Consider the following 56,341-nt stretch of genomic DNA (forward strand, 5'->3'; position numbering starts at 1 on the left):
CCGGAATCGTCGTAGCCATCGAGGAAGGCGCCTTGCTCCGTCATGACGAGGTGCGTGCCGCCGGAGCCGTCCTTGGGCTCACGCAACTCCAGCGTGGCCAGCGAGGCGGAAATCTTGCGATCGTCCAGGTGCATCACATACGAATAGACGACGCGTTCGTTCGGGATGACGTCGTGATACAGCGCCTCGAAGCTGGAGACGACGCCGCTGTCCCACCGGCCCTTCACGACTTCGCGGCCGCCGGGCGTGGCATCCATTTCACGCACGAGCAGCGTGTAGCCGTTGCCGCCGGCAAACCACTTGGCCTTGGCGGCCGGGTCGGTCAGCGCCTTGAACACGCGCGAGCGCGGTGCGTCGTACGTGCGCTCCACCGTAAAGGTGGCATGCACGACCGAGCGCTGGATGCCATCGGCCACCGGCACGCTTGCGGCTTCGCGCTCCAGCTTGTCGAGCGTCTGCTTCCAGCCTTCGGACGCGCCCTTGATCATCATCTCGGCAATTGGCGCCAGCGGCGTGTGGGTCTGCGTGACTTCCATGCGCGTGCCGCCGCATTCTTCGGCAAACGTGACGACGGTGTGGGCGTTCATCAGCGGGCGGTTGTCGCCATCCACCACGTTCATGTCGATGACGAGGCGCGCGTTGGGCACGATCTCCAGAAAGTGGCCGCGCGACCAGTGGTCCTGCCCCTCGGGCGAGCGCATGCACACATCGAACTTGCCCCCTACGCGAAACTCCACTGTTGCGTCCGGCACCGTGAAGTGCGTCGGGCAGAACCAGCGCTTGATGTGGTCGGCGGTGCTCCAGGCCTTGAAGACCCAGTCGCGTGAAACGGGGAAGGTGCGTGAGATCACGAGGGGGCGCAGGGTTGTGCCGGCGGGGCTTTCAATGGTCGTCGTCATGCAAGTCTCCTTGGGTTTTGAGCGTTTCCAGATAGGCGCCCAGGCGGTCGAAGTGCTGTTCCCACTCCAGGCGTCGTTGGTTGATCCACTGCTCGGCGAGGCTCAGCGCCTCGGGTTCGATACGGCAGGTCCGCACGCGGCCCACCTTTTCCGATCGCACGAGACCGGAGTTCTCCAGCACCGACAGGTGCTGCATCACCGCGGGCAGCGAGATATCGAGGGGTTGGGCAAGTTCGCTCACCGAGGCCGGCCCGCGCACGAGCTGCACCAGCATCGCGCGCCGGTTGCCGTCGGCCAGGGCCTGGAAGGCGAGATCGAGGGAAGTGTCATGGTTAAGCATGTGGTTAACTATAGCGACTCTGAATAGTTAAGCAAGTACTTTATCTTTCTGTCGTTGACACACCAATTTACTTCGCATACAAAGTAAAACACCTCGCATGCGAACTAAATCGATGTCATGGACAGCACCCCGCATACCATTCCCGCCACGGACGGCTACCCGCTCGGGGCCATGCTCTGGACGGCCGCCGGCGCGCCGCAGGGCGTGGTCGTCATGCACCCGGCCACCGGCGTGCCGCAGCGCATCTACCAAGCCTTTGCCAAATTCCTGGCCAAGCGCGGCTTCCACACGATCACGTATGACTACCGCGGCATCGGCGCATCGCGGCCCAAGAGCCTGCGGCGTTTTGCGGCCCGCATGCGCGACTGGGCGCTGCTCGACGCCGAAGGCGTGATGCGATGGGCACGGGCGCGCTACCCAATCTGCCGCAACTGGCGGTCGGACACTCGGTGGGCGGCCACGCCATCGGCCTGTGCTGCGCCGACTGGGATGTCGCGGGCGTGGTGCAAGTGGCCTGCCACACAGGCAATTCGCGGTTCATCCGCCAACGCGGCGAACGCTGGCGCGTGGAGCTGATCCTGCGCGGCATTGGCCCGTTGATGGCGCGGCTGATCGGCTACGTGCCCGGCAAGCGCATGGGCCTGGGCGAAGACCTGCCGGGCGGCGTCGCCATCGAATGGGGCGCCTGGGCCGGCATGCAGCGCTACTTTTTCGATGACCCCACGCTCGGCGCCATCGAGCGCTTCAACCGCGTGACGCATCCCGTGCTGGTCTACGGCTTTGACGACGACCCGTGGGCCACGCCCGCCGCCATCAACGCGTTGACCATGCACTTCACGAACACGTGGGTCGAGCGCCGGCAGATCGCGCCTGCGCAGGCCGGCGGCGCGGTGGGGCACATGGGCTTCTTCCGTTCGCAGTTTGCCGCCACGCTGTGGCCAGGTCTGGTGGATTGGCTGCGCGAGCGTGCCGCCGCCACACGCAACGAACCGGAGGCCGCATGACAGCACCCGACCGCCGCCTCGTCTATCTGATCAGCGTTGGGCAACGCCGCTTGCAGCGCTGGATTCAATCGCGCACGGGAGAGGGTGTGACCGCCGCGCAATCCGGCCTGCTGTTCTTCCTGGAAAAGAACGACGGCGCGTTGATGCGCGAAGCCGGCGCCGCGTTGGACCTCGGCCCCTCCGCCATGAGCGGCCTGGTGGATCGCTCAGTCGACGCGGGCCTCATCGAGCGCCGCGCCGATGCCAAGGATGGCCGCGCCTGGCAGCTCTGGATCACGCCCGCCGGCCGGGACGCCTTGGACGAAACACGCACCGGCCTGGCCGAACTGAACGCGCGGCTGACCGAAGGTTTTACAGACGCCGAGATCGACGTTGTCGCACGCTGGCTGGCCAGTCTGCAAACCAAGTTCCCCACCGGAGACGAGCAATGAGTGAACACATCCAGAGCCACAAAGCCGACGGCGTTTTGACGCTCACCCTGGCACGCGCCGACAAGAAGAACGCCATCACCGATGCGATGTACGGCGCGCTGGCCGACGCGCTGAGCGCCGCCGAGCGCGACAACACCGTGCGCGTGGTGCTGCTGCGTGCGGAAGGCGACATGTTCTCCGCCGGCAACGACATCGGCGAGTTCGCATCGATCGCCATGGCCGGCGGCAAAGGCGGTGGTGAACGCAACGTCATCCGCTTCCTGCATGCACTGGCGCGGGCCACGCGTCCGCTGGTGGCTGCGGTGCAAGGTCGCGCGGTCGGCATCGGCACGACCATGCTGCTGCATTGCGACTTCGTGCTGTTGGCGGACAACGCGCAGCTTTCCACGCCGTTCGTCAATCTGGCGCTGGTGCCCGAAGCGGCATCGAGCCTGCTGATGCCCGCCCGACTGGGCCACGTACGCGCGTTCGAGATGTTCGCGCTGGGCGATGCGGTGAGCGCGGAATCGGCGCTCGCGTGGGGTTTGGCGAATCGGGTGGTGCCGCTGTACCAGCTTGGCACCGAGGCGCAGGCCATTGCGGCGCGATTGGCGCGCCAGCCGCTGGGCGCCCTGACCGAAACCAAGCGCCTGATGCGCGATGCTGAACTGCTCAAGCAGCAGATGGATGCGGAGAGCGCCTGCTTTGCGCAGCGGCTGCAGTCTCCGGAGGCGCATGAAGCCTTCCGGGCGTTTGTCGATCGACGGCCGCCCAATTTCAACGCCGTGGCGCACTGAGCGCGGCGGTGTCTCCTTCGGCGGCCCCGGTCTGGCCGCCTTTTTTATGGGTCGCGATGCCATTCAACAGCATCCCGTCATCGCATCTGAAACGGAGGAAGCGGATTCCCACTTATATGCGAGGGAGGCCGGCCGACCCCCGGGGTTACGCGCTCTGACGATCGATGATGGTGAAGCCGGTGTCGATGCGCAGCAGCGTGTCGTTCGTCACCGTCTCGAAGCGTTCGAGCAACGCTTCGGCCGTCCGTTTGCCGATATTGGCGCCATCGACCCTGACCGTCGACAGTGCGGGATGCAATTGCGCGGCCATGCTCAGGTCTCCAAAGCCCATCACCGCAAGGTCGCGGGGCACGTGCATGCCACGGCTGGCGGCTTCCATCAGCACACCTTCTGCCAGGGTGTCAGAGCTGCAGACAATGATGTCCGGCTTGCTGCGCTCGAGCATCTGCGCCAGCCCGTGCCGTCCCCCTTCGAGCGTTGCCGGCGCTGTCAACACTTCAAATGGACATTCGGCAATGCCTTGTCTGGCGAGTTCAGCCTTCAAGCTCCCGCATCGCCGCAGACCACGCGGGTCGTTAACCGACACGATGCCGAAGCGGCGATAGCCCTTATCCAGCAGATGGCGTGCAACATCCCGACCTACTTGTTCATGTGAAAAACCGATGACCATGTCGATTGGTTTATCGGTGAGATCCCAGATTTCGACGACCGGAACTCTGGCTTTGATCAAGCGCTCGATGGTCGCGGCGGTGTGGTCGGTTCCGGCCAGCACGATCGCGTCGGGACGTCGCCCCAGCAATGCTTCGACCAGCGCTTCCTCGCGGACGGCCGAGTATCCGGTCAGGCCGATGAGGGTTTGGTAGTTGGCAAAGGACAACCCATCCATGAGCGCCTGGATCGTCTCTGCAAAGATCGAGCTGGCAATGGTTGGCAGCAATACCGCAACCAATCGGCTTTTGCTGCTGGCGAGGCCGCCGGCCAGCATGTTGGGCACGTAGCCAGTTGCCCGCACGGCTGCCAGCACCTTTTTCTGAGTGGCCTCGCGCACCAGATCAGGGCGATTGAGCGCCCGCGAGACCGTCATGGGGGCGACCCCGGCCACGCGCGCTACGTCGACGAGGGTCACGGTGGCTGTCTCGCTCCCGCGCGCGTCTGGTCCTGGGTTTTTGCGTTTGCGTACCATGCATGCCCTTCGAATTGTCCATGTAACGCGAGTGGCGGGCGCTCGTAGCACCCGCGTCATTACAAGGGTAAACGAGAGTGATTGCGCAATCAATTGTACTTGAATGATTGCGCAATCATCTAATAATGGACCCTACACCAGAGCCTCGCCATTCATACGCGCGGGCCCCAGCGCAATCCCTAGGAGACCCCATGACCCCATCACCCGTCCCGGCCAAGCGAACGCAAGTGCGTTGGTTCATCTTGGCGATGATTTTTATCGTGACGGTATTCAACTACGTCGACCGTGCCACGCTTTCGATTGCTGCGCCCAGAATGCGCCATGACCTCGGTTTCGACGCGTTGACCATGGGTATCGCGTTCTCGGCCTTCGGGTGGGCCTACACCGCCATGCAGATTCCGGGTGGACTGATCCTGGACCGGCTCGGTGCGCGTGTGGTGCTTGGTACCAGCCTCATAGCCTGGTCGGTGTTGACCTTCCTGCAGGGCTATGTGCATCTGTTTGCGGCGTCGGCCTTCATCGTGCTGTTTGCGTTGCGCTTTCTGATGGGCGTGGCGGAGTCGCCGGCCTTCCCATGCAACAGCCGGCTGACGGTGATGTGGTTTCCCAGTCAGGAGCGGGGGCTGGCGACATCGGTGTTCCAGTCTGCACAGTACTTCGCACTCGCCGTGTTCACGCCGGTTATGACCTTCACCGTCAGCCAGTGGGGGTGGCATTACGTGTTCTTCACCACGGGTGCGGTTGGGGTGCTGATTGGTGTTGCATGGTTGCGCGTGGTGCGTGAGCCTTCCCGGCATGACCGCGTGAATGCGGCGGAGCTAGAGTACATCTCCGCCGGCGGTGGGCTGCCCACCATGGCCGATGGCCCGGCCCCGTTCAGTTGGCGCCAGGTCAAAGCCATCTCGGCAAACCGCATGATGATCGGCATCTACATCGGTCAGTTCTGCCTGACCTCCATCACGTGGTTCTTCCTGACGTGGTTTCCGACCTATCTGATCGAGGCCAAGGGCATGTCGATTCTGAAGGTGGGCCTGGTGGCGGCGATTCCGGCAGTCGCGGGCTGCCTCGGCGGCCTCATTGGCGGCCTGTGGTCCGACTGGATGCTCAAGCGCGGCTTCAGCCTGACTGCCGCTCGCAAAGTGCCGATCATTGCCGGCCTCGCGCTCTCCAGCAGCATCGTCGTCGCCAACTACGTGCAATCGACGGCCATCGTGGTGCTCGTGATGTCGATCGCATTTTTCGCCAAGGGCATCGGCAATCTTGGCTGGTGCATCGTGGGTGATGTCTCGCCCAGGAAGGCCATGGGCATCAGCGGCGGCATTTTCAACCTCTGCGGCAATCTCGCCAGCATCGTCACGCCGCTGGCCATCGGCTGGATGATCAAGCAGACCGGCTCGTTCGAGGCGGCGCTCACGTACGTTGCCGGTGTTGCCCTGCTGGGTGCGTTCTCTTACCTGCTGATCGTTGGCAAGCTTGAGCGGCTTCCCTCGGAGCCTGCATCGGGTGCAGCCTCGCGACCCTCACAGGATTCCGCGGCATCGCTGCCTTGACGACCTTGATGTTCTTCGCTTTAGCGCACATCCATCCGCTGCATTTCGTTCCATTAAGCATTCCAATCAGCCACTCCAACATGAACAGTCCCGACACTCTTCTCTCCAATTCGCTCGTCCGTGATCGCATCGAACACATCCGCATCCTCTCCGTGGTCCTGCCGTTGGCCAACCCCATCAGCGATGCAAAGGTACTGACCGGGCGCCAAAAACCGATGACCGAAATCGCCATCCTGTTCGTCGAGATTTGTACGGCGGACGGCCATCGCGGCCTGGGGTTCAGCTATTCCAAACGTGCGGGCGGCCCGGGGCAGTTTGCGCATGCCAGAGAGATAGCCCCCGTGCTTATCGGCGAGGATGCCAACGACATTGGACGCCTGTGGGACAAGCTTGCTTGGGCAGGTGCGTCCGTCGGCCGCAGCGGTCTGGCGGTGCAAGCCATCGGTGCATTCGACGTGGCGTTGTGGGATATGAAAGCCAAGCGCGCCAACCTGTCGCTCGCCAAGCTGCTCGGTGCTCAGCGTGATTCCGTGCGTTGCTACAACACGTCGGGAGGTTTCCTGCATACGCCGCTGGAGCAGTTGCTGGTCAACACCGACATCTCTCGCGCGAAAGGCATCGGCGGTATCAAACTCAAGGTCGGGCAACCTGATCGGGCGCTTGATGTACAGCGCGTGGCGAAGGTGCGCGAGCATCTCGGCGAAGACTTTCCGCTCATGGTCGACGCCAACCAACAGTGGGACCGGCCGACAGCACAGCGCATGTGCCGCACCTTTGAAGCGTTCAATCTTGTGTGGATCGAAGAGCCGCTCGATTGCTACGACGCTGAAGGCCATGCCGCGCTGGCTGCGCAGTTCGACACTCCCATTGCCACCGGCGAAATGCTGACCAGCGTGTCAGAGCATTGGGAGTTTATCCGGCAGCGCGGCGCGGATTACCTCATGCCAGACGGCCCCCGCGTCGGTGGCATTACGCCCTTCCTCAAGATTGCTGCGCTGGCGGATCATGCAGGCTTGATGCTCGCGCCGCACTTTGCGATGGAGCTGCACGTGCATCTCGCCGCCGCGTATTCGCGTGAACCGTGGGTCGAGCACTTTGAGTGGCTGGAACCGCTATTCAATGAAAAGCTGGAAACACGCGATGGCCGCATGATCGTGCCGACGCGCCCGGGCCTGGGTCTCTCGTTGAGCGAGCGCGTTGCCGGATGGACGGCGCAGGAGGTGGAGATCAAGAACCGGATGTAAATCTGAGGCAGAAGGGGGGGCGGCCATGGATCGGCAACAGACGGGTCAGTGGTTCCGTGCTGTTACTACACGGCCAATCGCCCCTGCGTGGCCGCCACGGAAATCGTCGCTTCCATGCCGGCGGTAAAACGCAGGTAATCGGCCTCCATGCCATCGGAAAAGATCACGCCGTTCTCCGGCATGCGCGAGCGCAGCTTGAGCGGTTGATCCGCATCCACATGCCCGAACACGAGCGTGGCCTGCGATGCGCGGCTCGGAAACGGCTCGCGCACGGCGAATGTCAGTTGCGGGGTGTCCCACGGTTCAGGTTCGTAGCGGAAGCCATCTCCGCCGGCATGCATGGCGCGTGCGACGCCTATCGAGCCGGTCACGATGCTCTTCAGCCACGCCGTCGAGCCCAGTCCTGTGGCGACGATGATGCCCGACGACGATTGCGCTTCACGCTGCTCACCCAGTTCGATTTCATACAGCGCAGACGCATGCGTGCGCGGCCCGATAAAGAGGTCGTTGACGGCGCGCAGCACCTGCCCGTCGGACAGGCGCGCTTCGGCCATCGTCACGGCTTTGGTGGGGCGCTTGTCGCGCGCCACGTCGGCCAGCACGGTGCCGAGATCTTTCGGCTCGAAGGGCAACAGCACGCCGTCCCAGCGGCCGGGCTCGGGGTTCAGGCCGATCAGCGGCTGGCCGTCGAGATACTTCATCGAGTTGGCGACCAGCCCGTCTTGCCCGAGCGCTACGACGATATCGTCCGGCGCAAAGATGAAGTTGGGCAGGTAGCCGCGATCCACCACCTGATAGCGGCCCCAGGCTTCCAGCGCGCGCACGGTGATTTCGAGGCTGCGCGCGTAGGCGGCGTTCTCAGCCAGGTAGTCGGAAAAATCGGCGCCCAGGTGTTCCAGATAGAACTTCGCCTGCGCCAGCGTGTGGTGGCGCGCCACCAGCTCTTCAAGCCGGGTGCGGCGCGTCACCAGCACAACCTTGCGGCCTTCGTTGCTCATGATGCGGCCCGTGCGGTGGCGTTGGGGGAGGAGGCGTTCATCAGCCCTTGCAGCAGGTCCGGCGACACGTTCAATTGGCCGATGCGTTCCGCACGTTCGGCAATGCCGCCAAAGGCCTGGGCGATGAGCTGGCCGGGTTGCATGCCGGCCGCAGCCAGCGCGTTGACGATGCGCGGGTCGGCCTTTTCCAGCGCCTGCATGACGGCGGCCACGCGGTAGGCCTCGGCTTCGGCCAGCGTGCGGCTGTTCTCGGCCTGGCCGGCCACGAAGGCCTTGCGCTGGCCTTCGAGTTCCACATCGGCGGCCATCTGTTCGTTGCGCAGGGCGTTCTCCTTGCGCATCAGCGTGGCCTTGGCTTCCATCTGCGTCTCGCGGATCTGGCGCTTCTTCTGCTCAACCGCAATGTCAGTGTCCAGCTCGTTCTGGCGGATGGCGCGTTCGTTTTCCACGGCCGACATGCGGCGCAAATAGACAGCGTCATCCGCGGCCTTGAGGTTGGATTCGCGCGCTTCGGCTTCCAGTGCGCGGGCGATGTCAGGCGTCGGCTTGACCGCCATGACGGACACGCCCAGGATCTCCAGCCCCAATGCGGCAATTTCAGGCTGCGCAGCCAACTCGGCTTGCGCGGTGCGTGCGATGGCCGCCGATGCGCGCAGCGCGGCCTTCAGCTCCATGGCCTGCACGGCCTGCTGCACGATCACTTCCACCTGCTGCGCTACACGGTCACCCAAGCGGGTCGGGTCTTCAGACACGTAGCTCTGGCCATTCTTGGCGAGCGAGAAATCCATCATCGCGGCGGTGCGGCGCGGGTCGCTGATGCGGTACGTCACCTGGCCCTGCACGGTCACGCTCTGGAAGTCGGCCGTCACCAGCTCTAGGATGAACGGGCGATCCTGGCTGGCTACCGGCACCGCCACCAGCGTGGTCGTCGGGCCGTAGTAGAAGAACGACAGGCCCGAGCCTTCGCGCACGACCTTGCCGGCGCGGAACTGCATCAGGTGAACGGTGGGCTGTGACTTGATGAAGCGGATGCCGAACATGATGACCTCCTCGTTGTTTTGAGTTGTACAGTACAACTTGTATGGGTTGGACAATACAACTTACTATTGGGGCCGTCAAGACATTTGTGATCTGCCATGGCCACCCGAACTTCCGCGAAGTCCTTCCCGTTGCCATTCACCACCGTGGATGTCGTCATCTTTACGGTGCTGGACGACGTGTTGCGCGTGCTGCTCGTGCAGCGTCCCAATGCGGAAGGGGAGCCCTATCCCGGCGCGTGGGCGTTGCCGGGCGGATTTGTCGATACGGCCGTCGATGCCACGCTGGAAGATTGCGCGCGCCGCAAGCTGCTGGAGAAGACCGGCGTGGGCAGCCCGTATCTGGAGCAGTTGGGCAGCTGGGGCAGCGGCACGCGTGACCCGCGCGGCTGGTCTGCCACCCATGTCTACTTTGCGTTGATACCGGCGCAGGGTGTGGCGCTTGCCAAGGGCGCCAATGCGGGTGATGTGGCGTGGTTTGCGGTGGACGATGTACTGCGCGCGCCAGAACTGGCCTTCGACCATGCAGAGATTTTGCGCACCGCCGTAGAGCGTTTGCGCAGCAAGGTCGAATACACATCGTTGCCGGCGTTTCTGCTGGCCGAGCCGTTCTCGCTGCCGCAGTTGCAGCGCATGTACGAGATCGTGCTCGGCCGTCCGGTCGACAAAAGCGGCTTCCGCACCCGCATGCTGGCTGCCAACTTTTTGGAAGAAGCGGGCGTGGCAGAAGGCGATTCGTATCGCCCTGCCAAGGGCTACCGCCTGATTGACCGAAGCACGCCGGTCGTTTTTCCGCGCACCTTCAGCCCACGCGGAGCGGATTCAAACGCCTGAGCGCAGGCTTGAGCACGAACTCGCAGGCAAGGTCTGAGGCAGGGCGTCAGCACGGCACGTTAAGGCTGCTCGTCGTCTTCCAGCGAAAACCGCTGCGCCGCGCGCGTGCCGTTGCGGGCCGTTTCATCGACCACGCCGCGCATGACCACGTGCTGGCCGGGCTCCGTCGCAATGGTCGGACGTCCCTGGTTAGGCCGGCTGTCGATCCCTGCGATGGGCGCTGCCGGGTCGGGCTCGGGGCGGCTGTTCTCCAGCGACGCGTTTGAGTAGATGACGTTGTCTTGCCATTGTGATGGGCTCTTCGCCGCCTCCAGGCCCTTGCCGTCTGTGTCGATGGTGTTGTCAGATGCTTCGGCGCCTGCGGCGTCGACGGAGCGGATGCGACGGGAGGCGCGCGCAAGCGGGTCGTTGCGCGGCGAGTCGGGTGGTGGCTCCGTCAGCTTGGCGCCCTCCGGTCGGTGAGTCACCGGCTCTTCGGGTTGGGGTTGCGCTTGGTCGTGCTCGGCGTTGTGCATGATCGGGCTCCTGCGCCGCTGCATGCGGCATGAACCTCGACAGCGCCGCAACGCGCGTGCCCGGCCCCGACGCTTCAGGCCCGCTTGCGCGAAGGCCGGCGCCCTGCCTCCTGCAGGAACGCCACCGCACGCGGCTCCGTTGCGTACGCGCTATTGATGCGCACCCATGGCGATACTTCCAGGTTCGGGCGAAAGTAGTGCCCTGGCGCCAGCGTCACACCGTGCTTTTCGGCAGTAGCCGCCAGATCGCGCGAGTCCTCCACATGCGGCACCCGCGCCCACAGGAAGTTGCCGCCCGACGGATGGTGAAACACCTCCCAGCCCGCATCCGCCAACACATCGAGCGACGCGATGACGGAGTCACCCGCGCGCTGGCGAAGCCGCTCCACATATTTGCGATAGGCGCCGCGCTCCAGCAGCGTGCTCACCACGGCCTCGGCAAAGCGCGAGCCGCCCACGCTGGTGAGCATCTTCACGTTGGTCAGGTCATGCACCAGTTCACGCTTGGCAATCAGGTAACCCACCGGCAGCGACGCCGACACCGTCTTGGAAAACCCGCCCACGTAGATCACATGATCGAGCTGGTCCAGCGTCGCCAGCCGCGCGGTCGGATCGGCCTGCAGGTCGGCAAAGATGTCGTCTTCCAGAAAGGTGAAGCCGTGGCGCCGCGCCAGTTCCAGCAGCCGAAACGCAACCGGCGGCGACACGACCGAGCCGGTGGGATTCTGCAGCACGCTGTTGATGAAGAACAGCTTGGGCCGGTGCTCGCGCAGCATCGCTTCGGTGACTTCCACGTCGGGCCCGTCGCTGCGGCGCGGAATGCCGACCAGCTTCACCCCGTGCAACCGCAGCAGGCCGAACACGGTGTAGTAGCCCGGGTCTTCCACAAACACCGTGTCGCCGGGCTTGAGCAGGTGGCGCATCACCAAGTCGATCGCCTGGCTCGTGCCGGCGGTGATCAGCACATTGGGCTGGTCGGCCTGGATGCCGAGCTGCCGCGCACGCATCATGACCTGATGGCGCAGCGCGGTGTTGCCAAGCGGTGACGAGTAGTCGATGACGGCGTGCGTGTCGGTGCGGGAGACCTGGCGGATGGCCTGCGTCAGGCCTTCCACATCGCGCCAGTCGGCCGGCACGAACCCGCCGCCGAGCTTGAGCATGCCGTCGGGGTAACTGAACTGCTCGAAGATGTGCTTGGACTCGGCCTCCGCCCGGCGCGGGTCCGACCAGCCGCGCCCGTCGCGCCCGGTCAGGTTGCTCTCCGCCACGTAGAAACCGGAGCCGTGGCGCGAGTCCAGCAGCCCCAGCGAGACCAGCCGGTCATACGCCTCGATCACGGGGAATCGGCTGATGCCGTAGTCCGCCGCCAGTTGCCGGATCGACGGCAGCTTGGCGCCGGGGCGCACGTCATTGCCGCCGATCCATGCCTGCACGCCGGCCACGATCTGGTCGGAGATGGGGACGCGGGTGGCGGGGTCGATCTGGAGTTTCATGGCGCGAACGGCAGTAGAGCGTGAAAGCTACGAGACAGTTGGCAAAGACTGTTCACAACTGTTCAGCGCATTGTAATCCTGGGAAACCCAGCCCCCGGGCAAGTGGCGAATGCACCGAGTTGCAGTGATACTTGCGTTCCTGGTTCAACAACTGCGCATACCGAAAGAGAGGGGAGACGAATGAAGGCTTCGTTCAAGCGACGTCATGGGATGGCAGGCCGCGTTGTCGGCCGCTTGTTGTTGGCGGTTGCCGTCGTCCTGCTGGCACTGGCGGCAGCCGTCGCCGTCAACACGTGGCGGCACAGCTCGCGCCAACTTGATGTGCCCGCCGTTACGCCGGTTGCGGTGGATGGCCCGGCGGCCGCCGCGCACCTGGCCGAAGCCGTACGCGCACGCACCGTATCGAGCGCCACCGACGCGCAGCTGAACGCCGACCAGTTCCGCCAGTTGCACGCCATGCTCGAGGCGCGTTATCCAAAGGCGCACGCCGTTCTGCAGCGTGAGCAGGTGGGCGACTTTGCGTTGCTCTACACCTGGAAGGGCTCCGACCCATCGCTCAAGCCCATCATGCTGATGGCGCACCAGGACGTCGTGCCCATCGCTCCCGGTACGGAAGGCGACTGGGCCCAGCCACCTTTTGACGGCGTGGTGAAGGACGGCATGGTCTGGGGCCGCGGCGCGTGGGACGACAAGGGCAACCTGATCTCGCAGATGGAAGCCATCGAGCTGCTGGCGGCTAGCGGCTTCAAACCGCGCCGCACCATCCACCTGGCCTTTGGCGCCGACGAGGAAGTGGGCGGCGAGCGTGGTGCCAAGCAGATCGCCGCGCTGCTCAAATCGCGCGGCGAGCGTCTCGACTTCGTGATCGACGAAGGGCTGCTGATTACCGAGGGCGTGCTGCCGGGGCTCACCAAACCGGCTGCGCTGATCGGCGTGGCAGAGAAGGGTTTTCTCTCCGTGCAACTCAAGGTCGGGGCCACGCCGGGGCATTCGTCGATGCCGCCGCCGCACGGGCAGAGCGCCATCGCCATGATGAGCGCCACGCTCAAGCGGCTGGATGACGATCAATTGCCCGCCGGCATTCGCGGCGTTGCGCAGGAGATGTTTGCAACGCTGGCACCCGAGATGCAGGGTTTCAGCCGCGTGGCGCTGTCCAACCTGTGGCTGTTCGGGCCGCTGGTGCAGAAGCAACTGGAAGCATCGGGCAGCTCCAACGCCATGCTGCGTACCACCACCGCGCTGACCATCGTGCAGGCCGGCAACAAAGACAACGTGCTGCCCGGCCGCGCCGAGGCCACGGTCAACTTCCGCCTGCTGCCCGGCGACACCATCGCCTCCGTCACCGCGCACGTGGAAGACGCCGCCAAGGCGGCCGCGCCCAAAGGCAAGTTCGAGCTGACCCGGCTGCCGGGTTCCAGCGAAGCGTCGCCGGTGTCGCCCACGCAATCAGCGTCGTATCAGTTGATCAACAAGACGGTGCGCGAGCTGTTCCCGGGCACGGTCGTGGCGCCCGGGCTGATGATTGGGGCGACGGATTCGCGCCACATGATCGAAATTGCCGACCATGTGTATCGGTTCTCGCCGGTGCGCGCCAAGCCCGAAGACCTGCCGCGCTTTCACGGCACCAACGAGCGGATCACCGAGGCCAACCTGGTGGAGCTGATCCGGTTCTACCACCGGTTGGTGCAGCAGGCGGCCGGGGCTTGATGTCAGTGGGTCAGTGGGCGTTGGCCAGCAGCGCTTCGATGTGCGCGTCGTTGGTGGCTTCGGGGCGGCGCAGTTGCGTGCTGCGGCTGCCGTCCACTGAGATGGCCGTGTCGCCATGCACGGTCACGCGGCGTACCAGGCGCGGCTGGTTGCCGTAATCGTTGATGGCGTAGTGCTGCGTGGCGCGGTTGTCCCAGATGGCGACGTCATGCTGGCGCCATTGCCAACGCACGGTGTTGTCGAGCCGCGTCACGCGGTTCTGCAGCAACTCAAACAGCCGCGTCGACTCGCTGCCCGACAGCCCGGTGAAGCGTTTGACGAAGTGCCCGAGCAGCAGGGCGCGTTCGCTGGTCTCCGGGTGCACGTGCACGACAGGATGCGAGGCTTCATACACCGAGGCGGTAAACACATCGCGATGATGCCGCAGGCGTGGGCTATCGATTTGAGTGCGCTCGGCACCGTAGTCGTAATCGTTGGTGTGTACGGCCCAGAGCTGCTCGGCAAGCTGCTTGAGCGGGTCGGGCAACTGTTCATAGGCGCGGGCGGTGTTGGCCCAGACCGTGTCGCCGCCGACAGCGGGAATCGTCACCGCGCGCAGGATCGACACCTTCGGAAACGCATCGAGAAACGTCACGTCGGTGTGCCACGAGTCGGCACGGCCGCCACCCTTTGACGCGTCCAGTTCAAACAGTTGCGTGCCGGTAGGCGCCGGCACGGTCGGGTGGGCGACGATGCGGCCAAAGCGCTTGCCGAAGGCCTGGTGCCGGTCATCGTCCAGATGCTGCTGGTCGCGAAAGAACAACACCTTGTACTTGAGCAGCGCCGCATACAGGCTCGCGAACGTGTCTTCTGCCAACTCCGCGCCGAGCTTGAGGTCGAGCACCTCCCCGCCGATATGTCCGGCCACCCGGCGTACGCGCAGGGTGCCGAACGTGGTGTCGATGGCGGCGTTGTGATCGTCTGGCATGACGGCTCCGGCAAAAGATGGCGATGGACCATGCTAATGAGCCCGCGCCCCGCCGAGAACGAACGGTTTGACATATCCAAATGCAGTTCTGTCGGTCATGCCGATGAACTGTTCGCGAAAGATGCTGAACAGTTCAGCCAAACTGTTCGCAACTGTTCATGTCATCGGTTTGATCTGCCGCGCAAGATGGAACCGTGCCGATCCGCAGTCCCCATAAAAATCCACCACGAACCCCGGCACAGGAGTCTCAACCATGCGCGAAATCAGAATCTTCGAACTGGACCGGCCGGGCGTGCCGGTGAGCTGGCGGTCGGCACGGGCCCAAACCATCGCCGCACAAGCCGGGCTGTTGTGGGTCACGCAAGAGCATCAGCGCCAGGACATCTGGCTCAAGCCCGGCCAGTCGATCGACGTGCCGGCGGGCGTGCGCTTCTGGCTCTCCGGTGAGCCGGTCGACGGTACGCCGGCGCGCTTTGCCGTGACCGAAGATATCAACGCCCCGCGCCGCCTGCTGCGTTTTATCGGCTTGCTGGTGGTGGCTGCGTATCGGCAGATTCTGCGTGACGACGGGCAGGATGCCGCGCGTACGCCGTCGGCACAGCGGATCGGCACCTAAGCCTCGCGTCAAGCCGGAAACACGAGCCGGAATTCGGTCCGCCCACCCGGCGGGCTGCTGGCCTGCACGCTACCGCCGTGCAGGTCCATGATGGTCTTGACGATGGCCAGTCCCAACCCGGTCGACTGGCTTGATTGCGCCCCAGACTGCGCCCGCGAGGGGTCGCCCCGGTAGAACCGCTCGAATAGCAGCGGCAGGGCCGCAGCCGGAATGCCCGTTCCAGGGTTGCGCACGGCAATTGCGATCCCCTGCGGCGCTGCCGCGATCGTCACGTCGATGCGCTCGCCGGTAGGGGTGTGACGCAGCGCGTTGTCGAGCAGGTTGTTGATCGCCCGGCGCAGCAACGTGGCGTCCGCGTGCAGTTGCGCATCACCGTGCACATCGATGGCGATATCACGATCGGCGGCCACCGCCTCGAAGTAGTCGACCAGCACCTGCACCTCGTGCCGCGCATCCAGGGGCGCGATGGACAGCGCCACGCGTGCATGGTCGGCGCGCGCCAGGAACAGCATGTCTTCGATCATGTGCGACAGGCGCGCGTATTCCTCCAGGTTGGATTCGAGCACGCTGCGGTATTCCTCGACCGTGCGCGGGTGTGCGAGTGTGACTTCGGTCTGGCCCACCAGATTGGCCAGCGGCGTGCGGAAGTCATGCGCCAGGTCGGCAGAGAACTGCGACAGCCGAGCAAAGCCATCCTGCAGGCGCGTGAGCATGGCGTTGAGCGATGCCAGCAGGTCCGCCAATTCGCGCGGCGCGCCCTGCAGCGTGAGACGCGTGTCGAGCTGGCTCGGCACCACGGCCGCGGCCTGATTGCCGATGCGTGCCAACCCGCGCAGCGTGCCCCGCACGAGCAGCAGGCTCAGCAATGCCACCGCGGCCACGCCGCCAAGCACGGCAAACACGATGTGGCGCTGATACTGGGTCAGCAACGCTGCACGGCTGTCGCCATCCTGCGCCACCAGCACGACGACTTTTGCGGTGTTCTGCCCCAGCCATGCCTCCGCGGCCACGGCGCGTGATGCCATGCCAGTCATCGATGTCCAAGTCTGTACGGAAGACTCCGACGGCGGCACCGCAGCCGCAACCACGTGCGGCATCTTCACCTGTTCCCCCTCGGGGTTCACCTCCACCAGGGTGCGGCCTTCGGGCGTGGCAATGCGCAGGATCAGCCCATCGTGGCCCGACACCACATCGGTATAGCGGTGCGCGGTGCGCGCCAGATCGTCGGCGTTGAGCGCCTCACTGGCCAGGTGGCGCAGTTGCGTGATCTTGCCGAGCAGCATTGCATCGTCAGCCACGCGCAGTTGCGCGTTGAGTGCGAAGTACAGATACGTGCCGGCTGCCGTGAGCGTGATCGACGCCACCACCACAAACGCCAGCACGAGCCGGCCGGCAAGGGATGCAGGCCAGCGCATCAACGGCCCACCGCGTCCAGCACGTAGCCCATGCCGCGCAAGGTGTGGATCAGTTTGTGCTCGAACGGATCATCCACCTTGGCGCGCAGCCGCCGGATCGACACATCCACCACGTTGGTGTTGCTGTCGAAGTTCACGTCCCACACCTGCGAGGCGATCAGCGAGCGCGAGAGGACCTCGCCCGCGCGGCGCGCCAGCAGATGCAGCAGCGCGTATTCCTTGGCGGTCAGGTCGATGCGCTGGCCTGCGCGTGTCACGCGGCGCTTGATCGTGTCGATCGTCAGGTCGGCAATTTCGAGGATCTCGCTTTCACGCAGCGGGCCGCGCCGCAGGATGGTGCGCACGCGCGCCACCAGCTCGGCAAAGGCGAAGGGTTTGACGAGGTAGTCGTCCGCGCCCAGCTCCAGGCCCTTCAGGCGGTCGGCCAGTTCATCGCGCGCGGTCAGGCACAGCACCGGCGTGCTCTTGCGGCGGCGCAGTTCCTGCAGCACCTGCCAGCCGTCCATGCCGGGCAGCATGACGTCGAGCACGATCAGGTCGTAGTCATGCTCCATGGCCTGGAACAGGCCATCGGGGCCTGTGCGGGCGAGGTCGGCCACAAAGCCGGATTCCGTCAGGCCCTTGAGCAGGTAATCGCCCGCTTTGGGCTCGTCTTCAACAATGAGCAGTCGCATGATGAAAAATGGCGCGCGCTTGATGCATCCGCCAGTGCCGCCACGATATGCCAAAACCCCCGACGGGGGCACAAAGATGACAAGTTTGTCATCTTCGAGTCATGCCCGCGTGGTGCACCGCTCCCTAGACTGGCCCCACTGACATCGCCCCCCTTCCTGTTTGCTGATGTCAGGCCTTTTGAAGGAGATTCTCATGGCGATTCGATTCCAACGTGTGCTGTCCCTGGCTGCTCTGGCCGCAATGCTGGCAACCGGCACCGCCGTTGCCGCGCAAGACAACCAGTCTGCCTGCTGCGCTCCGCAGATCAAGTCGATGGCCGCGCCGCTGGCCAAGGCCAGCGCGCGTGACCCGTACACCGATGGCGCCAAGTCCGGTACCCGCGACCCCTACACCGACGGCGGCAAAACCGGCGCCCGCGATCCGTACACGGACGGTGCAGCACAAACGGTGCTCGAGGCCCGCGTTGGCGCCCGCGATCCTTACACCGATGGCGGCTTGAGCAGCCCGCGCAGCCCGGATCCGTACACCGACGGCGCGATTGCGTAATGCGTTGTTTCCAGACCGCCGGGGCGGCTCTCATCTGCCTTTTGGCTGCCCCGTTGGCCACCGCAGCGGTGCCTGACCCCGTCGCTCCGGTGGCCCTTTCTATGCCAGGCGGGCCTGCGGCTGCGTCATCCGAACGCGTGACGCTGCAGCAAGCCGTTGAACGCGCGGTGCAGTCGCATCCGGCGCTGGCCGCTGCCGGGTATGAGGTGGCCGCCAGCGAGGGCGCACTCGACCAGGCCCGCCGGCTGCGCAATCCCGAAGCCGCCTTCACGACAGAAGACGTCCGGCGCGACCGCGCCACGATGACGGCGCAACTGAATATCCCGTTGGAACTGGGCGGCAAGCGCGGTGCCCGCACGCGCGCCGCACAAATCACCCGGGACGCCACGGCGCAAGATGCCGCCGTGCTGCAGGCCGAGTTGCGTGCGGATGTTACGCGGGCCTTCTTCGACCTGGTGATCGCGCAGGAGCGCCTGGCGCTCGCGCAGGCGTCGGATGGGTTGGCCGCTCAGGCGGAATCCGCGGCCGCGCGGCGCGTGCAAGCGGGGAAAGTCTCGCCGGTGGAGCAGACCAAGGCTGGCGTGGCCCGCGCCAGTGCCGCCATCGAACTGCGTGACGCGAATGCCGAACTGCTGGTCGCTCAACGTGCATTGGCGGCCTTCTGGGGCACGCCTTCTGCCGCGCCTGAAGCCGACGGAAGCGCGGAGACGCTCCCCGTCGTGCCGCCCGAAGGGCGCCAAGCCACCGGTGCGCTGGAAAATACGCCCCGCGCCGTCCGTGCCCGTCTGGAGATCGACCGGCGCCAGGCACTTGCCAACGTGGAACGCAGCAAACGCGTGCCCGACGTGACGCTCACGGTGGGCGCCAAGCGCGACAGCGCCGCGAACAACAACATGGCGGTGCTCGGCATTGCCGTGCCTTTGCCGCTGTTTGATCGCAACCAGGGCAGCCAGCTCGAAGCACAGCGGTTGGCCGACAAGGCGTTTGAAGACTACCGCGCCCTGCAGCTTGAACAGAACGCCACGCTCGCGCAGGACGTGGCACGGCTCGACGCAGCGCGCGCCGCCGTGCAGTCGCTGCGGCAAGACGTGTTGCCAGGTGCGCAGCGCGCGTATGACGCCGCACGCATCGGCTTTGATGCGGGCAAGTTCAATTTTCTCGATGTGCTGGACGCCCAGCGCACGCTGTTCCAGGCGCGCGCGCAATACCTGGCCGCGCTGTCGCGCGCGCATCAGGCGGCCGCCGGTATCGATCGCATCCTCGGCCGGTAATGCGGCCGCTCTCTTTCCGCTGACATGACACTTCCACCGCAACAACGGCGCGCCATCGCGCTCATCGTCGTGCTTGGCGCGCTGGCCGCTGCCGGGCTCTGGTTCGGTATGGGCGCGCGCCAGGCTGCGACGTCCGAGGCCGAGGCGGCACCTGCACCCGCCACCATCGAGCAGCCTGAGGCACCCCACTCCGAAACGCTTGCCATGACGGCTGAAGCCATCGCCAATGCAAAGATCGGCGTGGAAAGCGCAGGCGCCGCCGAGCTGCGAACGGAGGTTGTCCTGCCCGGTGAAATTCGCCTGAACGAAGACCGCACCGCCCACGTGGTCCCCCGTGTGCCGGGCGTGGCGGAGAAGGTGGCGGTGGAGCTAGGCCAACCGGTGGCGCGCGGCCAACTGCTGGCCGTGCTGTCCAGCCCCGCGCTGTCGGATCAACGCAGCGAACTGCAGGCGGCCCAGCAACGCCTTGCGCTCGCGCAGGAAACACACGCACGCGAAAAGCGTCTGTGGGAGCAGGGCATCGCTGCCGAACAGGATTACCAGCAGGCACGTACATCGCTGCAGGAAGCGCGCATTGCCGCGGACAACGCCCGCCAGAAGCTGACAGCCATTGGTGCCGCGCCGGCGGGCTCGGCGTTGAATCGCTTCGAGCTGCGTGCGCCGCTTGATGGCGTGGTGGTCGCCAAGCACTTGTCGCAGGGCGAAGCGGTGCAGGCGGAAACAGCCGTCTTTACGGTGGCGGACCTGCGCACCGTCTGGGCGGACTTCTCCGTGACTGCCAAGGATCTGGAAGCGGTCACCACCAACGCGTCGGCTACTGTGCGTGCCACGGCCACCGGTACCGCCGTGCAAGGCAAGGTCGCTTACGTTGGCGCATTGCTTGGCGAGCAGACCCGCACCGCGCCCGCCCGCGTCACGCTCGACAACCCCAAGCTCGCATGGCGCCCGGGCATGTTCGTCAACGTGTCGGTCGAATCGGGGCGTGTGCAGGTGCCGGTGGCTGTGCGCGCCGATGCCGTGCAGACCGTCGATGACAAGCCTTCGGTGTTCGTGCCCGTGCCGACCGGCTTCGAGGTGCGCCCCGTCAAGACAGGCCGCACTGACGGCAGCTGGACGGAAATCCTGGAGGGCCTTCCCGCCGGCACGCGCTACGCTGCGGCCAACAGCTACGTGCTGAAGGCCGAAGCCGGCAAGTCCGCCGACCACGGCCACTGAAAGGAGGCGCCATGTTTGAACGCCTCTTGCGCACCGTCATCGCGCAGCGCTGGCTGGTGCTGATGGCCGTGCTGGCGACCGCCGCGTTCGGCGCGTACAGCTATACGCGTCTGTCGATCGACGCGGTGCCCGACATCACCAACGTGCAGGTGCAGATCAACACGCCGGCACCAGGCTATTCGCCGCTGGAAACCGAACAACGCATCACGTATGCGCTGGAAACCGCCATGGCCGGCTTGCCGAAGCTGGAGCAGACGCGCTCGCTCTCGCGCTACGGCCTGTCGCAGGTGACGGTGATCTTCAAGGAGGGTACCGACATCTACTTCGCGCGCCAGTTGGTGAGCGAACGTCTGCAGGCCGCAAAGGAACAGTTGCCCGATGGTATTTCGCCAAGCATGGGGCCCGTCTCCACGGGCCTGGGCGAAATCTACCTGTGGACCGTGGAGGCCGACGCCAACGCGCGCAAGCCCGACGGCACCGCCTACACCCCCGCAGATTTGCGCGAGTTGCAGGACTGGGTGATCCGCCCGCAGATCCGCAACGTGCCGGGCGTGACGGAAGTCAACACCATCGGCGGCTTTGCAAAAGAATTCCTGGTGGCAACGAGCCCCGAACGCCTGGCCTCGTACAAGCTCACACTGGCCGATGTGGTGGCCGCGCTGGAGCGCAACAACGCCAACATCGGCGCCGGCTATATCGAGCGCAAGGGCGAGCAATACCTTGTGCGCGCGCCCGGCCAGCTGCGTGACGCGGCCGATATCGGTAACGTGATGCTCGTCAGCCCCAACGGCACGCCGGTGCGCTTGCGTGACGTCGCCACCATCGAAAGCGGCAGCGAGTTGCGCACCGGCGCCGCCACCAGCAATGGGTGCGAGGTGGTGCTCGGCACGGCATTCCTGTTGATGGGTGAGAACAGCCGCACGGTTTCGCAGGCCGTGGACAAGCGCATGCAGGAGATCCGCAAGACGCTGCCGCCGGGCATTCGGGTGGAGTCGGTGTACGACCGCACGGTACTCGTCGACAAGGCCATCGCCACGGTCAAGAAGAACCTGCTGGAAGGCGCCATTTTGGTGATGGCGGTGCTGTTTCTCTTCCTGGGCAACCTGCGTGCAGCCGTGCTGACCGCGCTGGTGATTCCCCTGTCGATGCTGATGACGTTCAGCGGCATGGTGTCGGCCAAGGTGAGCGCCAATCTGATGAGTCTGGGCGCGCTGGACTTCGGCATCATCGTCGACGGTGCCGTGGTGATCGTCGAGAACTGCGTGCGGCGCCTTGCGCATGCGCAGGAGGCACGTGGTCGACCGCTCACGCGCGCCGAGCGTTTCGACGAGGTATTTGAAGCCGCCCGCGAGGCACGCCGCCCGTTGCTGTATGGCCAGCTCATCATCATGGTGGTGTACCTGCCGATCTTTGCGCTCTCGGGTGTGGAAGGGAAGATGTTTCACCCGATGGCGATCACGGTGGTGCTGGCGCTGGCTGCGGCCATGATCCTCTCCATCACGTTTGTGCCCGCTGCCGTGGCGTTGTTCATTGGCGAACGCGTGGCTGAGAAGGAGAACCGCCTGATGGGCTGGGCGCGCCGTGTGTATGCGCCGCTGCTCGAACGCGTGCTGGCCGCGCCCGCTGTGGTACTGACGTTTGCAGCGGTGGCCGTATCGGTCTCGCTGGTGGCTGCCACGCGCCTGGGCGCAGAGTTTGTCCCCAACCTGAACGAAGGCGATCTTTCCATTCAGGCCATGCGCGTGCCGGGCACGGGCCTGGCGCAATCGCTGGACATGCAGATGCAGATCGAGCGCACGCTCAAGGCGAAGTTTCCCGAGATCGAGCGTGTGTTCGCGCGCACAGGCACCGCAGAAGTCGCGACCGACGTGATGCCGCCCAGCATCTCCGACGGCTACATCATGCTCAAGCCCGAGCGCGACTGGCCGGCCGGCGCCGATGGCAAACGCCGCAACCAGGATCAGTTGCTCGCCGACATTCGTGCCACGGTGGAAGCACTGCCCGGCAATGCGTACGAGTTCTCGCAGCCGATTCAGCTGCGCTTCAACGAGCTGATCTCGGGCGTGCGCAGCGACGTGGCTGTCAAGCTTTTCGGCGACGACATGGGCGTGCTTGAGGCGCAGGCCAGGATCATTGCCGCGCAGCTCGGCAAGCTGGCCGGCGCCACCGAGGTGAAGATCGAACAGACCGGCGGACTGCCTTTCCTGAACGTCGACATTGATCGCGACAAGGCTGCACGCTACGGCCTCTCCATCGGTGCGATTCAGGACACGGTGTCGGCGGCCATCGGCGGTAAGGATGCGGGCACGGTATTCCAGGGCGATCGTCGTTTCGGCATCGTCGTGCGCCTGCCGGAAACCGCACGCAGTGATCCGGCAGCACTGGGCCGCCTGCCGCTGGCGTTGCCCAACGGGCAGGGTTACGTGCCGCTGTCGGATGTCGCCACGCTCAACGAAATCACGGGCCCCAACCAGGTCAGCCGCGAAGACGGCAAGCGCCGCATCGTCGTCAGCGCCAACGTGCGCGGGCGCGATATCGCCTCGTTCGTCGAAGAAGCGCAGGCGGTGCTCGATGCGCAGGGGCGCCTGCCGGCCGGTTACTGGATGGCGTGGGGCGGGCAGTTCGAGCAATTGCAGTCGGCCACCGGGCGCCTGCAGATCGTGGTGCCGCTGGCGCTGGCCATGGTGTTCACGCTGCTGTTCATGATGTTCGGCAACCTGAAAGACGGCTTGCTCGTGTTTTCCGGCATTCCGTTTGCGCTGTCGGGCGGCATCCTGGCGCTGGCGTTGCGCGGTATTCCGCTGTCGATTTCCGCGGCGGTGGGCTTCATCGCGCTGTCGGGCGTGGCAGTGCTCAACGGGCTGGTGATGCTGAGCTTCATCCGCAGCCTGCGCGAGAACGGCAAGCCCGTCGACGAGGCCGTACGTGAGGGCGCGCTTACGCGCTTGCGTCCGGTGCTGATGACCGCGCTGGTGGCATCGCTGGGCTTCGTGCCCATGGCACTGGCAACCGGCACGGGCGCGGAAGTGCAGCGGCCGTTGGCCACGGTGGTGATCGGGGGGATTCTGTCGTCGACGGCGCTGACGCTGCTGGTGCTGCCGGTGTTGTATCGGCTGGCCTATCGACGGGACGCTGGGCGGGAGGGGGTTACGGCGCGGTCAGAGCCGGCGGTGTCATCCGCCGCGCCGTAACGGTGGCGCTTATTCGGCCTGCAGTGCGGCGATGATCTTCTCAGCGTGGGCCTTCAGCTTGTCGGTGTCAGCCTGCACGCGGGCGTGCGGTTGCAGCGGGGTGTCGCTGTAGCGCGGCAGCACGTGAAAGTGCACGTGCGGCACCGTCTGCCCGGCAGCGCTGCCGTTGAGCTGGAAGATGGCGATGCCCGGCGGCGTGAACGCAGCGCGCACTGCACGCGCCAGCTTGCGCGTGGTGCGGATGGCGGCCGATGCGGCATCGTCGGACAGGTCGAACAACTCGGCCGCGCCTTCCTTGGGCAGCACGAGCACGTGGCCGTCGGCCTGCGGCATGATGTCCATGAAGGCGATGGTGTGATCGTCTTCGTACACCTTGATGCAAGGCAGCTCGCCGCGCAGGATCTTGGCGAAGATGTTCTGGTTGTCGTAAGTCGCGTCAGGCATGAAGTGTCTCCAGTAAGCGGGAAAAGCACAGGAAAGCGCTGCGCGAAGTATATAGGCGCCCGGCAACGACGCGCGTGGCGCCAATTTGGCGCAGATCAAGGCGGGGTGTCATCAAGCGACAACGGCGCAGCTACGTGTTCCAAGGGTTTGCGCTCCGCGGCCGTCCCCCAGCGCGCCTGCACAGCGGCCGCCAGCAGCATCAGCACGGCACCGAACGCGTAGCCGCCGAATACGGCGCCGCGCGAGTGCGTATCGATCAGCCAGCCAAAGAGCGCAGGCCCGGCCACGCCGCCCAGCCCGGTTCCCACGGCATAGAACAACGCGATGGCGAGCGCGCGCACCTCGAGCGGAAAAGTCTCGCTCACCGTGAGATACGCCGAGCTGGCGGCGGCCGATGCAAAGAAGAACACCACCGTCCACGCGATCGTCTGCGTGGCGCTGTCGAGCACACCGGCCTTGAAGAGCGCGCCACTCACCAGCAACAGCACGCTGCTGATCGCATAGGTGGCAGCAATCATCGTGCGCCGGCCCACCACGTCAAACAATCGCCCGAGCAGCAGCGGCCCCAGGAAATTGCCCAGCGCGAACGGCAGCAGATAGGTGCCGACCTTCGTCGCGGGCACATCGTAGAAATCAGTCAGCACCAGCGCGTACGTGAAGAAGATCGCGTTGTAGAAAAACGCCTGCGCTGCCATTAGCGCGAGCCCCACCAGCGCGCGTTGCCGATGCTGCACGAACAGCACGCGGGCGACTTCCGCCAAGCGAGGATGGCCGCGGCTGCGCATGCGCAATGCGGGCAGTGGCGCGGTATCGATGCGATGGCCGCGCGATGCTATCTCGCTTTCGATGTCGTGCACGATGGCCTGGGCTTCTTCGTGCCGGCCGCGCGTGATGAGCCAGCGCGGGCTTTCGGGAATCCAGAAGCGCATGACAAGAATGATGAGCCCCAGCACTGCGCCGATGAAGAAGCACAGTCGCCAGCCCGTATCGACGCTCATGTGTGCGGGGTCCAGCAACCACAACGAGGCGCCCGCACCCAACGCCGCCCCGACCCAGAAGGTGCCGTTGATGGCGAGGTCCGTCCAGCCGCGCACGCGTGCCGGCGTCAGCTCCTGGATGGTGGAATTGATGGCCGCGTATTCGCCGCCGATCCCAGCGCCGGTCAGCACGCGAAACACGACGAGGCTGGCAAAGCTCCACGAAAACGCCGTGGCGAGCGTGGCCAGGATGTACACGCCCAGCGTGATGAAGAACAACTTGCGGCGGCCGAGCCGATCCGTCATCCAGCCGAACAGCAGCGCGCCGAATACCGCCCCGATCAGGTAAGCACTGCTGGCAATGCCGACCTGGGCGTTGGTGAGATGCAAGGCGGGGCTTTGCTTGAGGGCGCCCGCCACGGCACCGGCCAGCGTCACCTCCAGGCCGTCGAGGAGCCACGTAATGCCCAGCGCAATGACCACGCGCGTGTGAAAGCGGCTCCAGGGCAGGCGATCGAGCCGGCTGGGCAGGTCGGATGTGTGGAAGGCTGGCGATTCGGGCATCGCGGCGCACTCGAGCTGGAATGCGCACGACGCAGCACGAATTATTCCCGCACAGGTGCAGCCGAGTCTTCTTGCGGTGCGCCGGCGAGCAGCGTGTCTTCAAAGAAGCGGCGGCGCGCGTCCTTGTCGGGCTTGCTGCCCTGGTGCCAGAGCGTGGCCTCCGACAGCTGGTAGGCGTACAGCATGAAAGCGCGCGTCTTGGCGTCCTTGCGCGTAAAGCCGATCGCCTGGAAGTGCTGGACGTAGTAATCCATGCGGTGTTCATCGACGGCTTCGACGGCCTCTTGCGCCATCGGGTCGCGCCGCGCCCAGGCGCGGATGGCGAACTCGATCATGGCGGTGCGGCGCGCGCTGCGTCCGCGAAACGGTAGTGCCAGCAGATCGCGCACCAGGCCCTGCACCGATGCGTTCTGCCGCTCCAGCTTGGGGCCGATGCGTGTGCGCTCGCTCCAGTCCTGCAGCACTTGGTGCAGCAGATCGTCGCGGTTCTTGAAGTGCCAGTAGAAACTGCCGCGCGTGACGTCCAGCTGCTTGGCGAGCACGTCCACGCGCACCGCATCGATGCTCTTGGTGACGAGCAGATCGGTGGCGGCGCGCACCCAGTCGTCGGGCGTGAGCTGGGCACGCGGCGCGGCCGGGGCGGAGGTTTCGGCATCGACGTCGACGGCGGGGTCGTGTTCGTCGATCAGCAAGGAAGGCTTGGGCATGAAGGCGGATTCTAGTCCCGCTGACAGGGCTGTCCAGCGCTTAAATCATGCTGAGGCCCCCAGGTTTGCGCGGGTTGACACGGCAATAAACGCACTCCTACCATGCACATACGTTTGTGTATGGAAGGATCGAGCTACCGTAAGCCTCGGTTTGCGGTTTAGTACAAAAACCATGCTCGACGATGCCTTCTGCACGGCGTCTAACGATAAGACATCAGGAGACATTTGCATGAAGGCATTCCGACTCGCGCTGTGCGCGGCGGCAGCAGTTGGCACATTCGCGGGCGCATTCTGCCCGAGCACCGTCCACGCCGAGACCGTCAAGATCGCGTGGATCGATCCGCTGTCCGGGCTGATGGGCGCGCTTGGCCAGAACCAGCTGCGCAGCTGGCAATACGCGGCCGATCTGGCCAACCAGCAGAACTGGAGCGGCAACGGCACCAAGTTTGAAGTCGTCGGCTTTGACAACAAGGTGTCGCCGCAAGAAAGCCTGACGATCCTCAAGCAGATCACCGACCAGGGCATCCGCTATGTCGCACAGGGCGACGGCTCCAGCGTGGGCATGGCGCTGCAGGATGCGATCGCCAAGTACAACGACCGCAACCCGGGCAAGGAGATCATCTATCTCAACTACGCCGCGGTCGATCCGGACATGACCAACAGCAAGTGCAACTACTGGCACTTCCGCCTGGACGCCAACTCCGACATGAAGATGGAGGCCCTGACCAGCTACCTGGCCAAGGACCCGAACATCAAGAAGGTCTACCTGCTGAACCAGAACTATTCGTTCGGGCACCAGGTGGCGCGTGCGGCCAAGGAATACCTCAAGCGCAAGCGCCCGGACATCCAGGTGGTGGGTGAGGATCTGCACCCGCTGGCGCAGGTGAAGGACTTCTCGCCGTATGTCGCCAAGATTCGTGCATCGGGCGCCGATACGGTCATCACCGGCAACTGGGGGAGCGATCTGGCACTGCTGATTCGCGCATCGAAGGATGCGGGCCTCACCACCAACTTCTATACGTACTACGCAGGCACCACCGGCGTGCCCACGGCGATGGGTGCCTCCGGCGCCGATCGCGTGAAGGTCATCAGCTACTTCGCGCCGAACGACGGCAACGCCAAGACGAGCGCCGTGCTCGACGGCTTCAAGAAGAAGTACAACGACGACTTCTTCAATGCCGATGTCTACACCGGTATCGCCTTCCTGGCCAAGGCCATCAAGACCAGCGGTTCGGCCGAACCTGCCAAGGTGGCCAAGGTGATGGAAGGGATGACGGTCGATGGGCTCAACGGCCCGATCGAGATGCGCAAGACCGACCACCAGGCCCAGCAGACGCTGTACGTCACCACCTGGGTCAAGGCTGACGGCAAGAAGATCAAGTACGACCAGGAAAACACCGGCTACGGCTGGCGTACCGACGTCACGCTGGAGCCGCATCTCGCGGCCCAGCCGACGTCGTGCCAGATGAAGCGTCCGGCGTCGTAACTGCGTGATGGAGGTGTCCCCGGGTCAGTTCATTAGACCGGGGACACCACACCTGTGCCCGCCAGGTGCCCGCGGGCGTTCTCCAGAAATCGATCCACCGTCGCCTGCACCGATTCCGGCGACCAGCCGGCAATGTGCGGCGTCAGCACGACCTGCTCCAGGTCCAGCAGCCCGGCAGGCGGCTTGGGCTCGCTCTCATACACATCCAGCCCCGCGCCGCCCAGCTTGCCTGCGCGGATGGCCGCTTCCAGCGCCGCCGTATCCACCACGCTGCCGCGCGCAATGTTGACCACGTAGCCGTTCGGGCCCAGCGCCTCAAGGATCGTCTGGTTGACGAGGTGCTTCGTCTGCGCACCGCCCGGCGTGGCAACGATCAGGAAGTCCGCCCATTCCGCCATGTCCTGGAGCGCATCGAAGTAGTGGTACGACACGCCGTCGCGCGGCTTGCGGTTGTGATAGCCGATCTGCATGTCGAAGCCGGCAGCGCGGCGCGCGATCTGCATGCCGATGGTGCCCAGCCCGACGATGCCCAGGCGCTTGCCGCATACGCCGGGCTGCAGCGGAATGTCGTCGCGCCAGACGCCGTTGCGTGTGGACCGGTCCAGCTTGGGAATGCCGCGCACGGTGGCCAGCAGCAAGCCAAAGGCGTGGTCGGCCACGCAGGCGTCGTTGGTGCCGGCGCCGTTGGCCACCACCACGCCGCGGGCGCGGGCGGCCTCTACATCGATGTTCTCGTAGCCCGCGCCCAGCGCGCAGGCGAGCTCCAGCTCGGGCATCGCGGCGATCTCTGCACCGGTCAGGCCCGTCGAGCCATTGGTCAGCACGATGCGGACGTTTTTCCCCTCGCGCGCGATGGCGGCATCGCGTTCGGCGCGGGTGGGTGCATGGATGACGTGAAAATGTTCAGCGATCTGCGCCACGTTATCGGGCGTCATCGCAATGAGGAGCAGCAGGGTCGGTTGCATGGTCAGGAGAGGAGGCGGACCGCATCAATGGGGGCGAGACCCCGATCGGCAAGGAGGTGCGTCGCACGGCGCCTGGCGATGATAGCGCGCGCCCCCAGCGCCTTGCCCAAAGCCACGGCGGCGATGCGGTTACACCCCGTTACCGATGAGCAGGTTTGGTTGCACGGGTTTGCAGGGCTGCGGCATAGACTTTGCGGCAAGAGGCGCATGGCCGCAGGCCGCAGAACAGACTGCAGGTCCGGCGCAGACGCCTCGTTCACAAGACGGGAATCATCATGCGAGCAACGAACAAGTCGGACCGTGCAGGGCGCGCAGCGCGTTGGGTGACAGCAGCCACATTGGCTGCCGTGGCAGCCGGGCTGACAGGCTGCGTGACAGCACCTGCGTACCCCGGTTACGGAGCGGGCTATGGGGCGGGTTATGCCGCGGGCAGTAATGCTTATGGCAACAGCGTCGGCCCGGCCACTTACAGCAGCGGCTATACCAGCGGGTACGACAACACGTACAACAATGGCTACGGTACGAACGCGCCGCAGCCGTATCCACAGCAGCCGGCGCCGACCTATTCGCAGCCACAGCCGGCTTACTCGCAGCCGAACTATTCGCCGTATCCGAGCAACGGCGATCCGTCTTACCAAGCACCGGCGGATAACCGCTACGGCGTTGTCGAATACGTCGAAGCGGTGCCCGTGCGGGGCCAGTCGAGCGGCGTGGGTGCCGTGCTCGGCGGCGTGGTGGGCGGCTTGCTTGGCCACCAGGTTGGCGGCGGGCGCGGCAACACCGTGGCCACCATCGGCGGTGCGGTGGCGGGCGCCATGGCGGGCAACGCCGTGGAAGGCAACACGGTGGTCGGCCAGACCTACCGCGTGACCATGCGGCTGAACGACAACTCGCGCGTGACGCTCACGCAGAACAACCCGAACGGCCTGCGCGTGGGTGATCGCGCCCGCATAGAGAACAACATGGCAGTGCCGTACTAGCCACATCCTGCATGGAAGGCGCCCGCGTCGGGCTTCAGAAACGGCGCGGGCCGACCGATATAGCGGAGGCGATAACCCCGCGGTGATTTCCATGCTCAATCGACTTTCCATCCGTTTCCGTCTCAACGCAGCGCTGACGCTGCTCGCCTTGCTGCTCACGATTACGGGCACCATTGGCGTGATCGGGATGCGCGCATCCGACGCAAATATCAACGAGATCTACTCCAATCAGCTCGCTTCGGCATCGCTGATGGGCAAGGCGCAACTGAATGCCGCGATCGTGCGTACGACGCTTGATCGGGCGGTCTTCCATCCGGATGCAGCCGACGTGCCGGCCATCATCGAGAAGGCCAACGCTTACCGCGCCAAGTCGGAAGGCGCGTGGAAGCAATACAAGGCGCTGCCCATGACCGCGGAGGAAGCGCGCCTGGCCGCAGACGTTGAAGCCAAACGCGCCGCGTTGTTCCGCGACGGCATCGAGCCCCTGATGAGCGCTCTGCGCGGGCACGATGCCGCTGCCGCAGACAAGGTGGTCATGACCGTCATCCCGCCGCAGTTTGTGGCGCTGTCTGCGGCCGTTGACGTGCTGGATCGCAGCCAGGCTGAGCAGGCCAAGACAGCCTACGAAGGCGCAGTCGCCCGCTCGCACGCATTTCTGATGCTGATCGTCGGCGCCATCGCGGTGGGTATTGCCGCAGCGCTGGGCTGCGCATTCGGCCTGCACCGTGCGATCTCGGTGCCGCTCTCAAAGATGCTGGGCCACTTCAGCGCGATCTCGCAGGGCAACCTGACCGAGCGCATCACCGTCAGCAGCAAGGACGAAATGGGTGCGCTCACGCAAGGTCTCGTCGACATGCAACATGGCCTGATCCGCACCATCGTGACGATGCGCGGCGGCAGCGAATCCATCGCCAGCGCCACCAAGCAGATTGCGGCCGGCAACATGGACCTGTCTCAGCGCACGGAAGAACAGGCTTCGTCGCTGGAAGAGACGGCGTCGAGCATGGAAGAACTGACGAGCATCGTGCGTCAGAACGCCGACAACGCTCGCCAGGCCAGCCAGCTTGCGGGCAACGCATCGGACATCGCCGTCAAGGGCGGTGAGGTGGTAGGCCGCGTGATCGAGACGATGTCGGGCATCAACGACAGCAGCAAGAAGATCGCAGACATCATCGGCGTGATCGAAGGCATCGCGTTCCAGACGAACATTCTGGCGTTGAATGCGGCGGTGGAAGCCGCGCGCGCGGGTGAGCAGGGCCGTGGGTTTGCGGTGGTGGCGGGCGAGGTGCGCAGCCTGGCGCAGCGCTCGGCCACGGCAGCCAAGGAGATCAAGGAGTTGATCAGCGATTCAGTAGGCCGTGTCGAGAACGGCTCGACGCTGGTGACCGAAGCCGGGGCGGTGATTGACGAAGTGGTGGTGGCAGTCAAGCGCGTGACCGACATCATGGGCGAGATCAGCTCTGCATCGGACGAGCAAAGCGCCGGTATCGAGCAAGTCAACCAGGCCGTCACGCAGATGGACGAGGTGACCCAGCAGAACGCCGCGCTGGTAGAAGAGGCTGCTGCTGCTGCGCAATCGCTGGAAGAGCAGGCTGGCGTGCTGCGCGAGGCGGTGGCATCGTTCCGCCTGCCTGCAGCGGGTGTGCACGCTGAACCCGTGCTGGTGCCCGTGGTTGCAAAGGCGGCGCCTGCCGCGTCGGCTGCGTCGAATACATCGGCCGTGCCCAGCCCGGTCGCTAAACCGGCGGCACGCAAACCTGCCGTGGCGACGGTGCGTTCGGCCAGCAAGCGCGCCGCTGCGCGGGTCAAGCCGGCTGCTGTGCCGGCTCAGAGCGTGAAGGTAGCGCCTGCCATGGCAGCCGACCCCAAGCCTGGCAAGCTTGCCTTGGCTGCGGCCTCCAACGATGCCGATGACTGGGAACAGTTCTGACGCAGAAGTCGACGCGTTCATCTCAACAAGCCGCGCCCCGAGCGCGGCTTTGTGTTTCAGCGCTGTAACGGATTTGCGGAATTGCTTGGGCCGATGTTGTCGGCCTGGATTGCGATTCGCGCGACAACGTAGCGCGCGCCTAGGCAGCCTGCGTGGTCGGCATGCCTGCGGTGTGAGATCCCCCTGGCGGATCCTTTATGCACAAGGCTTTGCGAGCCGCGTCCCGTTGCGCACCGACGTGCATGCGGCAACATGCGCACCGCGCCGGTCTGGCGGGCGCTGTGCTCGCTTAACCCAAACACCCTGCACCTGACCGCTCTGCGCCTCCGTCATTCGTAGGGAGGCCTTGTCCGCTGCCCGGACGAATGTCCCAGCTCATTTGATGGCGTTGCATGCCGTGGCGTTGATCTTGCCACCCTTGCCGCCCGCGTCTTGCGTTCACCCATGCAACAACCTGGCGTATCCGGCACGTGTCCGAAGACGTCTGTGGTGCGCTGCACCGCATCACCGTGCGCTTTGGTGGGCGTTGGTATGGTCCTCGCGTTCTCCCTCGCCGGAAGCGGGCTAGAGGGCGACGCATCAACCCGGTCGACAGTAGGTGAACGGGTCGGATGCCACGGCGCAAAGCGGTTGCGCCGCACGTCGAAAAGACCTTGGGGGAAGCATGAGCGCCGCAGCGCAAGGCGGAAGGTACGCCGGACACTGGCAACGCGCCCGTCGGGTGGGAGCAGGGGAGCAGCCATGAGCGATCTGCCATGGGAGCTTTACCTGGCGTTGCTCAACACCTTGACGGTGGCGACCACACTCGTCATCTTCATCAGCACCGCCGACGATTTTTTCCTGGACGCCTTTTACTGGGTGCGGGAACTGTGGCTGTGGCCGCAGCGTGGGCGCACGCCGGTCACGATCTCGGCGCAATCGTTGCGCGAGCGCGAAGAGCAATGGCTCGCGATCATGGTGCCGGCGTGGAAGGAGTACGACGTCATCGCCAAGATGGTCGAGAACACCCTGGCGACGATGGAGTACACGCGCTTCATCATCTTTGCTGGTGCGTACCGCAACGATGCGGAAACCACCACCGAAGTCGAGCGCATGGTGCGCCGCTATCCTGGCCGTGTGGTGCGCGCAGCCGTCACGCACGATGGCCCGACGTGCAAGGCCGACTGCCTGAACACCATCATCCAGACCATCATCCGGCACGAGGCAGGCCACGGCATCCGCTTTGCGGGCGTGATCATGCACGACTGCGAAGACGTGATCCACCCGCTGGAGCTAAAGTACTTCAACTACTTCATCCGCGATCAGGATCTCGTGCAGTTGCCGGTGCTATCGCTTGAGCGCAAGTGGTACGAGTGGGTGGCCGGTACGTACATGGATGATTTTTCCGAGACGCACCAGAAAGACCTGGTGGCGCGCCAGGCGCTGACCGGCACGGTCCCCGGGGCCGGTGTTGCGCTGTGTTACAGCCGCCGTGCCATAGAAGCGGTGATGAAGGTGCGCGGTGATTCTCCGTTCAACACCAGCACGCTCACCGAAGACTACGACTTCAGCTTCCGGCTGCGCGAACTGGGCATGCGTGAGGCGTTCGTGCATTTCCCGATCTGCGAGAACGCAGAGCCGACTGAAGACGCTCAGGGCAAGACAAGAACGCGCTGGCGTTTTGGGCGGCGCAAGGGCGCCCGCCCGCAACTGCTGGCCACGCGTGAGTACTTTCCGAGCACGTTCCGCACGGCGTACCGCCAGCGCGCACGCTGGGTGCTCGGCATTGCGTTCCAGGGCTGGTTGCAGATGGGCTGGAACGGCAACCTCATCACCCGCTACATGTTCTTCCGGGACCGCAAGGGCGTGCTGACGGCGCTGTTCTCGATCCTGGCCTACGTGTTGTCGCTGAACTATCTGGCGCTGGCCGCGCTTTCCGCCAAAGGTGTGATGACCATTCCGGATGGCACGTTCGTGGTCGGCAGCATCTGGATGCAGGATCTGCTGGCCGTCAACGCCGCGTTGCTCTTCAACCGGCTGGCGCAGCGCGTGTACTTTGTCGGGCGGCTCAACGGCCCGCTGCAGGGTGTGCTGTGTCTGCCCAGGCTGGTGGTGAACAACTTCATCAACTTCTTCTCGGTATGCCGGGCGTGGAAGATCTTCCTGATCTACTGCCTGACCGGCAAGCCCATCGCCTGGGACAAGACGCAGCACACGTACCTGTCGAACGACGCGCTGGGCCGCACGCGCTGCAAGCTGGGCGAGACGCTCGTCAAGTGGGAAGTGCTCACGCAGGAGCAGCTGGATGCCGCACTTGCTATCCAGCGCCAGACCGGGCGCCGGCTCGGGCAAGTGCTGATCGAGCAGGGGCTGGTCACGCCCGACACGCTGGCCGATGCGCTGGCCGAGCAGGTCGACCTGCCGCGCGTGAGCCTGACCAACGTCGTGCTCGGTGCGCTGGCGGATTGCCTGCCGCGTGACCTGGCTGTGCGGCATCACGTGGTGCCGTTCTCGATTGGCGAAGACGGTTCGCTCAACATCGCCGTGTCGGAGTTGCCCAACGGCGAAGTGCTGGAAGAGTTGGCCCGTGCGGCCGGTCGCAAGGTCGCGTGCTTCATGGCGTGCGATCACGAAATGTCGGCCGAGCTGGCGCAGATGGCTGATCCCAACCGCCGTACCACGGTCGTGTTCGGCCCGGCGGCGCATTCGGCCATGCTGGCCATTGAATCCATGACGGGCGCCGGCCCAGAAGCTGTAGCCGGCACGGCACCCGCACCCGAGGCTTCCACCATCCCCCCGATTCCTGTGCCGCCGGACCTGCCCCCTGGGCCCGACCCGCGGCCGAACCCATCTGTTGCGGGAGGTGTGGCATGACACACGAGAGAGCCAACCTTTTAAACGTGCGCCGTCTGCGCTGGCCGATTGCCGCGGCAGTGTGGGCGCTGTGTCATGGCGTATCGCTGGCAGAGCAGCCCGCGCCGTTGCAGCCCGATGCCTACTTTCGCGCCGACCGCGCCTATCACGCCATCGACGCCAACAAGCTTGACGATGCCGAAGCCGCCACGCGTGCCGCATTGGCCGTACAGCCCGACAGCCTGCAACTGAACCTGCTGCTGCTGGATGTGCTCACGCGCAAGGGCCAACTGGGTGCGGCGCGCACGCAGGCCGACGCGCTGCTGCAGAAGTATCCCGACGAGCCACGCGTGTACGCGCAGCACGGGTTCCTCGCGCAGAAGGCCAACGACCCCGCTGTCGCTGAACAGGACTTCGCACACGCCGTGCAAGGCACCGACTGGACTGCACAGGAGCAGCGCAACCTGCATCTGGCCTGGTCGGACAGCGCGTATTCCGCAAAGCATCCGCAGGCCGCGCTGGATGCACTCAGCGGCATGAAGGACGACCCCGATGCTGACGTGCAAGTGCGCCTCGCGCAGTCACGCCTGCAATTGGGCGACCGGGATGGCGCAACCCAGGCGGCCACGCTGGCCGTCGAGCACGCTGCGGATCCGGCGCGCCAGCGCTACGCCAAGGCGCTGCTTGCCCAGGCGATGGCGCCGGAAGCGCAGGGCGACGCCACGTCCGCCAATGCCCCGCGCGTGATCGGCCAGCGCGAGTTGAACGAGGCCTACAGCCACTTGCGTGCGCGTGACGATCGCGCTGCATTGGCAGCGTTCCAGCGTGGCTTCGCTACGGGCGAGGGCACCTGGACACACTACGCAGATGCCGCCTACGCAGCCAAGCGCCTGGGCGACAACCCGACCGCCATCAAGCTCTTCCGGGAAAGCCTCGATCACGCCGATGCCGATGCCAAGAGCGACACCGGTGGCAACGGCGACGACCGCCTCCAGCCAGACCGCCGCTTCGGCTACCGGCGCGAAGTCGAGCAGATGCGGCGCACCTTCGGCATGGTGCTCTCGGGTGCGTATCAGACTTCAGCGTTTGGGCTGCCCAACACCGTCAGCGCAGCGCAGGCGGGCGCGGAGGTGTACTGGCAGCCGCCGGGCATCGGTTATCGAGACGGCAGCATCTTCCAGCTCTTCGCGCGTGGCTACGACAGCGTGTACGACCGCAACGGCAACACCGGCCTGCCAACCGCGCAAGGTTCGGTGGGCGCACGCTACAAGCCGATCAAGGACATCAACCTGGTGTTCACCGCCGAACGGCTCTTTCGCATCGGGCAACTGACCACCAACGACACGCTGCTGCGCATTGGTTTTTCGACCGATCAGGGGCTCGATCTGCAGGTCACCAAGCCGCGCTGGCAGACGTGGCAGGTGTACGGCGAGGGCGCGTACTTCCTCAACCAGGGCCGCATGATCATCAGCACTGAAATGCGCTACGGACACACGTGGTTGCTCAACTCGATCAGCGATCGCCTGACGGTGTATCCGCATATCGTGCTGGCGGGCGATCACGACAACAAGGCGATCGGGCAGCGGCTCGCGCTGGGTGTTGGCCCAGGCATCAACTTCCGCTACTGGTTTCGTGAGTCGCACTACACAGCGCCAGCCAGTTGGCTGGATTTGACCGTGCAGTACCGCTTGCCATTGACGCACGCGGATCGAGCAAAGGGGGTGGTCGCGCGAGCCATTCTTTGGTTCTAAGGCAACACCGTATTCAAGCAGACCCCAGTCAGAGGTGTCGCAGATGAAACGTTTTTGACCGCCGAGGGAAACGGGTAACAAAGAGAACCGGCAGCGACGTCCGCAGGATGGCGTCGCGGCGCCGTGGTGGGTCAAAGCGGGATGCATGGCACGGCCTTCGCTCAATGGCGAAGTCTGCGCCGGCGTCAGAAGCGGCACGCACGTCCTCGTGCCTGTCGCGCTTTGCAGGCGCGCCGAGCAGATGACAGGGGAATGCAGTGATGATGGGAAAGATCTTGACCGTGTTCGGCACGCGCCCGGAGGCCATCAAGATGGCGCCGCTGGTGCAGGCATTGCAGGCCGAGGCAGGCTTTGCTTCGGCGGTGTGCGTCAGCGCGCAGCACCGGCAGATGCTGGATCAAGTGCTGGAACTCTTCGGCATCGTGCCGGAGTTTGACCTCAATCTGATGCGGCCGGGGCAGACGCTGTCCGACATCACGTCCAACGTGTTGGGCGGCATCGACGGCGTGCTCGATGCCTACAAGCCCGATGCCGTGCTCGTCCACGGCGACACGACAACCACGCTGGCGGCAAGTCTGGCCGCGTTCTACCGGCGCATTCCGGTGGGGCATGTGGAAGCGGGTTTGCGTACCGGCAACATCTGGTCGCCATGGCCGGAAGAGCTGAACCGGCGCGTCACCGATTCCGTCACCACATGGCACTTCGCGCCCACGGCCGAATCGCGCCAGAACCTGCTGGATGAGGGCATCGACCCCGAGCAGGTCACACTCACCGGCAACACCGTCATCGATGCGCTGCTGGCCGTGAAGCAACGGCTGGACAACGACGCCGCGCTGTCCGCCCAGATGGCGGCGCGCTATCCGTTTCTGGAGGCCGGGCGTCGGATGATCCTGGTGACAGGCCATCGCCGCGAGAACTTCGGCGAGCCATTCGAGAACTTCTGCGTGGCGCTGCGCCTGCTGGCGGCGCGTCATCCGGATGTGCAGATTGTGTATCCGGTGCACCTGAACCCGAACGTGCAGCAGCCAGTCAACGCCATCCTCTCCGGCCATGACAACGTTCACCTGATTGCGCCACAGGACTACCTGCCGTTCGTCTACCTGATGGACCGCGCCTACCTGATCGTCACCGATTCCGGCGGCATCCAGGAAGAGGCGCCCGCGCTGGGCAAGCCGGTGCTGGTGACGCGCGACACCACCGAGCGGCCGGAGGCCGTTGCATCGGGCACCGCGCGGCTGGTCGGCACCGATACGCAACGCATCGTCGACGAAGCAGAAACGCTGCTCAACAACACTGCCGAATACGAGCGCATGGCACAGGCCCACAACCCCTACGGCGACGGCCACGCCTGCCGGCGCATTGTCGATGCGCTGAAGAAGGCGTTCACCACACAGCCGCAGAAGGTGGCGCGCGGCCCGCAACTCATTCGCAAACCGGCCCCCGAGGCCGAAATCATCGATCTGGAAGCGGCGCGCGCCACCGCGCAAGGGTCGTCAACGCAGCAGCGCCTGAACGGTTAGGAGGCTTTGATGAAAGCGAAGCAAATCGGGGGCGGCGTGTTGGTTGCGTCCGCACTTGTTGCCGGGTGGCTGATCGTCGCGCCGCCGTGGGCTGGTGATGGAGGTGTCCCCGCCATCGTGGCCGGCGCGACTGGCCAGGGCAGCCCCAGTACCGACACAGACAAGAAAGCCCCAGCGCCCGCGTCTTCCAGGGCGACGGCCACGGCTGCGCAACCCATGCAACCCACCGTTGTGGCAGCAGTCACACCCAGGCCCGTGACCGGAGGCGGCCGCGCCTACGGCTACGGCGTCATGGACGAGAACGGACAGGTCATCCCACCGCCGCGCCCGGCAGTCATGACCGAAGTCCGCCCCGGCACGCCGGAAAACGAGGCAGCAGGTACAGACCGTGGCCACGATCGTGGCCCCAACTTCAACCTCGGGCTCTACCGCCAAGCGGACGGCTCGTTCTATCGCCCATGATTGCCATGAGTCGGAGAGTCATCATGAAGACATTGCTACGAAAGTTCCTGTGCGCGCTCGTCTTTGCGAGCGGCCTGCTTGGCATATCGCTGACAGCGCCAGCGCAGGCCGCAACCTGCACGATCGGCCTCGGCACCATCTGTGTGACAGTGGGCGGAACCACAACCAGCACGCCAGCCCCGATGCTGGTGCTGTACGACGCGCCGCCCAACGACCAGTACACCAACCTGGGCAAGGCATACGCGATCATGCTCTACAACCTGCTCGCGCACTTCAACACCACCATCACCCTGCTGCCCGTGCAGAACTACACGGCTGGCATGACCGAGCAGTACACCGCCATCTTCTATATGGGGAGTTACTACAACAACCCCATCCCGGCGGCGTTCCTGTCGGATGTGACCACCACGCAGAAGACCGTCGTCTGGTTCAAGTACAACCTGTGGGAACTTGCCTGGAACACGGCGTATCCGTTCACGTCACGTTACGGCATCAACTTCGTTGGTCTGCGCGGCATGAACGCGGCACCGTCGGCGAGCGCGCCGAACCCCGGCTTCTTCGATACGGTGTCGTACAAGAACCAGACCATGACCAAGTACTACGCCTTCAATGCCACGACCGGCGCCATCAGCGCGGATCCGGACATTGGCGTGACTTCCGTGGCTGACCCGACCAAGGCCAGCAGCGTGGTGACGATCACGAATTCGGTGACGCAGGAGACGGCGCCATACATCATGCGGTCGGGTAATTTCTGGTACGTGGCGGACATGCCGTTCTCGTATATCGGCCCACGCGATCGCTACCTGGCGATGTGCGACATGCTGCATGACATCCTGGGCACCAATGCGCCTACGCTGCACCGCGCGCTGGTGCGCCTGGAAGACGTCAACGCGACGAATACCGTGACGTCCATCAACACGCTGACGGACTACCTCTACAGCAAGAGGATTCCGTTCTCGATCGCCACCATCCCGCTGTACAAGGATCCGAACGGCGTCTACAACGGCGGCGTGTCGCAGACGATCCACCTGGTCAACGCGACAGGGCTCAAGTCAGCGCTCAACCATGCGTTGCCACGTGGCGGGAAGATCCTGATGCACGGCTACACCCACCAGTACAGCAACATCCCGAACCTCATCAACGCCGTCAGCGCGAACGACTTCGAGTTCTGGCTCGCCACGCAGAACCGGCCGGTGAACGAGGACTCGACGCAGTGGGCAGCCGGGCGGTTGTCGTCGGGTTTGCTGGAGTTCCAGCTCAATGGCTATGCGCCGTTTGCCTGGGAGGCCCCGCACTATCAATCGTCTCCGTTGTCCATCAAGGCCGTGCCGCAGTACTTCAAGAACACGTATCAGCGCGTGGTGTATTACACATCGGACAACCCGCAGACCTTGAACTCGACCGCCGCAGGACATGATTTTTCGGTTGGCCAGTTCTTCCCCTACATCATTCAGAAGGACTACTACAACCAGCGCATCATTCCGGAAAACCTCGGCAACGTGGAATACAACATCTGCAATATCGATCCGTCGTCATGCCTGACATACACCGCACAGGACATCCTGACCAACGCGACGTATGCACAGGTGGTACGAGACGGCTTTGCCTCGTTCTTCTTCCATCCGTTCTGGCTGGAGCCGGATCTTGGTACGCCGGGCTATACCGACTTCCAGACCATCATCACGGGTATCACCAGCATGGGGTACACCTGGGCGGACGCGAGCACGGTGAAGTGAAGATGAGGCGGATGCGCTTGTTACTGGCGACTGTCATGCTGGCATTGAGCGCATCCTCTGAGGCCGCAGGGTCGGTGGGCGAAATGCCTGCCGGCCCTGTGCCGTTGTATGGCGTGACGGTTGACGCAGTGGACAACGTGCCTGCGGTGGTGGACGCGTTGTCGCATCTCTCGCGCACGCCTACTGTGCGCGTTGTCTTTGATGAAGGCATGGATGCACCGCATTACGTCGGGCCGGTGGCCGCAATCCGGGACGTAGCGTATGTGATGGGCGAACTGGTGGACTCCTCCACGCTCAAGCAATACACCGCACAGCAACTGCGCCAGCGTGCCGCCGCCTACCTGCACACGCTCGGCACCAACGTCGACGTCTGGGAAGTGGGCAACGAGGTCAACGGCGAGTGGACAGGCCCCACACGCGACGTGATCGACAAGACCATGGCGGCCTATGAAGTCATCAGAGCCGGCGGCGGCCGCACTGCGCTCACGCTGTACTACAACGAGGGCTGCGCCGAGCAGCCGTCACGCGCGATGTTCGAGTGGGTGCAACGTAATGTGCCGCTGCGCCTGCGCGATGGGCTCGATTACGTCTTCATCAGCTTCTATGAAGACGACTGCAAGATCCCGCCGCCCGATTGGAACGCTGTGTTCACCCGGCTAGGCGGACTGTTTTCGCATGCCGCGCTCGGGTTTGGAGAGGTCGGGACGCGACATGCCGCACGCAAGCCGGCGCTCGTTGCGCATTACTACGGGCTCGCGGTCACGCATCCTCGCTTTGTCGGCGGCTACTTCTGGTGGTACTTCCGCCAGGACATGGTGCCGCGCTCAAGGCCGCTGTGGCGCAGCCTCGATGCGGCGTTCCTCAGCATGCCCGTGGCGGTCAGCCGCTAGCTCGCGCGCTGACGCGCTGGGTACTCGTGGTTGATTTACGGCCTGCCAGGTCTTCGGGTTCAACGGGCTCACCGTCACGCCGCACGAGCTGGATCGTGCGTGTGGGCAGTGCGAACGAGGTGCCAAGGTTTTCCAGCCCCTCCAGGATGGTCAGGTTGATGCGCTGCTGAATATCCATATAGAGGTTGAAGTCCGGATCGGTCACGAAATACACGACCTCGAAGTTCAGCGCGTTCTCGCCAAATTCCTTGAAGTGCGCGCGATCAAACCGCGTGTTGCCGGCGGCTTCCACCGCACGGCGCACGATGTCCGGAATCTTCTGCAGCTGCGCAGCGCGCGCATCGTAGGTCACCCCAAAGGTGAAGACGATACGTCGTTCCGACATTCGTTTGTAATTGTGAATCGTGCTCTTGAGCAGCGCCGTGTTGGAAGCGACGATCTCTTCGCCCGACAGGCTGCGGATGCGCGTGGTCTTGAGGCCAACGTGCTGCACCGTGCCGGCAATCGATTCAAAGACGATGAAGTCCCCGATCTCGAACGGCTTGTCCAGCCCAATGGCGAGCGAGGCAAACAGGTCACTCAGGATGCTCTGCACCGCCAGCGCCACCGCCACGCCGCCCACACCGAGGCTGGCGACAAAGGCCGTGATGTTGACGCCCACATTGGCCAGGATGGCCAGCAGCAGCATCGACCACAGTGCAAAGCGCAGCACCCATGCCGTCATGGACGTGATCACGGGGTTGCGCGTGGCGTGGGTCTGCGTCGACAGCCGATCACGCGCCCACAGCTTCACGCCGCGGTTGAGCCACAGGGCGATCTGGAAGCCGATGATGACGAACCAGATGTGATCGAGCTTGTTGGCAATGCGCGTGGGCAGATCGATGAAGTACGAACCTGCAAGTAAGGCGGCCAGCGCAATGAACAGCGGGTGCGTATCGCGTAGCACCGCCGTGACGAGAATGTCGAAGCGGTAGCCGGTGCGGCGCGCGCGCGCATCAAACCGGTTGCAGATCAGGTGCAACACGCTGGACAGCAACACGTATGCAGCGATCACAGTCAATGCGGCGGCGGCCCAGTCGCGGGCCGGCACGCGCAGGAAGGTGTGGGCGTTGAGCCACTCCATGGGCATCTCCGTGCAGAAAACACGGATGCTGCGCCGCACATAGCGTGCCTGCCTTACTGCCGCAATGTTGCCTTCGGCTCTGCGTCGGTCGACACGCACACGCGGTTGCGGCCCTGTCGCTTGGCTTCCATCAGGCCGAGATCGGCATCGGCCAAAAGACGCGCCAGATCTTGCCCGGGGCGCAGCGGCGCGGCCCCCACGCTCACTGTCAGCGGTCCCACGGGCGTTTGCGTGCCTGCCACGGCCGTCTTGAGCCGTTCCACCACGGCAAGCGCGCCGGTCAGGCCGCAGCCCGGCAGCAGCACGGCAAACTCGTCCCCGCCCAGGCGGCCGAACAGGTCGGCCGGGCGCAGCACACCCGCCAGCGCATCGGACAGCGCGACGAGTGCTTCGTCGCCGGCGGCGTGTCCCCACGTATCGTTGATGGATTTGAAGTGATCGACGTCGAGGTACAACGCGCACAACGGCTCGGTATGATGCTGCGCGCGCTCGACCGCAAAGCTGCCGAGTTCGAAGAAGCGCTGCCGCGCGAGCATGCCGGTCAGGTGGTCAGTGTTGGCGCGATCGGCCAGGCTGCGTTCGGCCGCAAAGTGCCGGGCCATGGCGCGCAGCAGGTAGTGGTGAATGACCGCGGCTGCGGCAATGCAGATCGGCAGATAAAGCACCAGACCCAGCCAGCCGTGGCGGATTGCCGCGGCCGGTTCCGGCGCGATGAGCAGCGCGACGAGCGGCCCGGCCGCGCACATCACCATGGCAATGCAGAAGTCGCGCCGGGTGAGCCAGGCGGGGCTGGTGGCAAGCGGCATCAGATAGAACGCCGGGAGAACCCATTGGAGCCCGGCCTGATAACCGAACGCGATGATGGCCACCTCTTCGGCAAACAGGTGTGTGAGCGCCAGCAGCCCCCACAGGCCGGTATGCCGATGCCGCTGCGCCGTCACCACGATTGCCATCAGCACAAGCAGCAGTCCGAGCAACGGCTCGGGCCGATGCAGCAGCCCGACCGACCATCCGAGCATGATCGCGAAGCCGTAACCGAGCACGCCGCATTTGCTCAGCGCGAGGATCATCGGCACGAAATGGCGCGCCTGATAGTCGAGCGAAGTCGTGCGGGCGTCGGGCAGGTCGGAGGCGGTAGGCAGGTTCGCGCTCAAGGCAGGACAAGAAAGGCCTTCTGGCGCGACGGGATGATGCGGGCGCGGGCGTGGCCGGATTGCGCAACAAAGCGCGCATTCTAATGGCGGCGGGCGGCCCCGTGCGCGGATTTTTAGTGGGGGGATTCCCGAAATGCGCGTATCAGCCCGCCAGTACCTGCCACACCAGCCATACATTGGCGACGCCGATGACGACGAACAGGCCCCACGCCAGCCACGACGTTAACCGGCTGTTAACAAAGACGCCCATCAGGGTGCGATCGCCCGTCATGCGGATCAGCGGAAACATCGCAAACGGCAACTGCAGGCCGAGCACCACCTGACTGATGACGAGCAGCTTGCCGATGGCGTGGTCGCCCAGCATCGCCACGCCGATAAACGCGGGAATCAATGCCAGGGCTCGCGTGATCAACCGCCGCTGCCAGCAGGGCATGCGCAAATCGAGGAAGCCCTCCATGAGGATTTGCCCCGCGATGGTGCCGGTAAAGGTCGAGCTTTGCCCCGCTGCCAGCAACGCGATACCGAACAGCAGCCCCGCAAGTGCCGTCCCGACGATGGGCTCCAGCAGGTGGTAGGCGTCCTCGATGTCAGCCACGTTCTGATGGCCGTGCGCGTTGAATGCCGCTGCCGCCAGGATCAGGATTGCGCCGTTCACAAGCAGGGCCAGGCCCAGCGACGCGATGGTGTCCAGCCGCGACAGGCCGATGGCCTCGCGCTTGGCATCTTCGGTGTTGGCCGTCATGCGCGTCTGCACGATGGACGAGTGCAGGTACAGGTTATGCGGCATCACCGTGGCGCCGAGGATGCCGATGGCCAGATACAGCGGCTCGCGCTGGCTCACGGCCTGCCACGACGGCATCAGCCCGGCCGCCACTGAAGGCCAGTGCGGTTTGATGAGCACGAGTTCAACGAAGTAGCACAGCCCAATCGTGAGAATGAGCCCCAGCACGATGGCTTCCAGTTGGCGGAAGTTTTTGCCCTTCAGGCCAAGCACGATCAGCGTGTCCAGCGCGGTGAGCGCCACGCCCCACAGGATCGGCACGCCCAGCAGCAGATGGAAGGCCAGCGCGCAGCCCAGCACCTCGGCCAGGTCGCACGCAATGATGGACAGCTCTGCCAGAAGCCATTGCACGCGCAATGCGCCGGGCTGATAGCGGTTGCGGGAAGCACGCGCCAAGTCCATGCCGGTGACGATGCCCAACCGCGCCGACAGGCACTGCAGCACCATGGCCGCCAGGCTGGAGAGCACCACCACGAACAGCAACGCATAGCCGTAGCGCGAGCCGGCTTCGATGTCGGTGGCCCAGTTGCCCGGGTCCATATAACCGACCGACACCAGCAGCCCCGGCCCCGCAAAGCGCAGCAGCTTCTTCCACAGCGGCAGGCCTGGCGGCACGGCAACGGTGCCGCGCACCTCGGATGGACAGAACGGCGCGGTGGCGGTGGTGGGCAGGCGGAACATGCGCGGCGGCTTAAGGAAAATGCAATCGGAATTTTGGAATGATAGCTAAATGCAACGTTGCATGCCCGGACCCGCGTCCGGTATGTGTTCGCGAGGCGACTTCCTCGTCACATGTCTCAACACATTTAAGGCAAAGCTCAGTCCGTTGCGGTAGATTTCGACCTTCACCGGCGCCTGTTTCCCACGCGCCGGTTGTCCGTTTACCGTCATTACCGCCGCCGAGATTCCCGCGCATGAACGCCATCCTCCTTATCGAAGACGATTTGCCGCTGGGCACCGCACTGGCCCGCGCGCTGCGTCAGGCCGGCTACAACGCGACCTGGGTGCGCCGCCTGGTCGACGCGCAGAAATGGATCACCACCAACACCTTCGAAGCCATCGTGCTGGACCTGGGGTTGCCCGATGGTGAGGGTCATACCTTCCTGGAAGAACTGCGCGCCGCGCACAGCGACGTGCCCGTCATCATTGCGAGCGCGCGCGATGCGCTGTCGGAACGCCTCAAGGGGCTGGATTCCGGCGCGGACGATTTTCTCGTCAAGCCGTTTCCCGTGGACGAACTCATCGCCCGCCTGCGCGCCGTACTGCGCCGGCATGCGGGGCAAAGCACCAACCAGTGGAACGTCGGCAACCTGGTGGTGGAGCCCTCGCAGAAGCGCGTGACGCAAGAGGGCCAGGTCATCGAACTCACGCCGCGCGAATACCAACTGCTGCTTGAACTTGTGCGCCGCGCCCACCGCTGGGTGCCGCGCGAAACGCTCATGGACGCGCTCTATCGTGAGGGCGACAGCGTCAGTGCCAACGCGCTCGAAGTCGTCATCCACCACCTGCGCCGCAAGCTCGGCAACGAAACCATCCAGACCATTCGCGGTGTCGGCTACATGATCGGCGGCAACCGTGGGGCCGCCCAATGAAGCTGGCGGTTCCAGCCATCCTGCGGGTTCGCTCGCTGTCGTTCCGCCTGTATGTGCTGATCCTGCTGGCGCTGGTGTTGATGCTGCTGGTGCAGCTCGTCATCGCGCATCTGGAAATCTCGCGCACCAACAGCCGCCAGGTGGTGAGCGATCTGCGCATGTCGGCCCAGGCCTATGCGGACCTCACCACGCTCAACATGGATGACGTGCCGCGCCGCGAAGAATTCCTGCGCCGCCTCACCGACATCAAACTGGGCCTGTCGCTGCCCAACATCCTGCCGGGCGAATTCCGCTACGTGCTGTGCGATCGCGCCGGCAATGTCATCACCGCCTTCCCCGGTGCGCCCAACATGCCATGCGGCAAGGCGCAAGGCACCGTCGTCGAGATCATGCTGGAAGGCAAGCCGTGGCGCAGCTACACGGTCGACAGCGTCGACGGCAAGATTTCCGCCACGGTGGCGCAGCCGCTGACGGCCTACGAGCGCGCCATCCGCGATCTCTTCCAGGAAGTGGCGGTGGCGCTGGCCATCCTGGCGAGCGCGCTGATGGTGATGGTCGGCTGGGCCGCACACCAGGGCCTCAAGCCCCTGCGCACGCTCACGCGTCAGGTCGAGGCGCGCGATTCTGCCGACCTCGACCCCGTGCAGAGCGTGGAACATGCCGAACTGAAACCGCTGGTCGACGCTTTGAACGGACTGTTCGCGCGCGTGCGTCGCGGCATCGAGGCGGATCGCCGTTTCTTTGCCGATGCCGCGCACGAGCTGCGCACGCCGCTCGCCGCCATTCAGGCGCAGGCGTATGTCGTGTCGCATTCCGACAGCGAAGACGATCGTTCCACCGCGCTGCGCGAATTTGATCGCGGCATCTCGCGCGCAACGCAGTCGCTTGCCAAGCTGCTCGCCATCGCCCGGCTGGACGCGCGCCGCGTGGAGGCACAGCTTGCGCAGGGCGCGTTGTCCGACTTGGCGGGGTGCGCGCGCAGCGGCGTGATCCAGCAGGCTTCGCGCGCAGAGCGTCGCAACATCACGCTGTCGTACGACGGCGCCAACCAGGCGTGGGTCTCGGTATCGCACGAAGACGCTGCGACGCTGGTGGAAAACGTGCTCGACAACGCCGTGCGCGAAACGCCCAACGGCGGCGAGGTGCGCCTGGCCGTCAAGCGTATCGAGCAAGCCGGTGCGCCGATGGTCGAACTGCGCATAGAAGACTCCGGCCCCGGTATCCCGCCCGACGAGCGCGATCGCGTGTTCGAGCGTTTCTACCGCCCGCGCACCAGCCAGTCGCAGGGCAGCGGCCTGGGCTTGGCGATCGTGCGCCGTATCGTTGAACTGGGGAATGGCTCGGTGGCCATCGAAGACGGACTGGCGCATGCGGACGGCAGGGGCTGCGCGATCGTGATCCGCCTGCCGGCGCTGGATTCCACGCCCGAGCCGATCGAGCCCGATGACGCGCCTCCCGGCATGGCCGACACGCCCAGCCATTGATTGGCGCGCGCCGGCACAGACCTCCAGCTGCCGCTGATCAGTAACCGACCGTGAAACGCTGGCGCGGGTGTGCCGGCTTTTCTGTTTCGTCGAGGAAGGCGATGGCGAAGTCCTCCATCGAAATCCAGGGCTTGCCGTTCGCATCCACCAGCAGCGAATCCTTGCCGATGCGGAAGTGCCCCGTGCGCTGGCCCGGTTCGAAGATGGCCGACGGCGACACGAACGTCCAATTCAACTCGGTTTCCTTGCGCAGCGCGTTGAGGAAATCGCGGCCGGCCGAAGCTTCGTCAAAGTACTCCTTGGGGAACTGCGGCGTGTCGATCAGCGCGACCCCCGGGGCTACTTCCAGGCTGCCCGCGCCACCGACCACCAGCAGGCGCGGCACGGCGGCCTTCTTCACCGCACCAACAATCTGCTCGGCATTGGATTGCAAGAAACGTACGGTGCTATAGACCACATCGTTGCCGGCAAGCGCGGCAACGAGGCCAGCCTGGTCGGCCACGTCGACATCCTTGGTGGTCAGCCCCGCGCGTGCGGGCAGTTTCGACGCGGTGCGCGCAATGGCCGTCACCTGATGGCCTCGGCGTAGCGCTTCGTCGATCAGGCGGGTGCCCACGTGCCCCGTGGCGCCGATGATTGCGATCTTCATGGTCAATTCCTTGTAGTTGGGTGGGTGGCTGAAACGTTATATGTAATTGCTGTAGTTACATATAGGGGTAAAAAAATAGGCCGCCATGCGGCCCGGCTAGGCCCGGCGACGGCGGCGCTGTGCGTGTCCGACCTCGCTGAGGATGCCGGCGATGGTTTGCACCGCCAGCTCGGCTTCCAGCGCGGCTTGCGCGCGTTCGGTCACGCGCTCCAGCACGCCGGTGATCTCGCGGCCGACCTCGCACGCCGGGTTGGGCGCATTGGGCGGCAGCGCAATCAGCACCGGAGATTCCACCACGCGAAATACGTCGAGCAGCGTGATGCGGTCTGCCGGTCGCGCGAGAGTGGCGCCGCCCGTCGCGCCCATCTGCGAGGTCACGAAACCGGCGTCGGCCAACTGCGCCACCAACCGCCGGATGAGCGCCGGGTTCGTTCCCACGCTGCCAGCGATGAGCGATGACGGCACCGGCCCCTCCGTACTGGCGAGCAGGGTCAGGATGTGTACGGCGACGGCGAAGCGGCTGCTGGTGGACATGGCGGCAAGCGTAAAGTGTAACCATGTTAGATACACTTTGACGTGCAGTCAACCTGGCTGGAAGATGTGTGCTTCAAAAGGCTGCGCCCAACGCCGCCGCCCGCGCGTTGGCGTCGGCCTTGGTCGCCGCGAGCAGATCGGGCGCCGTCAGCGTGGGGGCGGCGCTGATCTCCGTAACGTCTTCAATGCCGAGAAAACGCAGCCAGCGGCGCAGATAGGGCTTCTGGAAATCGTCGGGCGATTCGCTCGCGCCTTCCGTGTGCGCTGCGTATGCGCCGGCGCTGGCGTAGATAAGCGCCGCCTTCTTGCCCGAGAGCAGCGCCTGATAGCCCGTGGCGGCCGACCAGTTCCAGTTCTGCCCCGGCAGCGTCACCACATCTTGAGCCGATACGGCACTCCGAAATTCCACATCGGAACGGAAAAGAGGTAATGATCGGCCGCGTTGAAGCGCTGCCACAACGCCACGGCGCGCTGCCATTGCGCATGCTGTTCCGGCGTGGCGTTCTGGGTGCGCAGGACGGCAAACTTGGCGCCGATCATGTCGGCGTCGAACTCTGGCAGGTCGATGCTCTTGCTCCATAAGTCGATCGTGTCGATCTCGTGGCCGGGGTGCGCGGTGCGGTAGGCGTTGAGAAACTGCTTTGCCACGTCGATGGAGTGGGACAGCGTTTTCATGGGAGAGGCTTCGATATAGAGCAGGCGGGTCATGAGGGGCTCCTGGTGCGGTCTTACGCTGCGTTAAAGAAATTGAGGCCAACGGTGCCGGCAATCACCAGCCCGATGCACGCCAGGCGCGCGGGCTGCAGGCTTTCGCCAAAGAGCACGATGCCGAGCACCGTCACCCCCACCGAGCCGATGCCCGTCCAGATGGCGTAGGCCGTGCCGGCAGGCAGGCCGCGCATGGCATGCGTGAGTAGGAAGACGCTGGCAAGCGCCGCCACGATGCCGAGCACACTAGGGATGGGTCGCGTCCACCCTTGCGCAAATTTGAGCGAGATCGCCATGGCGATCTCCACAGCGCCGGCTGCCAGCAGCCAGAGCCAGGCGGTTTGAAGCATGGGGCCTCCGTGGTTTCCGTTGCCGGGCCGGCAAGCGGATGCGTTGCGATGCACCCAGAGTAAGGACGGTGCGGCGCGGCAACAAGTACGCACCTGGAGGTAACCACCACGGGCGGCGCGGTTAAGGGTGTCCGGGCCTCCGGGCCTCCGGACGTCCGGGCGCCCACCAAACGATCTGCGCGCCGCGTCGGCAAAAACGCAATTCGCTGCCGTGTCGCGGCGCGCGATCGGCACCATCGTCGGCGCCGCTGCTCCTAAGCTAGACGCCATGCAAGGCGGCTTGCCGCCACCCTTGGATTCTTTCTGGCGTTCAACCACTCAGGAGCGTTGTCATGGCCCTTCGGGATTTCAAAGTGCTGACTTTCGACGTCGTCGGAACGTTGATCGATTTCGAGGGCGGCATGCTCGCCTACCTGCGCCGTGCGGTGCCCGACAGCAAGGTTACCGACGAGGATTTTCTGAGCGCCTATCGGGCCGCACGCAAACGCGGCCAGACCGAGTGGTACCCCGACGACCTGGTACCGTGCTGGCACATCGTCGCGCAGCAGCTTGGTTTGCCCGATACCGATACGCTGGCCCGCGGCTTTCGCGATTCGGTGGCCGAATGGCCGGCGTTTCCCGATTCGGTGGAGGCGCTGCAGCGGTTGAGCAAGCGCTTCAAGCTCGTCACCATGACCAACGCGCAATCGTGGGCGCTCGACCATTTCCAGCGGACGCTGGGCGCACCGTTCGACCTGCTGCTCAGCTGCGACGATGCCTTGTGCGAGAAGCCCGATGCGCGGTATTTCGCCTACGCACGCGGCCGCTATGAAGGCGCGTGGGGCTTCAAGCAGGGCGACAACCTGCACGTGGCGCAGAGCCAGTACCACGACATCGGCATCGCGAAGCGCCTCGGCATCACCACCTGCTGGATCGAGCGCCGGCACGGCATGAAGGATTCGGGCGGCACCATCGAATCCGAGCACACCGTGCCTGACTACCATTTTCATACGCTGGCCCAGTTGGCCGATGCGGTCGAGGCCGGCAAGTGAAGCGAGACGACATTGCCGGGCCGGTCGCCGATCTGCTGCCGGACCTCGTGGCACTGCGCCGCGACCTGCACGCGAATCCGGAGCTCGCCTACGAAGAACACCGTACGGCGGGCATCGTCGCGCAGTCGCTGCGGGTGTTGGGGCTGGCGGTGGAGGAGGGCATCGGCGGCACCGGCGTAGTGGGTACGCTGCGCGGCGGCCAGGGCACACGCAGCGTTGCGCTGCGTGCCGACATGGATGCACTGCCGATGGTGGAGCTGGGCCGCTCAGCGCACGCGAGCCGCATGCAGGGCAAGCACCACGGCTGCGGGCATGACGGGCACACGAGCATGCTGATCGGTGCGGCGCGCCAACTCGCGCGAACGGGTGTCGACGGCACGGTCCACTTCATCTTCCAGCCAGCCGAAGAGGGCCAGGCCGGCGCGCGCCGGATGATTGAAGACGGCCTGTTCGAGCGTTTTCCGTGCGACAGCGTCTATGCGCTGCATAACTGGCCGGATCTGCCGCTGGGGCACGCGCAGACGCGGCCCGGCCCGATCATGGCGGCAGCAGACCGGTTCGACATCACCGTGCGCGGGCGTGGCGGGCATGCGGCCCAGCCCCACCACACGCCGGATGCCATCCTCGCGGCCAGCCAGCTGGTGGCGCAGCTGCACACCATCGTGTCGCGGCGGATTGATCCGAACGAATCGGCGGTGTTGTCCGTCACGCGCATCGAAGGCGGACACAGCCATAACGTGCTGCCGGCCGAAGTGCGCATCACCGGCACCGTGCGCAGCTTTGATGCCGTATCGCAGGATCGCATCGAGGCGGCGTTGCGCGACACGGCCAATGGCATCGCGCTGGGCAGCGGCACGCAGGTGGAGGTGGACTACCGCCGCTATTACCCGGCCACCATCAACACGCCGGCCGAGGCGCTGCTCGCGTTGGACGCGGCGCAAGCGATCGGCCTGGAGGCTGCAGAGGCGCCACGCGCTGCATTCACCTCAGAAGACTTCGCTTTCATGTTGCAGCGCAAGCCTGGCGCCTATCTCTGGCTCGGCCAAGGCCGTGCCGGCGCCGGCCCCGATGGCGAACACCCGCTGCACCACCCGTGCTACGACTTCAACGACGACGCGTTGCCGCTGGGCGTGCGCTGGTTTTGCGAAGTCGCCCGCCGCGCGTTGGCCGCCGTTCCATCGGCTTCTTGAACCGCGGCCACGCGCGTCGCCTTGCCGATATTGCTGCCTTAGAAATCTGCGACCTTGCCCCAGGCCGAGTGCTTGAAACGCGCCGGGTCGTAGGGGGCAGGGTCGAAGATCGGCTTTTCACCGGTCACCAGATCGGCGATCAGATGACCGGCGCCGGGGCCGATACCGAACCCGTGGCCCGAGAAGCCCGCGGCCAAAATGAACCCGGGAATCTCCGGCACTTCGCCGATACCGGGCACGCCGTCCGGGGTGTTGTCCACGAAACCGGCCCAGGCGTTGGCGACGCCTGCTTGGCCCAGCACCGGCAGCAGTTCAACAGCGCGGTTGTAGGTTTGTCTGACGGCCGCTGCATCGGGCCGCGGGTCGAGGATGCGCATGCGCTCCATGGGCGTGGGGGCATCGAGCCGCCACCGCGCGAGTGTTTCGTGGCCGGCGCGAATGCCTTCCAATCCGCCCGGAAACACATTGCGCCAGCGCTTTGCGAACATCGGCAGAAACTGCGGGGCGAAGCGCAGCAACTGCGCGGTTGGGTCCACGCGCCCGCGCCCGCTGATGGCCAGGTTGTAGCTGCCATCGCTGCGGCGGGTGATGGAAACGCGTGCAGTGTGCAAGGCGTCTGGCACCGGCTCGGTCACGCCCGTCACCCGCACGATGGACTGGCGAACGGTGGCCTGCGGAAAGCGGATGCCCAATTGGCGACAGAACGACGAGGCCCAAGCGCCGCCGGCAAACACCACGGTGCGGGTCTTGATGGTCCCGGCTTCCGTGACGACGCCGCTCACGCGGCCGCCCGCGACCTCAATGCCCCGTGCAGCGCAGTTCTGGTGAACAGTCCCGCCGAGCTTCATGAGCGCAGCCGCCACAGATGGCGCCGCCTTGGCAGGGTCCGCCGTGCCGTCGCTCGGTGAGAACACGCCGCCCTTCCAAGCGCGACCGGTGAGGCGGCCACGCTCGGAGGCCTCAGTGCTGCTCAGCATGTGCGTGGTCACGCCGGCCGTCTTTGCGAAATCGCGCCACTTCGTCCAGCGGGCAAGTTCTTCTTCGTCGTTGCTCAGATAGAGCAGGCCGCAGCGGCGGAAACCTGTGTCTTCTCCCGTGTCAGCGGCAAACTGCTCCCACAGTTCAAGGCTCTTGGTGGCCATCGGCAGTTCACGTGCATCGCGGTTTTGCTGTCGGCACCAGCCCCAATTGCGGCTCGACTGTTCGGCACCGATGCGGCCCTTTTCGACCACGGCCACCGACACGCCGCGCCTGGCCAGGTAATAGGCAGCAAAGACGCCGATGATGCCGCCGCCGATCACGACGACGTCGGCCTGCGCTGGAAGGGAAGAGGCGCTCTCGATGAGGCGCAACGGCTGGGACATGACTCGTGCTCCTCGTTCGTTCAGGCCTGTGCGTTCTGCACCACGTAGAACTTGGCGACGCGCTCTGTGCTTTGCCATCCGATGGCGGTGCCCTGCGGCACGAAGATGGCATCGCCGGTGCCAACGGACAGCACGTTGCCATCCGGGCCAGCGAATTGCACACCGCCATCGAGCACGTACATGAACTCGTTCACCGGATGCGCGCGCACGATGCGGTGATACGGCGTCGAGTCCCACGTGCCCGCACGGTATTGCGTTGGCTCGTCGGTGAAGACGTTATCGCTGCGACACTGCGGAACCGGCCCGATCAGCACTTCGGGCGCGGGTCCACCCGAGGGTTTGAAGTCCGCATCGGCGTGCAGCGGGATGAGCGCCGGCGTGGTCGGTGTGTTGATGACAGCAGCGCAGAACACGAATCGAACGCCGGCGGCAGCCTCGATGCGCACCGCTGTGCCGGATGCAATGACCGCGCCGGAGCCCGTGCCGATCACCTGGGGTGCCGAGCCCGGCGCCGTGAGCGTCAACTCGCCCCCCACGACGGCGAGCGTCTCCGTATGCGGAAAGCTAGCGACATCCCGCTCGCCGACAAAGGTCGCCCGCCCCGCGCTCATTGCGTTTGGCCCTTCCCAGGCAATCTCCCGTTCTTGCGCGAAGGGGTCGTTTGGGCTCAGGGCGGCTTGCCGGAACTCGGTTGAGATTGGGGCGCCGTCGGCGCGGTGCAGCATCAGGGCGGTTGTCATGCAGGGTGGGTCCTCACCGTATCCAACAGTGGACTCGGTTTCGAGAGGCGTCAGCGTTGGTTGGGAAAGAGCCGTTCGATCGGACAGTGCGTTTTGATGAACGGCGATTTGATGACGATGTAGCTGAAATACTTGGCAATGCCGATGTTGCGTTCCAACAGGTCTTCAATCACTTCCTGGTAGTGGTTGACGCCCCGCGTGATGAAGCGCAGCAGGTAGTCGTAGCCGCCGGAGAGCAGGTGGCATTCGAGCACTTCGTCCACCTCGCGGATGGCAGCTTCGAAGCGCACGAAAGTTTCGCGGTGGTGGTCCGACAACGTGACCTCGGTGAAGACGGTCAGCGTGTCGCCCAGCTTTTCCAGGCGGATGTGCGCGCCGTAGCCGGAGATGTAGCCGGCCTGCTCCAGGCGCTTGACGCGGATCAGGCACGGGCTCGGCGACAGGCCCACGGCGTCGGCCAGGTCCACGTTCGTCATGCGCCCGTTCTTCTGTAGTTGGGCGAGGATGCGCAGGTCCAGACGATCGATCTTGAGAGCTTCGGTCATGGCAGGGGCGAAGGCGTGGAAGATAGATCCGATTCTGCGGCAGCCGGTGTCTTTTGTGTCAGCTTGTTGGGCCTGTTGCTACTGGTTGCATCAGGCGAGCGCCGCACGCACGGCCGGCATGGCCAGCACGTCGTCGAGCGTCTTTTTCAGGCGCGCGAAGAGTTGGGCGAATTCGTCTTCGGTGTAGGTCAGCGCGGGGGCAAAGCCGAGGATGTTGTCGCCAAACGCGCGGAACACGAGGCCGTTGCCATAGGCAGCCGAGGCAATCAGGTTGGGCAGGCCAAGTGCGGCATCGAAGCCCAGCTTGGTGGCCTTGTCGCTCACGAGTTCCAGCGCGCCCAGCAGGCCGCGATGGCGTGAGTCGCCCACCAGCGGATGCGTGAGCAACCCGTCCAGTCCCGCCGCAAAACTGGCCGCGCCGCGCTGGCCGTTGGCGAGGATGCCGCCTTCTTCGTACAGGCGCAGCACTTCGAGCGCCACGGCCGCGCTCACCGGATGGGCCGAATACGTCGCCCCGTGGCCGATCGGCACACCGGCGGGGGCGCCGTCGGCAATGCCCGCGTAGATCTGGTCGGAGACCATCGTTGCGCCCATCGGCACATAGCCTGCCGTAAGCCCCTTGGCCATCGTCATGATGTCGGGGTCGACGCCTTCGGCATCGCAGGCAAACATCGGGCCGGTGCGCCCGAAGCCGGTGATGACTTCATCCACGACGAACAGAATGCCCAGTTCGCGCGTAGCGTCGCGCATGGCTTTCAGCCAGCCCTTGGGCGGGACGATCACGCCACCGGAGCCCTGGATCGGCTCACAGAAGAATGCGGCGACGTTGTCTGCGCCCAGCTCCGCCACCTTGGCGCGCAATGCCGCCACCGAAGCTGCGATGATGCCCTGCGAGTCTGCCGGGTTTGCCGCGCGGTATGGATTGGGCGAAGCGATGTAGTGCTGCGTCGGCAGCGGCAAGTCGAAATCACGATGGAACGCCGGCAGCGCCGTCAGCCCCGCGCCCGTGGACGACGAACCGTGATACCCGCGCTCGAGTGAAATGAAATGCTTCTTCGCCGGCTTGCCGACGGCATTGAAGTACTGGACGATGAAACGTACCGCCGCATCCACCGCCTCAGACCCACCCAGCGTGAGATAGACGTGATTGAGCGAGCGCGGCGTGATCTGCACAAGCTTGTTGGCCAGGCGGATGGCGGGCTCGCTGCTGAAATGGAAGTAGCCCGTGGCGTAGGGTAGGCGGCGCATCTGCTCGGCGGCCGCCTGCACCACGCTCTCCTGGCCATAGCCGACGTTGACGCACCAGAGGCCCGCGAAGGCGTCGAGTAACTCGTTGCCGTGTGCGTCGGTCAGCCACGCACCGCGTCCGGATGCCAGCACGGTGGGCCCGCGTTGCTCATGGGTGCGCCAGGAGGCGACCGGGTGGATCAGGTGCGCGCGGTCGATGGCGTCAAGCGAGGCAAGTTGGGGCAGATCGGTGAGCTGGGTCATGGCAGAGTCCGTTCGCGCAATGAAGGCAATCAATGGACTCAAGAGTAGGCCGTGGCGCCTGAGGCTTGGTGCTGCTTTGCGCGGGAAGAACGCAGCGTGCTGCTGTTGTTCGGCGCGCAGCAGCAGATCGTGCGGCGCGCCGTTTGATACGTGGTTTCAGTAGCCGCGCGAGCGGTCCACCAGCCCGACCATGGGCTCGCCGGCGGTAAAGCGGCGCAGGTTGTCGATGACCACCGCTGCTGCGGAAAGCGGTTGCGTCATGCTGGCAATGTGCGGCGTGATGTGGATGCGCGGATGGCGCCACAACACATGGCTGGCGGGCAGCGGTTCGGGGTCGGTCACGTCGAGCATGGCTTCGCTGAGCTGCCCACTGTCAAGCGCTGCAAGCAGGTCGTCGCTCACCAGTTGCGGGCCGCGGCCAACGTGCACCAGCGCGGCGCCTTGCGGCAATTGT

At 65.0% G+C, this 56,341-nt stretch carries 49 protein-coding genes and 2 pseudogenes (2 of these 51 only partly in view); 25 read left to right on the forward strand and 26 right to left on the reverse strand.

The window, feature by feature from the left end:
- Positions 1 to 899, reverse strand: the 5' portion of a protein-coding gene (locus ACTJK4_RS13205) for an SRPBCC family protein (protein WP_440818101.1). It extends 61 nt beyond the left edge of the window; 899 of the gene's 960 nt are visible here — the first part of the coding sequence; the start codon lies at positions 897 to 899; its stop codon lies off the left edge, out of view.
- Positions 883 to 1,239, reverse strand: coding sequence for an ArsR/SmtB family transcription factor (locus ACTJK4_RS13210; RefSeq protein WP_027679942.1), 357 nt, complete (start codon positions 1,237 to 1,239; stop codon positions 883 to 885). The genes ACTJK4_RS13205 and ACTJK4_RS13210 overlap by 17 nt, the downstream gene beginning before the upstream one ends.
- Before the next feature lie 117 nt (positions 1,240 to 1,356).
- On the opposite strand from ACTJK4_RS13210, the pseudogene ACTJK4_RS13215 reads away from it, so the two are divergent.
- From ACTJK4_RS13215 to ACTJK4_RS13225, 3 genes and pseudogenes are all read left to right on the forward strand, one after another.
- Positions 1,357 to 2,243: pseudogene (locus ACTJK4_RS13215) on the forward strand (alpha/beta hydrolase family protein).
- Positions 2,240 to 2,674, forward strand: a complete 435-nt coding sequence (locus ACTJK4_RS13220; RefSeq protein WP_343620989.1) for a MarR family winged helix-turn-helix transcriptional regulator — start codon at positions 2,240 to 2,242, stop codon at positions 2,672 to 2,674. Before ACTJK4_RS13215 ends, ACTJK4_RS13220 begins: the two are co-directional and overlap by 4 nt.
- Positions 2,671 to 3,450 (forward strand): enoyl-CoA hydratase, encoded by a 780-nt coding sequence (locus ACTJK4_RS13225; RefSeq protein ID WP_433868258.1) that lies wholly within the window; start codon positions 2,671 to 2,673, stop codon positions 3,448 to 3,450. Before ACTJK4_RS13220 ends, ACTJK4_RS13225 begins: the two co-directional genes overlap by 4 nt.
- A 145-nt stretch (positions 3,451 to 3,595) precedes the next feature.
- Here ACTJK4_RS13225 and ACTJK4_RS13230 read toward each other — a convergent pair whose 3' ends face one another.
- Positions 3,596 to 4,576 (reverse strand): LacI family DNA-binding transcriptional regulator, encoded by a 981-nt coding sequence (locus tag ACTJK4_RS13230; RefSeq protein WP_313904495.1) that lies wholly within the window; start codon positions 4,574 to 4,576, stop codon positions 3,596 to 3,598.
- 248 nt (positions 4,577 to 4,824) lie between these two features.
- On the opposite strand from ACTJK4_RS13230, the gene ACTJK4_RS13235 reads away from it, so the two are divergent.
- Entirely contained in the window at positions 4,825 to 6,183 is a 1,359-nt protein-coding gene (locus tag ACTJK4_RS13235) for an MFS transporter (RefSeq protein ID WP_440818102.1), read from the forward strand.
- Between the two features lie 80 nt (positions 6,184 to 6,263).
- A complete protein-coding gene (locus ACTJK4_RS13240) occupies positions 6,264 to 7,427 on the forward strand; it encodes an L-talarate/galactarate dehydratase (protein ID WP_440818103.1) in 1,164 nt (387 codons plus the stop codon).
- 65 nt (positions 7,428 to 7,492) lie between these two features.
- On the opposite strand, the gene ACTJK4_RS13245 is transcribed toward ACTJK4_RS13240, so the two are convergent.
- The gene (locus ACTJK4_RS13245) at positions 7,493 to 8,425 is read right to left on the reverse strand and encodes a sugar kinase (protein ID WP_322018568.1); all 933 of its coding nucleotides are present in this window, start codon (positions 8,423 to 8,425) and stop codon (positions 7,493 to 7,495) included.
- Positions 8,422 to 9,465: an SPFH domain-containing protein gene (locus tag ACTJK4_RS13250; protein WP_343621111.1), complete on the reverse strand. Its 1,044-nt coding sequence runs from the start codon at positions 9,463 to 9,465 to the stop codon at positions 8,422 to 8,424. Before ACTJK4_RS13250 ends, ACTJK4_RS13245 begins: the two co-directional genes overlap by 4 nt.
- A gap of 96 nt (positions 9,466 to 9,561) precedes the next feature.
- On the opposite strand from ACTJK4_RS13250, the gene ACTJK4_RS13255 reads away from it, so the two are divergent.
- Positions 9,562 to 10,296 (forward strand): NUDIX hydrolase, encoded by a 735-nt coding sequence (locus tag ACTJK4_RS13255; RefSeq protein ID WP_440818104.1) that lies wholly within the window; start codon positions 9,562 to 9,564, stop codon positions 10,294 to 10,296.
- A gap of 59 nt (positions 10,297 to 10,355) precedes the next feature.
- Here ACTJK4_RS13255 and ACTJK4_RS13260 read toward each other — a convergent pair whose 3' ends face one another.
- On the reverse strand, positions 10,356 to 10,811 hold the full coding sequence (locus ACTJK4_RS13260) for a DUF3005 domain-containing protein (RefSeq protein ID WP_232039087.1): 456 nt from the start codon (positions 10,809 to 10,811) through the stop codon (positions 10,356 to 10,358).
- Positions 10,812 to 10,885: 74 nt separating this feature from the next.
- Positions 10,886 to 12,304 carry an aminotransferase-like domain-containing protein gene (locus ACTJK4_RS13265; protein WP_232039088.1) on the reverse strand — a complete coding sequence of 473 codons (1,419 nt, stop codon included), beginning with the start codon at positions 12,302 to 12,304 and terminating at the stop codon, positions 10,886 to 10,888.
- Positions 12,305 to 12,484: 180 nt separating this feature from the next.
- Here ACTJK4_RS13265 and ACTJK4_RS13270 point away from each other — a divergent pair, with 180 nt between their 5' ends.
- Positions 12,485 to 14,011 carry a M20 family peptidase gene (locus ACTJK4_RS13270; RefSeq protein WP_316901038.1) on the forward strand — a complete coding sequence of 509 codons (1,527 nt, stop codon included), beginning with the start codon at positions 12,485 to 12,487 and terminating at the stop codon, positions 14,009 to 14,011.
- 10 nt (positions 14,012 to 14,021) lie between these two features.
- Here ACTJK4_RS13270 and ACTJK4_RS13275 read toward each other — a convergent pair whose 3' ends face one another.
- The gene (locus ACTJK4_RS13275) at positions 14,022 to 14,978 is read right to left on the reverse strand and encodes a TauD/TfdA dioxygenase family protein (RefSeq protein ID WP_433868254.1); all 957 of its coding nucleotides are present in this window, start codon (positions 14,976 to 14,978) and stop codon (positions 14,022 to 14,024) included.
- 253 nt (positions 14,979 to 15,231) lie between these two features.
- On the opposite strand from ACTJK4_RS13275, the gene ACTJK4_RS13280 reads away from it, so the two are divergent.
- Positions 15,232 to 15,594 (forward strand): DUF2917 domain-containing protein, encoded by a 363-nt coding sequence (locus ACTJK4_RS13280; protein WP_045203446.1) that lies wholly within the window; start codon positions 15,232 to 15,234, stop codon positions 15,592 to 15,594.
- Positions 15,595 to 15,602: 8 nt separating this feature from the next.
- Here ACTJK4_RS13280 and ACTJK4_RS13285 read toward each other — a convergent pair whose 3' ends face one another.
- Both ACTJK4_RS13285 and ACTJK4_RS13290 read right to left on the reverse strand, forming a co-directional pair.
- Positions 15,603 to 17,012 carry a heavy metal sensor histidine kinase gene (locus ACTJK4_RS13285; protein WP_440818105.1) on the reverse strand — a complete coding sequence of 470 codons (1,410 nt, stop codon included), beginning with the start codon at positions 17,010 to 17,012 and terminating at the stop codon, positions 15,603 to 15,605.
- Complete coding sequence (locus tag ACTJK4_RS13290) at positions 17,009 to 17,683, reverse strand: heavy metal response regulator transcription factor (protein WP_232039092.1); 675 nt, start codon at positions 17,681 to 17,683, stop codon at positions 17,009 to 17,011. Before ACTJK4_RS13290 ends, ACTJK4_RS13285 begins: the two co-directional genes overlap by 4 nt.
- A 193-nt stretch (positions 17,684 to 17,876) precedes the next feature.
- Here ACTJK4_RS13290 and ACTJK4_RS13295 point away from each other — a divergent pair, with 193 nt between their 5' ends.
- From ACTJK4_RS13295 to ACTJK4_RS13310, 4 genes are read left to right on the forward strand one after another with little or no spacing between them, the layout of a single operon-like run.
- On the forward strand, positions 17,877 to 18,230 hold the full coding sequence (locus ACTJK4_RS13295) for a hypothetical protein (protein WP_433868252.1): 354 nt from the start codon (positions 17,877 to 17,879) through the stop codon (positions 18,228 to 18,230).
- Complete coding sequence (locus ACTJK4_RS13300) at positions 18,230 to 19,501, forward strand: TolC family protein (protein WP_440818106.1); 1,272 nt, start codon at positions 18,230 to 18,232, stop codon at positions 19,499 to 19,501. The genes ACTJK4_RS13295 and ACTJK4_RS13300 overlap by 1 nt, the downstream gene beginning before the upstream one ends.
- Positions 19,502 to 19,525: 24 nt before the next feature.
- Positions 19,526 to 20,716 carry an efflux RND transporter periplasmic adaptor subunit gene (locus tag ACTJK4_RS13305; RefSeq protein WP_440818107.1) on the forward strand — a complete coding sequence of 397 codons (1,191 nt, stop codon included), beginning with the start codon at positions 19,526 to 19,528 and terminating at the stop codon, positions 20,714 to 20,716.
- Between the two features lie 11 nt (positions 20,717 to 20,727).
- Positions 20,728 to 23,907 carry an efflux RND transporter permease subunit gene (locus ACTJK4_RS13310; RefSeq protein WP_440818108.1) on the forward strand — a complete coding sequence of 1,060 codons (3,180 nt, stop codon included), beginning with the start codon at positions 20,728 to 20,730 and terminating at the stop codon, positions 23,905 to 23,907.
- 9 nt (positions 23,908 to 23,916) lie between these two features.
- On the opposite strand, the gene ACTJK4_RS13315 is transcribed toward ACTJK4_RS13310, so the two are convergent.
- From ACTJK4_RS13315 to ACTJK4_RS13325, 3 genes are all read right to left on the reverse strand, one after another.
- Positions 23,917 to 24,351 carry an HIT family protein gene (locus tag ACTJK4_RS13315; RefSeq protein ID WP_316901023.1) on the reverse strand — a complete coding sequence of 145 codons (435 nt, stop codon included), beginning with the start codon at positions 24,349 to 24,351 and terminating at the stop codon, positions 23,917 to 23,919.
- A 95-nt stretch (positions 24,352 to 24,446) separates the two neighbouring features.
- On the reverse strand, positions 24,447 to 25,892 hold the full coding sequence (locus ACTJK4_RS13320; RefSeq protein ID WP_440818109.1) for an MFS transporter: 1,446 nt from the start codon (positions 25,890 to 25,892) through the stop codon (positions 24,447 to 24,449).
- 41 nt (positions 25,893 to 25,933) lie between these two features.
- Positions 25,934 to 26,599 carry a TetR/AcrR family transcriptional regulator gene (locus ACTJK4_RS13325; RefSeq protein ID WP_440818110.1) on the reverse strand — a complete coding sequence of 222 codons (666 nt, stop codon included), beginning with the start codon at positions 26,597 to 26,599 and terminating at the stop codon, positions 25,934 to 25,936.
- Between the two features lie 229 nt (positions 26,600 to 26,828).
- On the opposite strand from ACTJK4_RS13325, the gene ACTJK4_RS13330 reads away from it, so the two are divergent.
- Complete coding sequence (locus ACTJK4_RS13330) at positions 26,829 to 28,085, forward strand: branched-chain amino acid ABC transporter substrate-binding protein (protein ID WP_102065330.1); 1,257 nt, start codon at positions 26,829 to 26,831, stop codon at positions 28,083 to 28,085.
- A gap of 32 nt (positions 28,086 to 28,117) precedes the next feature.
- Here ACTJK4_RS13330 and ACTJK4_RS13335 read toward each other — a convergent pair whose 3' ends face one another.
- Entirely contained in the window at positions 28,118 to 29,050 is a 933-nt protein-coding gene (locus ACTJK4_RS13335; RefSeq protein ID WP_440818111.1) for a 2-hydroxyacid dehydrogenase, read from the reverse strand.
- A 275-nt stretch (positions 29,051 to 29,325) separates the two neighbouring features.
- Here ACTJK4_RS13335 and ACTJK4_RS13340 point away from each other — a divergent pair, with 275 nt between their 5' ends.
- From ACTJK4_RS13340 to ACTJK4_RS13375, 8 genes are all read left to right on the forward strand, one after another.
- Entirely contained in the window at positions 29,326 to 30,030 is a 705-nt protein-coding gene (locus ACTJK4_RS13340; RefSeq protein WP_232039101.1) for a glycine zipper 2TM domain-containing protein, read from the forward strand.
- A gap of 91 nt (positions 30,031 to 30,121) precedes the next feature.
- On the forward strand, positions 30,122 to 31,960 hold the full coding sequence (locus tag ACTJK4_RS13345) for a methyl-accepting chemotaxis protein (protein ID WP_440818112.1): 1,839 nt from the start codon (positions 30,122 to 30,124) through the stop codon (positions 31,958 to 31,960).
- A 741-nt stretch (positions 31,961 to 32,701) separates the two neighbouring features.
- A complete protein-coding gene (locus ACTJK4_RS13350; RefSeq protein WP_232039103.1) occupies positions 32,702 to 34,813 on the forward strand; it encodes a glycosyl transferase family protein in 2,112 nt (703 codons plus the stop codon).
- On the forward strand, positions 34,810 to 36,543 hold the full coding sequence (locus ACTJK4_RS13355; protein ID WP_440818113.1) for an NfrA family protein: 1,734 nt from the start codon (positions 34,810 to 34,812) through the stop codon (positions 36,541 to 36,543). The genes ACTJK4_RS13350 and ACTJK4_RS13355 overlap by 4 nt, the downstream gene beginning before the upstream one ends.
- A 263-nt stretch (positions 36,544 to 36,806) precedes the next feature.
- Positions 36,807 to 38,063, forward strand: coding sequence for a non-hydrolyzing UDP-N-acetylglucosamine 2-epimerase (gene wecB / locus ACTJK4_RS13360; RefSeq protein ID WP_316871792.1), 1,257 nt, complete (start codon positions 36,807 to 36,809; stop codon positions 38,061 to 38,063).
- 9 nt (positions 38,064 to 38,072) lie between these two features.
- Positions 38,073 to 38,525 (forward strand): hypothetical protein, encoded by a 453-nt coding sequence (locus ACTJK4_RS13365; RefSeq protein ID WP_232039105.1) that lies wholly within the window; start codon positions 38,073 to 38,075, stop codon positions 38,523 to 38,525.
- A gap of 23 nt (positions 38,526 to 38,548) precedes the next feature.
- Positions 38,549 to 40,261 carry a DUF2334 domain-containing protein gene (locus ACTJK4_RS13370; protein WP_260803238.1) on the forward strand — a complete coding sequence of 571 codons (1,713 nt, stop codon included), beginning with the start codon at positions 38,549 to 38,551 and terminating at the stop codon, positions 40,259 to 40,261.
- A 2-nt stretch (positions 40,262 to 40,263) separates the two neighbouring features.
- Positions 40,264 to 41,151, forward strand: a complete 888-nt coding sequence (locus tag ACTJK4_RS13375; RefSeq protein WP_440818114.1) for a hypothetical protein — start codon at positions 40,264 to 40,266, stop codon at positions 41,149 to 41,151.
- Here ACTJK4_RS13375 and ACTJK4_RS13380 read toward each other — a convergent pair.
- The 3 genes from ACTJK4_RS13380 to ACTJK4_RS13390 all read right to left on the reverse strand — a co-directional run bounded on the left by ACTJK4_RS13380 (position 41,141) and on the right by ACTJK4_RS13390 (position 44,890).
- Complete coding sequence (locus ACTJK4_RS13380; RefSeq protein WP_232039108.1) at positions 41,141 to 42,274, reverse strand: mechanosensitive ion channel family protein; 1,134 nt, start codon at positions 42,272 to 42,274, stop codon at positions 41,141 to 41,143. The two genes, ACTJK4_RS13375 and ACTJK4_RS13380, sit on opposite strands and share 11 nt — an antisense overlap.
- 53 nt (positions 42,275 to 42,327) lie before the next feature.
- Positions 42,328 to 43,428, reverse strand: coding sequence for a GGDEF domain-containing protein (locus ACTJK4_RS13385; protein ID WP_440818115.1), 1,101 nt, complete (start codon positions 43,426 to 43,428; stop codon positions 42,328 to 42,330).
- 142 nt (positions 43,429 to 43,570) lie between these two features.
- Positions 43,571 to 44,890 carry an Nramp family divalent metal transporter gene (locus ACTJK4_RS13390; RefSeq protein ID WP_440818116.1) on the reverse strand — a complete coding sequence of 440 codons (1,320 nt, stop codon included), beginning with the start codon at positions 44,888 to 44,890 and terminating at the stop codon, positions 43,571 to 43,573.
- A gap of 233 nt (positions 44,891 to 45,123) precedes the next feature.
- Here ACTJK4_RS13390 and ACTJK4_RS13395 point away from each other — a divergent pair, with 233 nt between their 5' ends.
- Complete coding sequence (locus ACTJK4_RS13395; RefSeq protein ID WP_004631528.1) at positions 45,124 to 45,801, forward strand: response regulator; 678 nt, start codon at positions 45,124 to 45,126, stop codon at positions 45,799 to 45,801.
- Positions 45,798 to 47,285, forward strand: coding sequence for an ATP-binding protein (locus tag ACTJK4_RS13400; protein ID WP_260803233.1), 1,488 nt, complete (start codon positions 45,798 to 45,800; stop codon positions 47,283 to 47,285). The genes ACTJK4_RS13395 and ACTJK4_RS13400 overlap by 4 nt, the downstream gene beginning before the upstream one ends.
- A gap of 37 nt (positions 47,286 to 47,322) precedes the next feature.
- Here the strand turns inward: ACTJK4_RS13400 and ACTJK4_RS13405 are convergent, their stop codons facing one another.
- From ACTJK4_RS13405 to ACTJK4_RS13420, 4 genes and pseudogenes are all read right to left on the reverse strand, one after another.
- The gene (locus ACTJK4_RS13405; RefSeq protein WP_440818117.1) at positions 47,323 to 47,934 is read right to left on the reverse strand and encodes an NAD(P)-dependent oxidoreductase; all 612 of its coding nucleotides are present in this window, start codon (positions 47,932 to 47,934) and stop codon (positions 47,323 to 47,325) included.
- Positions 47,935 to 48,030: 96 nt separating this feature from the next.
- Positions 48,031 to 48,468: an Rrf2 family transcriptional regulator gene (locus ACTJK4_RS13410; protein WP_440818118.1), complete on the reverse strand. Its 438-nt coding sequence runs from the start codon at positions 48,466 to 48,468 to the stop codon at positions 48,031 to 48,033.
- Between the two features lie 73 nt (positions 48,469 to 48,541).
- Positions 48,542 to 49,176: pseudogene (locus tag ACTJK4_RS13415) on the reverse strand (FMN-dependent NADH-azoreductase).
- Between the two features lie 20 nt (positions 49,177 to 49,196).
- On the reverse strand, positions 49,197 to 49,526 hold the full coding sequence (locus tag ACTJK4_RS13420; protein ID WP_440818119.1) for a DMT family transporter: 330 nt from the start codon (positions 49,524 to 49,526) through the stop codon (positions 49,197 to 49,199).
- A gap of 332 nt (positions 49,527 to 49,858) precedes the next feature.
- Between ACTJK4_RS13420 and ACTJK4_RS13425 the strand changes: the two genes are divergently transcribed.
- Both ACTJK4_RS13425 and ACTJK4_RS13430 read left to right on the forward strand, forming a co-directional pair.
- Positions 49,859 to 50,557 (forward strand): HAD-IA family hydrolase, encoded by a 699-nt coding sequence (locus tag ACTJK4_RS13425; protein ID WP_440818120.1) that lies wholly within the window; start codon positions 49,859 to 49,861, stop codon positions 50,555 to 50,557.
- Entirely contained in the window at positions 50,554 to 51,747 is a 1,194-nt protein-coding gene (locus ACTJK4_RS13430) for an amidohydrolase (RefSeq protein ID WP_440818121.1), read from the forward strand. Before ACTJK4_RS13425 ends, ACTJK4_RS13430 begins: the two co-directional genes overlap by 4 nt.
- A gap of 38 nt (positions 51,748 to 51,785) precedes the next feature.
- On the opposite strand, the gene ACTJK4_RS13435 is transcribed toward ACTJK4_RS13430, so the two are convergent.
- The 5 genes from ACTJK4_RS13435 to ACTJK4_RS13455 form a co-directional block, all read right to left on the reverse strand.
- A complete protein-coding gene (locus ACTJK4_RS13435) occupies positions 51,786 to 53,111 on the reverse strand; it encodes an NAD(P)/FAD-dependent oxidoreductase (protein ID WP_260803226.1) in 1,326 nt (441 codons plus the stop codon).
- Between the two features lie 20 nt (positions 53,112 to 53,131).
- Positions 53,132 to 53,851, reverse strand: coding sequence for a cupin domain-containing protein (locus tag ACTJK4_RS13440; RefSeq protein ID WP_440818122.1), 720 nt, complete (start codon positions 53,849 to 53,851; stop codon positions 53,132 to 53,134).
- Positions 53,852 to 53,901: 50 nt separating this feature from the next.
- On the reverse strand, positions 53,902 to 54,396 hold the full coding sequence (locus ACTJK4_RS13445) for an Lrp/AsnC family transcriptional regulator (RefSeq protein ID WP_039599256.1): 495 nt from the start codon (positions 54,394 to 54,396) through the stop codon (positions 53,902 to 53,904).
- 90 nt (positions 54,397 to 54,486) lie between these two features.
- Positions 54,487 to 55,887 carry an aspartate aminotransferase family protein gene (locus tag ACTJK4_RS13450; protein WP_440818123.1) on the reverse strand — a complete coding sequence of 467 codons (1,401 nt, stop codon included), beginning with the start codon at positions 55,885 to 55,887 and terminating at the stop codon, positions 54,487 to 54,489.
- Between the two features lie 156 nt (positions 55,888 to 56,043).
- Positions 56,044 to 56,341, reverse strand: the end of a protein-coding gene (locus ACTJK4_RS13455; protein ID WP_440818124.1) for a 2-hydroxyacid dehydrogenase. The gene runs 635 nt beyond the window's last position; 298 of the gene's 933 nt are visible here — the last part of the coding sequence; the start codon falls outside the window, past its right edge; its stop codon occupies positions 56,044 to 56,046.

Origin of the sequence: Ralstonia sp. 22111 (assembly GCF_052045895.1) — a bacterium.
GTDB classification, from domain to species: domain Bacteria; phylum Pseudomonadota; class Gammaproteobacteria; order Burkholderiales; family Burkholderiaceae; genus Ralstonia; species Ralstonia wenshanensis.

Bases quoted from the DNA above. Each gene is read 5' to 3' on its own strand.
- ACTJK4_RS13210 (WP_027679942.1), bottom strand. From the start codon at position 1,239: ATGCTTAACCATGACACTTCCCTCGATCTCGCCTTCCAGGCCCTGGCC.
- ACTJK4_RS13220 (WP_343620989.1), top strand. From the start codon at position 2,240: ATGACAGCACCCGACCGCCGCCTCGTCTATCTGATCAGCGTTGGGCAA.
- ACTJK4_RS13225 (WP_433868258.1), top strand. From the start codon at position 2,671: ATGAGTGAACACATCCAGAGCCACAAAGCCGACGGCGTTTTGACGCTC.
- ACTJK4_RS13235 (WP_440818102.1), top strand. From the start codon at position 4,825: ATGACCCCATCACCCGTCCCGGCCAAGCGAACGCAAGTGCGTTGGTTC.
- ACTJK4_RS13240 (WP_440818103.1), top strand. From the start codon at position 6,264: ATGAACAGTCCCGACACTCTTCTCTCCAATTCGCTCGTCCGTGATCGC.
- ACTJK4_RS13245 (WP_322018568.1), bottom strand. From the start codon at position 8,425: ATGAGCAACGAAGGCCGCAAGGTTGTGCTGGTGACGCGCCGCACCCGG.
- ACTJK4_RS13250 (WP_343621111.1), bottom strand. From the start codon at position 9,465: ATGTTCGGCATCCGCTTCATCAAGTCACAGCCCACCGTTCACCTGATG.
- ACTJK4_RS13255 (WP_440818104.1), top strand. From the start codon at position 9,562: ATGGCCACCCGAACTTCCGCGAAGTCCTTCCCGTTGCCATTCACCACC.
- ACTJK4_RS13260 (WP_232039087.1), bottom strand. From the start codon at position 10,811: ATGCACAACGCCGAGCACGACCAAGCGCAACCCCAACCCGAAGAGCCG.
- ACTJK4_RS13265 (WP_232039088.1), bottom strand. From the start codon at position 12,304: ATGAAACTCCAGATCGACCCCGCCACCCGCGTCCCCATCTCCGACCAG.
- ACTJK4_RS13270 (WP_316901038.1), top strand. From the start codon at position 12,485: ATGAAGGCTTCGTTCAAGCGACGTCATGGGATGGCAGGCCGCGTTGTC.
- ACTJK4_RS13275 (WP_433868254.1), bottom strand. From the start codon at position 14,978: ATGCCAGACGATCACAACGCCGCCATCGACACCACGTTCGGCACCCTG.
- ACTJK4_RS13280 (WP_045203446.1), top strand. From the start codon at position 15,232: ATGCGCGAAATCAGAATCTTCGAACTGGACCGGCCGGGCGTGCCGGTG.
- ACTJK4_RS13290 (WP_232039092.1), bottom strand. From the start codon at position 17,683: ATGCGACTGCTCATTGTTGAAGACGAGCCCAAAGCGGGCGATTACCTG.
- ACTJK4_RS13295 (WP_433868252.1), top strand. From the start codon at position 17,877: ATGGCGATTCGATTCCAACGTGTGCTGTCCCTGGCTGCTCTGGCCGCA.
- ACTJK4_RS13300 (WP_440818106.1), top strand. From the start codon at position 18,230: ATGCGTTGTTTCCAGACCGCCGGGGCGGCTCTCATCTGCCTTTTGGCT.
- ACTJK4_RS13305 (WP_440818107.1), top strand. From the start codon at position 19,526: ATGACACTTCCACCGCAACAACGGCGCGCCATCGCGCTCATCGTCGTG.
- ACTJK4_RS13310 (WP_440818108.1), top strand. From the start codon at position 20,728: ATGTTTGAACGCCTCTTGCGCACCGTCATCGCGCAGCGCTGGCTGGTG.
- ACTJK4_RS13315 (WP_316901023.1), bottom strand. From the start codon at position 24,351: ATGCCTGACGCGACTTACGACAACCAGAACATCTTCGCCAAGATCCTG.
- ACTJK4_RS13320 (WP_440818109.1), bottom strand. From the start codon at position 25,892: ATGCCCGAATCGCCAGCCTTCCACACATCCGACCTGCCCAGCCGGCTC.
- ACTJK4_RS13325 (WP_440818110.1), bottom strand. From the start codon at position 26,599: ATGCCCAAGCCTTCCTTGCTGATCGACGAACACGACCCCGCCGTCGAC.
- ACTJK4_RS13330 (WP_102065330.1), top strand. From the start codon at position 26,829: ATGAAGGCATTCCGACTCGCGCTGTGCGCGGCGGCAGCAGTTGGCACA.
- ACTJK4_RS13335 (WP_440818111.1), bottom strand. From the start codon at position 29,050: ATGCAACCGACCCTGCTGCTCCTCATTGCGATGACGCCCGATAACGTG.
- ACTJK4_RS13340 (WP_232039101.1), top strand. From the start codon at position 29,326: ATGCGAGCAACGAACAAGTCGGACCGTGCAGGGCGCGCAGCGCGTTGG.
- ACTJK4_RS13345 (WP_440818112.1), top strand. From the start codon at position 30,122: ATGCTCAATCGACTTTCCATCCGTTTCCGTCTCAACGCAGCGCTGACG.
- ACTJK4_RS13350 (WP_232039103.1), top strand. From the start codon at position 32,702: ATGAGCGATCTGCCATGGGAGCTTTACCTGGCGTTGCTCAACACCTTG.
- ACTJK4_RS13355 (WP_440818113.1), top strand. From the start codon at position 34,810: ATGACACACGAGAGAGCCAACCTTTTAAACGTGCGCCGTCTGCGCTGG.
- wecB (WP_316871792.1), top strand. From the start codon at position 36,807: ATGGGAAAGATCTTGACCGTGTTCGGCACGCGCCCGGAGGCCATCAAG.
- ACTJK4_RS13365 (WP_232039105.1), top strand. From the start codon at position 38,073: ATGAAAGCGAAGCAAATCGGGGGCGGCGTGTTGGTTGCGTCCGCACTT.
- ACTJK4_RS13370 (WP_260803238.1), top strand. From the start codon at position 38,549: ATGAAGACATTGCTACGAAAGTTCCTGTGCGCGCTCGTCTTTGCGAGC.
- ACTJK4_RS13375 (WP_440818114.1), top strand. From the start codon at position 40,264: ATGAGGCGGATGCGCTTGTTACTGGCGACTGTCATGCTGGCATTGAGC.
- ACTJK4_RS13380 (WP_232039108.1), bottom strand. From the start codon at position 42,274: ATGGAGTGGCTCAACGCCCACACCTTCCTGCGCGTGCCGGCCCGCGAC.
- ACTJK4_RS13390 (WP_440818116.1), bottom strand. From the start codon at position 44,890: ATGTTCCGCCTGCCCACCACCGCCACCGCGCCGTTCTGTCCATCCGAG.
- ACTJK4_RS13395 (WP_004631528.1), top strand. From the start codon at position 45,124: ATGAACGCCATCCTCCTTATCGAAGACGATTTGCCGCTGGGCACCGCA.
- ACTJK4_RS13400 (WP_260803233.1), top strand. From the start codon at position 45,798: ATGAAGCTGGCGGTTCCAGCCATCCTGCGGGTTCGCTCGCTGTCGTTC.
- ACTJK4_RS13405 (WP_440818117.1), bottom strand. From the start codon at position 47,934: ATGAAGATCGCAATCATCGGCGCCACGGGGCACGTGGGCACCCGCCTG.
- ACTJK4_RS13410 (WP_440818118.1), bottom strand. From the start codon at position 48,468: ATGTCCACCAGCAGCCGCTTCGCCGTCGCCGTACACATCCTGACCCTG.
- ACTJK4_RS13420 (WP_440818119.1), bottom strand. From the start codon at position 49,526: ATGCTTCAAACCGCCTGGCTCTGGCTGCTGGCAGCCGGCGCTGTGGAG.
- ACTJK4_RS13425 (WP_440818120.1), top strand. From the start codon at position 49,859: ATGGCCCTTCGGGATTTCAAAGTGCTGACTTTCGACGTCGTCGGAACG.
- ACTJK4_RS13435 (WP_260803226.1), bottom strand. From the start codon at position 53,111: ATGTCCCAGCCGTTGCGCCTCATCGAGAGCGCCTCTTCCCTTCCAGCG.
- ACTJK4_RS13440 (WP_440818122.1), bottom strand. From the start codon at position 53,851: ATGACAACCGCCCTGATGCTGCACCGCGCCGACGGCGCCCCAATCTCA.
- ACTJK4_RS13445 (WP_039599256.1), bottom strand. From the start codon at position 54,396: ATGACCGAAGCTCTCAAGATCGATCGTCTGGACCTGCGCATCCTCGCC.
- ACTJK4_RS13450 (WP_440818123.1), bottom strand. From the start codon at position 55,887: ATGACCCAGCTCACCGATCTGCCCCAACTTGCCTCGCTTGACGCCATC.